The sequence below is a fragment of the Caballeronia sp. AZ1_KS37 genome (assembly GCF_023631165.1).
Taxonomy (GTDB): domain Bacteria; phylum Pseudomonadota; class Gammaproteobacteria; order Burkholderiales; family Burkholderiaceae; genus Caballeronia; species Caballeronia zhejiangensis.
This window is the reverse complement of record NZ_JALQDP010000040.1, coordinates 1-56,451: the sequence shown is the minus strand read 5'-3', so window position 1 is coordinate 56,451 and position 56,451 is coordinate 1. Positions and strand designations below refer to the sequence as shown.

Below are 56,451 nucleotides of genomic sequence, written 5' to 3'. Positions count from 1 at the left end.
CGCCCTTATCTCCGGAACTCGATGCGCAGTTGATGGTGAACCGCCGCAGCTACACCGAAACGCGCCGCATGATGAAGTGGTTCCGCAAGGTCGATGGCCGCATGTTGTTCGGCGGCCGCGACGCGTTCGGCAAGGAAGGCGAGCCGACCGGCTTCGATGCGCTGCAACGCGCGATGGTCGCGCTCTTTCCGCAATTGAAGGACGTGCCGGTGGAATTTCGCTGGTCGGGTTATGTCGGGATGACCTTCAACGCATTGCCGCACGTGGGCCGCAGCGACGATGCGACCACGTTCTGTCTCGGCTATAACGGCGCGGGTGTCGCGATGGCGAGCCTGATCGGTCAGCATGCCGCTGCGCTTGCGCTCGGTGAGAAGCCCGAACTCGCGCTGCTCGCGCAAGACGGCTTGCGGCCCGTACCGTTTCATGCGTTGCGCGCGCCGGGTGTGCGGCTCGTCGCTGCGTGGTATCAGTTCCTCGATGCAGTAGGTGCATGATGACGACAGCCAAACGGATTCTCCAGGACCCCGCCGTGATGCAACCCGCGACGATCGATCCATCGGTGCGGCATCAGCGACGCGAAGACCGCGCGATGCTGCTGTTGATGGCGCCCGCGCTGTTCGTGGTCGTCGTATTGCTCGTCGTGCCGCTCGCGTGGCTGTCGTGGCAATCGTTCTATCACGACGGCGTGTTCTCGCTCGTCAATTACAAGCGTGTCTTTACCGGTGCCTATCTCGACACCTTTCTGCTGACGTTCAAGCTCAGTTTCATCGTGACGGCGATTACGCTGCTGCTCGGCTATCCTGTCGCGTATTTCGCGGCATCGATATCGCCGCGATGGAGCGCGCTCGTGCTCGGCATGGTGATTCTTCCGTTCTGGACGAGCGTGCTCGTGCGAACGTATGCGTGGCTCGTGCTCTTGCAACGCACCGGTCTCATCAACAAGGCGCTGCTCGGCATGGGTCTGATCGAGCGCCCGTTACAGCTTTCGTATAACCAGTTCGGCACGATCATCGCGATGGTGCATATCCTGTTGCCGTTCATGGTGCTGCCGCTCTACTCCGCGATGCAGAAGATTCCGCCAAATCTCTCGCAAGCAGGTGCGAGTCTCGGCGGTTCGCCGCTGCATGTGTTCTTGCGCGTGTTTCTGCCGCTGTCCATGAGCGGCGTGCTCGCGGGCGTCACGCTCGTCTTCGTGCTGTGCCTCGGCTTCTATATCACGCCCGAGCTGATGGGCGGCGGCAAGTCGATGATGGTGTCGATGATCGTGAGCCGCAACGTCGAGATCTACAACAGTTGGGGCGCGGCAAGCTCGGTGAGCGTGGTGCTGCTTATTTGCGTGTGCGCGATCTTCTATTGCGTGAGCCGCGTGATTCCGCTCGAAAAGACACTGGGGGCGAAATGAATACCTTATCGTTCGGCCGCGTGACGCTCGGTGCATCGGTGATGCTGATTCTCGCGTTTCTGATGATTCCCGTGGTTATCGTCGTGCCGCTGTCTTTCTCGGATGCGCGTTTCCTCACGTTTCCGCCGCCTGCGTATTCGTTGCGCTGGTATCACGCGTTCTTCGATAATCCCGCGTGGATCGATGCGGCGAAGACCACCTTTGCGGCCTCGACGTGCGCGGCCTTGATCGCGACGCCGGTCGGCATCGCGGCGGCATACGGCATCCAGTACGGATCGCACTGGTCGTTGCGCTATCTGCGCACATTGCTGATGCTGCCGCTGATGGTGCCGATCATCATCGTTGCAGTGGGCGTGTTCTTCGTCTTCACGCAGATGGGTTATGTGAACACGCTTGGCGGTCTCATCATCGCGGATACGATGCTCGGCCTGCCGTATGTGCTCATCTCCGTCGGCGCGGACTTGCGCACGTTCGATCGCACGCAGGAGATGGTCGCGCGCAGTCTCGGCATGAATCGCTTTCGCGCGTTCATGGCGGTGACGTTGCCGCAGATCAAGGCGAGCGTGATCTCGGGTGCCGTGTTCGTGTTCATTCAGGCGCTCGATGAAACCGTCGTTGCGCTCTTCATTTCGGGCGGCAACAATCAGACGCTCACGCGCCGCATGTTCGTCACGCTGCGCGATGAAATCGATCCGACCATCGCCGCCATCAGCACGATGCTGACGGCGTTGACCTTGTGTCTCGTGATGATCGTCGTCGTGAGCCGGCGATCTTCGGCTGCGGCGCGAGCCTGAATCTTTCACAACGAAAAACCATGCGACATCTACAGCAGTTCTATATCGACGGCGAATGGGTCGAACCGTACGGCGATACACGTTTGCCGGTCATCGATCCATCGACTGAAGAAGCGATCGGCGAGGTCGCGCTCGGCGATGCGCGCGATGTCGATCGCGCGGTCGCGGCGGCGCGGCGTGCGTTCTCATCGTTTTCACGGGCGAGCGTCGCAGAGCGCGTTGCGTTGCTCGAGCGTTTGCTCGAAGCGTATGTCGCGCGTTACGACGAGATGGCCGATGTCATCTCGCGCGAGATCGGCGCACCGGCGAAGCTCGCTCATGCGTGGCAGGCGGCGCTCGGCAAGCGTCATATCGAAGAGACGCTGCGCACGGTCGAACGCTTTCAATGGCAACGCAAGAAGGGCACGACGCTCGTCAATCACGAGCCCGTGGGCGTGGCCGCGCTCATCACGCCGTGGAACTGGCCGATCAATCAGATCGTCTGCAAGGTCGCGCCTGCGCTCGCGGCGGGATGCACGGTGGTGTTGAAGCCGAGCGAAGTGTCGCCGATGAACGCCGTGCTTTTCGCCGAAATCATCGATGCGGCCGGCGTGCCCAAAGGCGTCTTCAATCTCGTCAATGGCGATGGTCCGACCGTCGGCGCGGCATTGAGCGCGCATCCGGATGTGGATATGGTGTCGTTCACCGGATCGACGCGCGCGGGCATCGAGATCGCGAAGCTGGCCGCGCCGACAGTGAAGCGCGTGCATCAGGAACTCGGCGGCAAGTCGGCGAACATCCTGCTGGACGATGCCGATTTCGAAGTAGCCGTCACGGCCGGCGTGAATTCGTGCTTCAGCAACAGCGGTCAATCCTGCAATGCGCCGACGCGAATGCTCGTGCCCGCATCGCGGCACGACGAAGTGGTGCAGATCGCGTTGCGCGCGGCGCAGAAGCAGCGCGTCGGCTCACCGAGCGATCCGGCGACGACGATGGGCCCCGTCGTCAGCGACGTGCAGTTCGAACGCGTGCAGCGGCTGATCGATGTCGGCATAGAAGAGGGCGCTGCACTGGTGACGGGCGGCGCGGGGCGTCCCGCTGGACTCGAACGCGGTTATTACGTGAAGCCGACCGTGTTCGCTAACGTGAATCCTTCGATGACCATCGCGCGCGAGGAAATCTTCGGCCCGGTGCTCGCGATCATGCCGTATCGCGATGAAGAAGAAGCGATCGCCATCGCGAACGACACGCCTTATGGCCTGGCGGCTTACGTGCAATCGCAGGATCAGGAGCGCGCGCGCCGCGTGGCGATGAGAATGCGCGCGGGCAGTGTCTACGTGAACTATCCGGCGTGGGATCCGGGCTCGCCGTTCGGCGGCTACAAGCAGTCGGGCAATGGGCGCGAATATGGCGAGTGGGGACTGGAAGCGTTTCTCGAAGTGAAGGGCATCGTGGGTTACGGCGCCTGAGTCACGGCGTGCGCGGCCGGTTCATGCTTGTCGAGGACCGTGCCGCGCAATGCATCCGCCACGCGCTCGGCGATCATGATCGTCGGCACGTTCGTATTCGCGCATGGAATCGACGGCATCAACGACGCGTCGCATACATGCAGACCTTCGATGCCATGCACCGCGCCGCGCGCATCGGTCACGGCCAGCGGATCGCTCGATGAACCCATGCGGCACGTTCCCGACGGATGCCATGTCCCGCCGACATGGCGCATGACGAACTCGATCATCTTTCGATCATCGGCGAGCAGTTCGTCGATCGTGATGCCTTGCGTCACGACGCCTTTGATCAACGCACCACGCAACGGCCCGGCGATATCGAGCAGCGCGCTCAACGCGCCGCGCTGGAGCGCATTCCATGTTCCCGGCACCGCCACCGCTGCAACGCGCGGTGAATAGCTCGATGGAAAGATCGCATCCATCGAAGCCGATGCAAGCGTTGCAGCGCCGAAACGCAGCGCGAGCTTGAGCCGTTCGAGATCGCGGGAATCGGAGAGCATCGCGAAGTCGACGTTGGGTTCATCGAATGCATTCGCCGATGCCAGCGTGACGCGTCCGCGCGAATAGGACTTGTTGACCCAGAAGAAGATCGTGCCCAGCCGATAACCCACCGAATGCCAGCCCGAACGCGACAGGATCGCGCCGTGCATGTCGCCTTGAACGGTGTCGGCCAGGCCGGATGAAAAGCGCACGATCGCCTGCTCGTGATGTTCATCCGGAAACGGCGTGCGTGCGGCGCGCGGCAAAAACGCGGAGACCGCTATCGAAGGATGTTCCATCAGATTGCGCCCGACGCCGGGACGATCGGCCACTACGTCGATGCCGAGCGCGGCGAGTTCATCGCCGGGGCCGATGCCGCTTCGCATCAGCAATGCGGGACTGTGAATCGCACCCGCCGATACGATCACGCGATGCGCGCGCAAGTCTTCACGCGTGCCGTCGGCGCGAACGATGCGCGCACCGATCGCGCGCTTGCCATCGAACAGAATGCATTCGACGACATCGCCGGTGCGTATCGTCAGATTGCTGCGAGCGCGCGCGGCATCGTCGAGATAGCAAACCGAGGTCGGTATGCGTTCTCCGTTCGCGCTGACCGCGATCGCACCGATGAACGTGCCGTCTTCCCAAGGTCCGTTCTGATCGTCGCGCAAGGCGTGGCCGCTGCCGGCAAGCGAGGCGAGCACCGTGCGCACGAACGGCGAAATGCGCGGCCATGCCGTGCGTTGAATGCGTAACGGGCCATCGCTGCCGTGCAGCGGGCCGGTGACATCGCAATCGGTTTCCAGCTTGCGAAAGTAGGGCAGACACGCTTGCCAGTTCCAGCCATCGGCGCCAAGCGCTTCCCATTCATCGTAATCGGATGGAGAGCCGCGATTGGCCATTAACGCATTGATCGCCGAGCCGCCGCCGAGAAGCCGCGCCTGTTCATAGCGTCGCAGCGCGGCGCGTTCGCTCATGCGCGCTTTCAATGCCTGCCAGATGTTGCGCGTGTCGAGATATGCGCGGCCCGGATAGCGGCTGCGGATGGCATCGGGCATCGTGCGCGCGGAGATGTCGCGGCCCGCTTCGACGAGACACACGGTCGCGCGCGCATCTTCGGAAAGGCGCGCGGCCAGCACGCAGCCGGCCGAGCCGCCGCCCAGAATCAGAAAGTCGAACACGTCGGCGTTATTGCATGAACTTGAGCCAGCGCGCCTTCGCCTGAATGCCGGACTCTGAAGCCCACCATTCTTCGGAAAGCAACGCCTGCTTCGCCGCATTCGCGGGCGCGCTCGGCAATTCGGATGCGCGCTTGTCGGTGATCTTGCCGGTCTTGAATGCAGCCGGATTGCCCGGACCGTAATCGATATAAAGCGGCAGATTCGCCTGCAATTCCGGCGATACGGCCGCGTTAAGGAAGCGCACGGCTTCGTTCATGTTCGGCGCGTTTTTGAGGATGCAAAGCTGCGTGTTCTGCAGAATGCCGTCGTTGAACGTGAAGGCGACATCCGGATTGTCCTTCATTACGGCGCTCGCGCGGCCGTTCCAGATCATCGTCATGTCGACTTCGCCGTCGTGCAGCAATTGCGCCGACTGTCCGCCCGAAGTCCACCACACCGTGACGTTCGGCTTGATCTCTTCGAGCTTCTTGAACGCGCGATCCACGTCGAGCGGATAGAGCTTGTCGCGCTGCACGCCATCCGCGAGCAGTGCGGCTTCGAGCACCGTCATCGGATCGTTGCGCAGTGCGCGCGTGCCGGGGAAGTTCTTGACGTCCCAGAAGTCCTTCCAGCTTTGCGGCACTTTCTTCAGCGACTTCTTGTTATAGCCGATGACCGTCGAATAGAACTCGTACGCCACCGAATAGGGCGTGCGGTATTTTTCGGGAATGGCTGCGGCGTTGGGTAACTTCGAGAAGTCGAGCTTTTCGAGCAGCCCTTCGCGCCCGCCGCGCAAGCAGTTCGACGTGGGCGTATCGACGACGTCCCAGATCGGCTTGCCGGTTGAGCCTTGCGCCTTGATCTGCGGCCACGCATCCGGAATGCTGTCCTGGTTGATCGTGATGCCGAGCTCTTTCGCGGCGGGATCGAGAATCGCCTTGGTTTGCGCTTCCTGATACGCGCCGCCTTGCGATACGAACGTGATCTTGCCCGCTGCGAACGACGGCGCCGCGCTCGCGATGGAGAGCAGCAATGTCATGGCCAGCGGACGAACGGGAAAGTGCGGACAGCGGAATCTTGCAATCTTCATCACGGCGTTTTCCTCGACAAGATTGAAGCAGTGGACGTCCTGCAGATCGCGGTCCCGTCCGGCTTCGAGCGAAGACGAGGACGGCGCGCGGATGACTAAAAATATATTGAGTCAAATACGCGGGGGCAACGCCGGAATTGTTGGAGTGACCATGACCTGATGTTATGTCAGCGCAATGGCCACGTCCGATGCACGTTCAGAAGATCACGTAGACCTTGCGCATGGTTTCATCGACTTCCCATGTGCCTTCGGTGTTCGCCGCGAAGAAGAGCGTATCACCGCCGGTGAAGTGGATCGTGTCCTCGCCATCGGGCGTGAAGCGGCCACGGCCGGCCAGAAAATGCATGACCTCCGCTTCCTTCACCGAACGCCGGTACGTGCCCGGCGTGCATTCGAATACGCCCGTATCGATTGCTTCGCTGCCGGGAATCACTTTTTGCACGCCGGATATCTTTATTTCGTGCGTGCCGGGAAGTCCCGCCGTGCCCCAGTCTTCCAGTCCTTCGATTGCTATGCTCTGTTTGAGTTGCTGTACTTTCATTTGCTTTCTTGCCTCTTGATGGTTTTGGGTGATGTCGGTCTATTAGCACTGCCCCTGTGCGGGGCGGCAGTCACTTTCTTTGCCGTCGACCAGAGTTAGCGCTTTAGCGCTTACTCTGGCCCTTTCAAAGAAAGTAACCAAAGAAAGCAGCTCCCGATACGCCCGCGGTCACACGCAGTTTGGGTAGTCCTCTCGTCGTTCGTGGGCTGCCTAAAGAGTGCCCTCATAGGCCCCATCGGGCTTGGCTCGCGCACGGTCTGCCACATCGCACCACCCAACAAACTGGTTCAGCACCAAATAGCTCCAGCCCGCTTCGCGGCCGATGGGTCCATCGGGAATGCGCGTGCTTCTCTAAGAACGTCTCCATCTCGCCGCCTTCGCCGGACGTTGGTTTCCCTTGCATACCCGGCGGCAGCGCGTAGCGCTGTGCCGAAGCTGTTTCGTGCTGAACCAGCGCGCTCAACGTATTCGGGCGGCAGACCGTGCGCGAGCCACGCCCGATTAGGTGTTTGAGGGCACTCTTTAGGCGAGTGCCATCGAGGACGAGAGAACTACCCAAATTGCGTGTGACCGCGGGCCTGAAAAGCTGCTTTCTTTGCTTACTTTCTTTGCAGCAGCAAAGAAAGTGAGTGCCGCCCCGCACAGGGGCAACGCTAATAGACCGACGCGAAAGCGGGATCCGGCGACTACTGGAAGGAAAGTGAGTGCCGCCCCGCACAGGGGCAGCGCTGATAGACCGACAAGTACACGGGATCCGGCGACCTCACATCACAACCGTAGAACAGTGCTTCAACGAGCCAAACCACCTGCAACTCGAATGCGCCGTTCGATCTTGCCGAGCCGCACGACCGTCACGCCCGGACGCAACTGCCGCAGCGACGGCATCACGAGCATGCAATCGTCATAGGGCGTTTCGACCGCAACGCCCTCCGCCCAGCCGATCACGCTGCCCGCTTTCGGAAACACTTCGAGCCCCGTGTAGGCATCGGCGAAACGGAAGTCCATGCTCCTGGCTACGACCGGTTCCGTCACACGGACAACGAGCATTTCCTGCGGCGATGGCTGAACCCATCCGGCGGGCAAGTCTTCTTCGTCGATCACGCCGGATAGCAAAAGAAAGCGCGCGGTCACGTCGCGCGCGACGGTCACGGCATTCGCTTCCCAGTGCTGTCCGCATTCGATGAGCAACGCGTTCTTGTCGCTCGACGGATCGCCGAAGCCTTCGTAATCGCGCATGCGCCGTCCTTCCGGATGACCTTCGTCGCAGATCACGGTCGCAGGCGTGCCGAGCCTCGCCGACAAGTCGATGCCTTTATCGAGCGGTCCCGCGACGATCAACGGCTTGCTCTTCTCGTGCATCGAATGAAGATCGAGCAGGAGGTCCACCGTATCGATGACGGGCCGCATCGCGCGGGCGCGGCGCAGCTCGCTCGAATCGCGCGACATGTCATCGAGCGCTTGCGCGGTCCATACGCGATTGAAGTCCTGATCGACGAAGCGCGATGCATCGGGCTTGCTCGCATCGAAACGCGCGTAAGCATCGACGTTCGCGAACGCGAGCGTGAGCTTGCCGCGCCGCGGGCGCAGTCCGGCACGCAGCAAGGCATCGACGACGATCGCGCCGCACACTTCGTTGCCGTGCGTGAGCGCGTTGATCATCACATGCGGACCGTCGATGCCCGAATCGAACGTATGCACATACGGCACGCCCGCGTTGCCCGAGGCATGCGCGCCGATATCGGGGAACGCGATCTCGATCGGGTATGCGTTTGAATGCGCATTCATTCGAGCCCGCCCTGGCAGAGATATTTGATCGAGAGGTAATCGTCGAGGCCGTACTTCGAGCCTTCGCGACCATAGCCCGATTCCTTGACGCCGCCGAACGGCGCGGCCTCGCTCGCAATCGCGCCTTCGTTGATGCCGACGAGTCCCGATTCGAGCAGACGCGATACGCGATCGATGCGCTTCAGGTTCTGGCTATAGAAGTACGCTGCGAGGCCGAAAGGCGTGTCATTGGCGGCGCGGATCGCCTCGGCTTCGTCGTCGAAGCGAAACAGCGGCACGACCGGGCCGAAGGTTTCTTCGCAGCTCAACTGCATGTCGGACGTTGCATCGGCGAGCACGGTCGGCGCGTAATAGTTGGGGCCGAGTTCCGCGAGACGCTTGGCGCCCGTCAGCGCGCGTGCGCCGCGCTTCAACGCGTCGTTTACATGACGCTCGATCTTTTCGACCGCGCGCGCGTTGATCATCGGGCCGATCTGCGCATCGGAATCAGTTGCAGGCGCAACTTTCAATGCGGCGACGCGCTTCGCGAGCAGGTCAGCGAACTTGTCATACACGGACGACTGCACATAGACGCGATTCGGGCACACGCAAGTCTGTCCGCCATTGCGGAATTTCGATGCCATCAATCCGGTGACGGCGGCATCGAGATCGGCATCGTCGAATACGATGAAAGGCGCATTGCCGCCGAGTTCCAGCGACAGCTTCTTCAACGTGCCCGCCGATTCCCGCGCGAGATACTTGCCCACCGGCGTCGAGCCGGTGAAGGTGATCTTGCGCACGCGGCCATCTTCGAGCCAGTCGGCGACCGCGTCCTGCGCGTTTTCGCGCGATGCGCTGATGAGATTCAACGCGCCCGCCGGCACGCCCGCTTCATGGGCGAGCATCACGAGCGCGAGCGCCGTGAGCGGCGTATCTTCGGCCGGCTTGCCGACGACCGTGCAACCCGCCGCGAGCGCGGGCGCGATCTTGCGCGCAATCATCGCGAGCGGGAAATTCCACGGCGTGATCGCAGCGACGACGCCGACCGGTTCCTTCACCGCGCTCATGCGCTTGCCGCGTTGCTGCTGCGGAATGATGTCGCCGTAGATGCGCGTGGCTTCGTCCGCGAACCACGCGACGTAAGACGCGCCGTACATCACCTCGCCGCGGCCTTCCGCGAAGGGCTTGCCCTGTTCGAGCGAGATGAGACGTCCGAGCGCATCGGCATGCTCGACGATCAGCGCGTGCCAGCGATGCAGGACCGCGGCGCGATCTTTCGGCAGCGTATCGCGCCACGCGGGGAAGGCGCGCGCGGCGGCATCGGTGGCGGCGCGGGCATCGGCGGGGCCGCTGTCGGCCACTTGCGCGATGACGTCGCCCGTCGCGGGATCGGTGACGGCGAAGCGTCGGCCGCTTGCAGCGGCAACCCATTTGCCGTCGATGAAGTTATCGGCGCGAATCAGATCGCTCAGTTCATATCGTTGCGTCATGATGGTCTCCAGAAAAGTCAGGCGAGCATTTGCGCAATGGCCGCGCCGACTTCCGTCGTCTTCGCCTTGCCGCCGAGATCGCCCGTATGCGGACCTTCCTTCAATACCGCCGTGATCGCGGCAAGCATCGCATCGTGTGCTTCGCGTTCGCCGAGGAAGTCGAGCATCATCGCCGCCGACCAGATCATCGCGACGGGATTCGCGATGCCCTTGCCCGCGATATCCGGCGCGGAGCCATGCACCGGCTCGAACAACGACGGGAAGTTGCGCTCCGGATTCATGTTGGCCGAAGGCGCGATGCCGATCGTGCCCGTGCAGGCCGGACCGAGATCGGAAAGAATGTCGCCGAAGAGATTGGTGGCGACGACCACATCGAAGCGATCCGGGCTCAGTACGAAGCGCGCGCACAGAATGTCGATGTGCTGCTTGTCCCACTTGATCTCGGGATACTGCGCGGCGATTTCGGCGGCGCGCGTATCCCACCACGGCATGCTGATCGAAATGCCGTTGCTTTTAGTTGCGACGGTAACTTTCTTCTCGCGCTTTTGCGCAAGATCGAATGCGAACTTCAACACGCGCTCCGCGCCCTTGCGCGTGAAGATCGACGTCTGCGATACGAACTCGCGTTCGGTGCCTTCGAACATCGTGCCGCCGACCGATGAATACTCGCCTTCGGTGTTCTCGCGCACGATCATGAAGTCGATATCGCCCGCCTTGCGATTCGCGAGCGGCGAGGGCACGCCATCGAAAAGACGAGCGGGGCGCAGATTGATGTATTGATCGAACTCGCGCCGGAATTTGAGCAGCGAGCCCCACAGCGAGATATGGTCGGGAACGGTATCGGGCCAGCCGACCGCGCCGAACAGGATCGCATCGGCATCTTGCAACTGCGCCTTCCAGTCGTCCGGCATCATCTGGCCGTGCTGCGCGTAGTAATCGCAACTTGCCCATTCGATATGCCGGTACTCCAGTTCGATACCGAAGCGCTTGCTCACCGCGTCGAGCGCGCGCACTGCTTCGGGCATCACTTCCTTGCCGATGCCGTCGCCCGGAATCACGGCAATACGATATTTGCTGGACATGTGCTACTCCGCGTGAAAATGATCGACGATAAAAAGCACGCACGTGCATAAAGCGCGTGCGTCCGTTGAATGCATGAGAATGAGAGGCGCGCGCCTCAGTGATGGTTCTGCGAGAAGAGCGTTTCGAGCGGGTAATGCGTCTTCACGAACGACGTCTTGATGATGACGTAACTGAAGTACTTCTCGATGCCGATGCCGCGCTCCAGCAGCCCTTCGATAATACTTTGATAGTGACTCACGCTGCGCGTGACGAACTTGAGCAGATAGTCGTAACCGCCGCTCGCGAGATGACATTCGACGATCTCGTCGACATCCTTCACGGCATTCACGAAGTTGATGAAGTCTTCGCGGCGATGATCGGCGAGCGTGACTTCGGTGAAGACCACCTGCACGTCGCCGAGCTTTTCGAGCTGAATCTGCGCGCCATAACCGACGATATAACCCGCCTTTTCCAGCCGTTTCACGCGAATCAGGCAAGGGCTGGGCGAGAGGCCGACCGCATCGGCGAGTTCCACGTTCGTGATGCGCCCGCGCTTCTGCAATTGCGAGAGGATACGCAGATCGATTCGGTCCAGCTTGCTGTCGGTGCTCATCGCGGCGGGTTCGGTCTCGCATGTCGGCGGTCGGTCGATGTTATCACGCAGCCGCGCGCGAACTAAAGCCCGATGCGCCTTTCAATGCATCGCGCACGTCGCTTTGCGCGAGTACATCGTCGAGTGTCTTCGTGAGGCGCTCGAACAGCATGTCGAAGTTCGCTTCGGTATAACAAAGCGCGGGCGCGAAGCCGAGAATGTTATCGCCGAATGCGCGGAACACGAGGCCGTTTGCATAAGCTGCGGCGGCAATGCGGTCGGGCAGCTTGAGCGATGCATCGAAGCCGCGCTTGCTGTTTTTATCGGCGACGAGTTCGAGCGCGCCGAGCAAGCCGCGATGCCGCGAATCGCCGACGAGCGGATGACCGAGCAACGCGTCGAGCCCTTGCGCGAAACGCGGCGCCAGCGATTGCGCATTCGCGAGCAGGCCGCCTTCGTGATACAGCCGCATCACTTCGAGGCCGATCGCTGCGCTCACCGGATGCGCCGAATACGTATGTCCATGACCGATGACCGCCGACACATCTCCGCCATCCGCGATGCCCTGGTAGACCGCATCGGACATGAGGACCGCGCCCATCGGCGCATAACCCGCGGTGAGTCCCTTCGCGACCGTCATCAGATCGGGCTCGACGCCTTCGCCTTCGCACGCGAAGAGCGGGCCAGTGCGGCCGAAGCCCGTGATGACTTCATCCGCGACGAAGAGGATATCGAGCTTGCGGCACGCTTCGCGCATCGCCTTCAGCCAGCCTTTGGGCGGCACGATTACGCCGCCCGAGCCTTGAATCGGCTCGCAGAAGAATGCGGCGACGTTGTCCGCGCCGAGTTCCGCGACCTTGGCTTCGAGCGCTTGCACCGAAGCGGCGATGAGCGCGGCGTCATCGGCGTAATCGTTGCGGTACGCGTACGGCGAAGGAATGTGATGCTGCGTCGGCAGCGGCAAATCGAAGTTGCGATGGAACGCAGGCAACGCGGTCATGCCCGCGCCGATCGACGACGATCCGTGATAGCCGCGTTGCAGCGCGATGAAATGCTTCTTCGACGGACGGCCCGTCGCGTTGTAGTAGTGCGTGATGAAGCGCAGCGCGGAATCGACGGCATCGGAGCCGCCGAGCGTGAAGTACACATGTTGCAGCGAAGCAGGCGCGAGCTCGACGAGCTTCGCGGCGAGTTCGATGGCAGGCTCCGAGCCGAAATGAAAATAGCCCGTGGCGTAGGGCAGTTTCGCCATCTGCTTCGCGGCGGCCTCGACGATGCTCGCGTGTCCATAACCCGTGTTCACGCACCACAGGCCGGAGAACGCATCGAGCAGTTCGCGGCCTTCGATGTCGCGCAGGAACACGCCATCGGCGGAATCGAGCACGGTGACGCCGCGCGCTTCATGCGCGCGATAACTGACGACTGGATGAATCAGATGCTTACGGTCGGACTCGACAAGCGACTTGATCGACATGATGCGGCTCTCTCTTCGCGAAGGGGGCGGAATGGCTCTTGACCGTTTCATACTATCGGCAGAGCCGCATCGCGTGCATCGCCAAAAAAATCGCCAAAAAGCGAATCCGCAGCGTTTTGCGGGGGGCGCGCAGCATTTTCTGCTGCGGCCTTCGCGGTCTTTGCCCGACGATTCAATAGCCGCGCGTGCGGTCGATTTCGCCGATCATGCGCTCGCCCGCGCGATGACGGCGCAAGTTCTCCAACACCATTTCGACGGCGGTTTCGGGCCGCGTGGCGCTCGCGATATGCGGCGTGAGACGCACACGCGGGTGCGTCCAGAAAGGATGCTCGCGCGGCAAGGGCTCGGGATCGGTGACGTCGAGAATCGCGGCGTTCAGATGCCCGCTATCGAGCGCATCGAGCAGATCCTGCTGGATCACATGCGGACCGCGCCCGACATTGATGAACGATGCGCCCTTCGGCAAGGTCTCGAACACGCGTTTGCCGATAAGCCCGCGCGTCGCATCCGTGAGCGGCAGCAGGCACACGAGGATATCGGTGCGCGCGAGAAACGCATCGAGCGATGCCGCGCCCGCATGACATTCGACGCCTTCGATCTCATGCGGCGAACGGCTCCAGCCCGCGCAATCGAAGCCGAACGCACGCAGCGTGTTCAGCACGGCGGTGCCGAGCATGCCGAGACCGAGCACGCCGACGCGCCGCGTCGAAGCCGCGCGCACCGGCATCTCGCGCCACACGCGCTCGCGTTGCTGCGCGGCGTAATCGAAAAGATCGCGATGAATCGTGAGCACGGCTTGCGTCACATACTCGACCATGCCTTCGACGATGCCCGGCTCCGTCATCCGCACGACCGCGACATGCGGCGGCACGCCGGACAGATCGAACTGATCGATGCCCGCGCCGACCGAGAAGATCACGTCGAGATTGGGGAATGTCTGCATGACATCCGCGGGCGGCTGCCACGCGGCGAGATAGCGCACGGCATTGGCATCGCCGATATCGGGCCATACGCGAAACGGCACGTCGGGCGCTTTCAGCGCGAAGTGCGTGGCCCATTGCTTGCCGCGTTCGGGATCGGCTTTATAGAGGATCGTCATCGTGTTCAACCCAGCGCCTGGTTGATGATCGCAAACTGCGCTACCGATGCGTCATGCGGCGGCGTGCCATTGCGCGCCATCTTGATGACGGTATCGACGCGTTTCATGCCGATGCTTTCGAGCCACGCCGACAAGCCGCTTTCATCGGGCGTGTCGATGCGCGTGAACTTGCCTTCGTCACGCGCGAGCCAATGGGCGATGAGCGCTTGCGCGCGGCGCGCGTGCTGCGCGTCGGCGGTGACGGAAACCACCGGACCGATTGCATGGCCGCGCCCGAATTCGCGGATCAGCGCGAAGCCCAGCACTTCGCCGTCGCGTTCGAGCACGATGCCGTCGGCAACTTTCAGCAACGCAGGCAGGAGCGTGCTTCGATCGAGTCCGCTTGCGCGCGATGCAAGCGCGACGAGTGCATTCGTATCGCGCGGATCGATCGCACGCAGGCGCTCGCCTTGCGCGAGATCGATGCGCGGCACGGCGAAATCGGCGGATTGATGCTGATGAATCGCACCGATGCGCGCGAACCCGAGCTTCGCGTAAAGCGGCTCGCCTGCGGGCGTCGCGTGCAGCACGGTGATGCGCTTGCCGAGCGCTTCGAGCAGCAGTTCCATCAGCTTGCGGCCGATGCCTTTGCCCTGGCAGTCCGGCGCGACGATCACCATGCCGAGCGATCCGCCATCGTCGCCGTACTTCCAGCACAGCGCGGTGCCGACGACACGCTCGCCTTCCTGCGCGATGAAGCCCGCGCCGGCGTCGAGCACGAAGCGCCAGTCGTCGGCGCGATGCGGCCATTTGACTTCGACCGAAAGCGCGTGAGCGGCGGCGATGTCATCGGCGGTGAAAGGGCGATACAGCAGAGTGGATGTTTCGGCAGCGGACACGGCATGCTCCACGTCAGAGGATGCCCGCCACTGTGACACGCGGCCCTCGCGCGCGGATAGGACGATCCTGTTGCTTACGCGGCGCTTGCCTTGTTGCGCATTCCGAGCCACGTCAATCCGGCCGCGCCGAATCCAAGCGCCGCGACCGCGATCCACAACGCGATGGAAAACGATCCGGTGTGCGCGGCGATCGGTGCGGCGACGAGCGGTCCCGCGATCTGACCGAGCCCGTATGAGGCGGTCGCGTATCCCATCAATCCGGCTGCGGCTTCGCCGCGCAGACGGCGCGCTTCGCGCATCGCGAACAGGGTGATGGCCGTGAACGGCAAGCCCAGCAGCAGACTGCCGATGCCGAAGCCGAGCGCGCTCGGAAACACGATGCCGAGCAAGATGCCGAGCGCCTGAATCAGATAGCACGCAGCGCAAAGCAGCCGGTTGTCCCACGACAGCGGCAGCCGCGCGGCGACCAGCGCGCCGGCGATCAGCGCCAGTCCGAAGGCAGGCCAGAACAGATCGGGCCACGGCGAGCCCGGCAAGGCCTGTCGCGCGATGACGGGCAGAAACGTCGCGGTGATGATGTAGCCGAATCCCGCGAGACCGTAAAGGCCGACGAGCCCGATCGAATCGACGCGCGCCGATGCGTTCGCCACGCTTTTGGCGGCATGCGCCGGGCTGCGCGCGACCGGCGCCCGATGCGCGAACGCCTGCCACACGAACACGCCCGCCACCGCCGAGCAGAGCGCGAATCCGATCCATACCGATGGCGCGGGCACGCCGAGCGCCGCGGCGGCCGCGCCGAGCAAACCGGTCGCGACGATGCCCACGCCCGGCCCCGCGTAGATGACGCCGGCGAGACCGTGCGCATCGAGTTCCGCGAGCCGGCGCAATCCCCATTGCGACGCGAACACGAAGGCCCACGCGCTGACGACGCCCGCCGCGAAACGTATCGCGGCCCACATCCAGAAGAGATGGATGATGCCCATCGCGAGCGTCAGCGCGATGGTCCCCGCGAGCGCGAGACGCACCATGCGCGCGTGATCGATGCGGATCGCCGCGCACGACAACGCGCCGATCAGATAGCCGGCGTAATTGGCCGATGCGAGCCAGCCGCCGTGCCGGATATCGAGCGCGCCGCTGTTGAGCATCAGCGGGAGGAGCGGCGTGAAGGCGAACCGGCCGACGCCGAGCGCCACCGCCAGCACGACGGCGCACGCGAGCGCGGCGTTTCGGGCGTGATGCGCGGGCAGCGGCGAAGCGTGAGCGTGCGAGGCCATGAGTCGGTCGGCGAAGAAGGGATAAACCCCATCGTAGCTTGACCGATCCATCTTGAAAAATGAATAATCGAGATGCGATCAATCTTCGGAAAAGATCATGGATTTGTCTGCATTGAACATTTTCAGGGCCGTCGTGCGCGAAAACGGCGTGACGCGCGCGGCCGCGAAGCTCAATCGCGTGCAGTCGAACGTGACGACGCGCATCCGTCAACTGGAGGAGACGCTCGGCACCGATCTCTTCATCCGCGATGGCCGCCGTCTCGTGCTGACGCCCGCCGGCGAAACCCTGCTGCCGTATGCCGAACGTCTGCTCGCGCTCGCGGAGGAGGCGCGTCATGCGGTCAGCGAGAATCGTCCGCAGGGGCGGCTGCGGCTCGGGACGATGGAGAGCACCGCCGCGAGCCGTCTGCCGCGCGTGCTGGCCGCGTATCACCAGCGCTGGCCGCAGGTCACGCTCGAACTGACGACGGGCGTGACGCGCGCGCTCATCGACAGCGTGCGTGCGTTCGAAGTCGACGCGGCGGTGATGGCGCGGCCGATCGAGCCCGACACGCTGCCCGCCGAGCAATTCGAGTCCGTGCCAGTGTTCGAGGAGGAACTGACGCTCGTCACGCCGCGCGGGCAGCATCCGTCGACGATGGCGCAGGCGAGCGCCGGCCTCACGCTCATCGCGTTCGAGCGTGGCTGCGCGTATCGCTCATACGCGACGCGCTGGTACGAGCAGCAGGGCATCCGTCCCGCGCGGGTGCTGGAACTGGGTTCGTATCACGCGATCGTCGCGTGCGTGGCGGCCGGTGCGGGCGTCGCGGTGGCGCCGCGCTCGGTGCTCGAACTCGCGCGTCTGGATGACGAAGTGGATCTGCATCCGATGGGCGAATTCGGTCGCATCGACACCTTGCTCGTCTGGCGCAAGGGGCATTTTTCGGCCGCGCTCAACGCGATGCGCGAGCTTCTGGCGGAACGTCCCGATGACGCAAAGGCGGCGTGACGATGTCGTCTGGCATCAGTTAGCTATCGAATGACGCGGGCGAATCTCATTTCACGAGCGCCTTGATGGCCAGTTTCTTTGCCATCTGGAATGTCTTGGGAAAGGTCGTTTCGATGCCCAGCACGACGCGGCTCGATAACCGCTCCATGTCCTTCGGGCAATTGAACGCCATGCCGTTGAACTCGCGCAGATTCAGCGGCTTGATCTTCGACTGGAACTGCAGGAAGCGGTGAGAAACCGGAATGAAATGCGACGTCAGAGAGCTGCGCGAAAATTGCGGACGCGTCGTGCGCAGACTGCCGTGAATCGTTTTCGAATTCCATAGAAGCACGTCGCCCTTCTGCAGGAATGGCGCGCGAAATTCGAGCCGTTGTTCGGAGAGGATCTTCTTGACCAGCTCCTTGTACTGGCCGTGATTGAACGCGACGTCGAAGTTTTTTCCGTTCTTCACCATGTCGATGCGATGACTTTGCGGCACGACGAAGAAACGCCCGGCTCCCGCGTCGATATCTTCGAGCGCGTACCAGCATCCGACCATCGTGCCGATCAGTTCGCTATCGAGGTAATACGTGTCCTGATGCGGCCACGTCTCCGCGTTGCCTTCGAAATACATGCTCTGCACGAGCTTGCCTTCTTCCGAAAAAATCTCGCGTGTAATGGCTTTGACAGGCGTGCTCGCGAACGCCTTCACCGCGAGATTCTTGAGCGGCGCGAACGCTACGTCGCCGAGCGACTGAAGGTTGAGCAGCGGATTCATCACGAAGCCGTATTCGTTGATCCGGTTTTTTTCCGGATTCGCAGTGGCCTGCCGGTAGATGTATCCGGGGTATGGCTTGACCGTTTTATCGAATGCATTGCGGATCGAATCGCACGCGGCCCCGTCCACGACGCGGCGCACGACCACATAGCCGTTTTCCTCGTAGTATTGCTTTGCGCCAGCGAGGTCGGTCAGGTCGAACGTGGCCGAATTTTCTTCGACCGTTTCCGGAATTTCTATCTCGGTTCCAATCGGACTGAGGATTTTGTACATGATGGCCCCAAAGGCGGAATAGACCGGCTGCACGCGGACTGAATGTTCCGCACAAGCCTATGCCGGGCGATCGGACTCACGTCGCACCTGACCGATTCCGCCAAGGGATTGGCCTCAAGCGGCAATAAGCTGCAATAAGCGGCAATAAGCGGCCGCTCACTCGAACTCGAAGTTGCGCCGCGAGTAGAAGCGCTGAAGCTCGTGTTGCTGCGGCCGCACGCCGGTGAAAACTTCGACGTATTCCGGAATGCGCGACATGCGCACCGCCATGTCTTCGTGGAGCTTCATCGACACATAGCCGGCCTGCGTGTAATACGCGACGCGCGCGCGGACGTCGGCGGCGCGCGGTTCATAGTCGAAGCGCACGAACAGCGCCGTCAATGCCGCGATGCGTTGCGCATCGTCCTGCGCCATCTGCTCCGCGATCTCCTGCGATTGCTGCGACCAACTGCGCATCGCGGCTTCGAAGCGCGAGTCGAAGAGCGAATCGTCGAACCAGCAGTCGAAGACGTTGAGCATCGCTTCGCACACGCTGTCCGCGTATGCCTCGGTTCGTTCGATCCAGTGGCCGGTGTTCTTCTGCTTCCATCGGCCGAGCAACGCGGCAAGCAGTTCCTCGCGGTCCTTGAAGAACCAGTAAAAACTCGTGCGCGAAAGATTCAGCTTTTTTGCGAGCGGAAGTATGCGGACCGCATCCACGCCTCCTTCGAGAAGCCCTTCGTACGCCGCGTCCAGCCACATGTCGGCGGAGCCGCGCACCGCGTCGAGGGTCTGATCCATTTCGTTTTTTTCCTGTATGCGTTCCGCTGTACACCATTGTCTCTCTACTTGACACATGTGTACAGAGCTTCTACGCTTGATTCACAACCGGCGTTCGTTCCCACTTGCTTCGAAGAGGCGCTCATGTCCACGGATCCGCTGCTGCAGCCCTATACGCTGAAACATCTCACGTTTCGAAACCGGATCATGACGACCTCGCATGAACCGGCTTACGCCGACGACGGGATGCCGAAGGAGCGTTATCGGGCGTATCACGTCGAAAGGGCGAAAGCGGGAATCGCGTTGACGATGACAGCCGGCTCCGCAGCGGTTTCGAAGGACAGTCCGCCGGTCTTCAACAACATCCTCGCGTACAAGGACGAAGTGGTGCCGTGGATGAAGGATCTCGTCGACGAATGTCACGAGCACGGCGCGAAGGTGATGATCCAGCTGACGCATCTGGGCCGGCGCACGCGCTGGGACACGGGCGACTGGCTGCCCGCGGTGTCGCCTTCGCATTGCCGCGAGCCTGCGCACAGGACCTTCCCGAAGAAGCTGGAAGACTGGGACATCGAACGCATCGTGCGCGATTTCGCGGATGCGGCCGAGCGCATGAAAGCAGCCGGGCTCGACGGGATGGAGATCGAATCGTATGGTCATTTGATGGACCAGTTCTGGTCGCCTCTGACGAATACGCTCGAAGGTCCATATGGCGGTTCGCTCGATAACCGCATGCGCTTCACGTTCGATGTGTTGCGCGCGATTCGCGAGCGCGTCGGGGAGCGCTTTCTCGTCGGCCTTCGCTATACGGCCGATGAAATGCTCGCGGGCGGCATCACGAAGGAAGAGGGCATCGAGATTTCGATGCGCCTCAAGAACAGCGGTCTCGTCGATTTTCTCAACGTCATTCGCGGGCATCTGGAAACGGATGCCGCCCTGACCGACGTAATCCCGATCATGGGCATGAAGAGCGCGCCGCATCTGGAGTTCGCGGGCGAGATCAGGCGGGCGACGGACTTTCCGACGTTTCATGCCGGGCGCATTCAGGACGTCGCCACGGCGCGCTATGCGATCGAAGCCGGCAAGCTCGACATGGTCGGCATGACGCGCGCGCACATGACCGATCCGCATATCGTGCGCAAGATCATCGAGCGCAGGGAGGACGACATCCGTCCGTGCGTGGGCGCGAACTATTGTCTCGATCGCATCTATCAGGGCGGCATGGCGCTGTGCATCCACAATGCCGCGACGGGCCGCGAACTCGAGATGCCGCACACCATCGCGCCGGCCGCGACGAAGCGCAGGATCGTCATCGTCGGCGCGGGGCCGGCGGGACTCGAAGCGGCGCGCGTCGCGGGCGAGCGCGGGCATGACGTCGTCGTGCTCGAAGCGATGAACGATCCCGGCGGCCAGATTCGTCTCACCGCGCAGAACGTCCGCCGCAAGGAGATGATGGGCATCATCGACTGGCGCATGGCGCAGTGCGAAAAGCTCGGCGTGCGGTTCAAGTTCAATACGTGGGCGGATACGGAAACGGTGCTCGCGGCGCAACCCGATGTAGTGATCGTCGCGACCGGCGGCATGCCGCACACGGAGGTTTGCAGCGAAGGCAACGAGCATGTGGTCTCGTCGTGGGACATCATTTCCGGCGACGTGAAGCCCGGCGCGAACGTGCTCATCTTCGACGATGCCGGCGATCACGCCGCGCTTCAGGCTGCCGAAACGATCGCGCAGGCGGGCGGCAAGGTGGAAGTGATGACGCCCGACCGCTCGTTCTCGCCCGAAGTCATGAGCATGAATCTCGTGCCCTACATGCGCTCGCTGCAAAAGCTCGCGACCACCTTCACGGTGACGTTCCGGCTGGAATCGGTGCGTCGCGAGGGCGGTGAACTGGTGGCGACCATCGGCAGCGATTACGGCGGCGTGACGAAGGAGCAGCGTCACGATCAGATCGTCGTCAATCACGGCACGATTCCGATGGACGAGCTTTACTTCGAGCTCAAGCCGCTATCGAAAAACCGCGGCGCGGTGAATTACGACGAACTCATCGACGGCAGGCCGCAGAGCGGAGAGACGAATCCCGAAGGACAGTTCCAGCTTTTCAGAATCGGCGATGCGGTATCGGCGCGCAACACGCACGCCGCGATCTATGACGCACTTCGTCTGGTGAAGGATCTGTGAGCGCGGTTACGGACTCAGCCGGCTGACCTTCGTGCCTTCGAGCGACACGCCGGCCATGAGACCGGCATTCGTCAGCACGAAGACCTCGACGGGATTGGTGGCCGTGGTCGTATCGAGCTGGCCGTTCGCGCCGAGCCTGGCGACCGCGACGGTCGCATCGGTGCCGGCCGCCCAGCCGTCGCGCCGACGGAATTGCGCGAGCGCATCGTCGGTCAGGAACACATAGATGATCGCTTTCGATTGCGCGCCAATCTGCAAGCCGAACGAGCCGCCCGCCGTGCTGTAGTAGCCGTCGGTGCGGCCATCGATACGCAATGCGCCTTCGCCATATTGCGCGCCGAACCAGAAGCCCGCCGCGATCACGCGAGGAAAAACGAGCACGCCGCGCGCCTTGCTCACGAGCTCGCGCGAGCCGTTCACGGAAACATATAACCGTTGCAGCGTCGCATCGACGGCGGCGTCGATGGCGCGATCGCGATCGGCCGTGCCGGCTGCGGTTTCGCCGGACGACGGACCCGTGGTCGTGCATCCGGCAATGCACAGCGCCGCCGCCGCCATGCCGCCGGTGAGCAAAAGACGCCTCTTGTTCTTCTGATTCATACGGTTCCTCTCATCGACAGTATCGTGGGCTCTCGCACTATACAAGCGTATTGCGCAGAGGGAAACGGTCCGAAGTCTGCTACGCCGATGCAAAGTCGGGACATCGGATTCGAGAGGATAAGAACATGAAGCGGCTTCGGGCATTCGTATGCGTGTTGATGTCGACGTGTTTGAGCAGCGCTTATGCGGCGCACGAGACGGCATCGCCGAATCATCATCGTCATCACGCCAAGGCGAAGTCCGCGCATGCAAGCGGGATCGATCGCTCAGGCAAGCCGCGCAAGGGCGAGGCTTCGTACTACGGCCGCAAGTTCTACAAGAAAAAAATGGCCGATGGCACACACATGGATCCGCAGTCCAACGCGGCCGCGAGCAAGACCCTTCCGCTCGGCACCAAGGCGCGCGTCACGAATCTCGAGAACGGCAACAGCGATGTCGTCGAGATCAAGGACCGCGGTCCTTATGCGAAGAACCGGATCGTGGATGTATCGCCGAAGACGGCGGACAAGCTCGGGATCAAAAAGGATGGCACCGCACCCGTCGAAGTAAAGCCGATCGAAGTTCCGCAGGCGGAAGAAAAGTAGGATGGCGAAATAAATCACGTCGCGCTTCGCGCGGGTCCGCTGACGGGGAAATCCGCGAAAAGCCTGCATACCGCAGTCGCATTGCGGCAGAGATGAAGTTGCTCGCGGAACCGATGATCGCAAAAGTGCTCCGCGACTTCACCGAGCAAATGCAGATGCGTCATGCTCACGCGCTCGGGAACGAAGAGGGCGATCACATCCGTTACGGGCTTTCCATCGGGCGCGGCGTAGGGAATCGGCGCTGCGGGGCGGATATACAGCGCCATCGCCTGATTCACTTCTTCGAGTTGTCCGTGCGGGACGGCAACGCCTTCGCCAAGCGCGGTCGAACCGAGCGCCTCGCGGGCCGCGAGGCATGACGTGACTTGATCCGCCGCGAATCCATATCGATCGTCGACGAAGCGCCCGATCGTGCTGAAAAGCGCGTCCCGATTCGCGATATCCGCGCCGAGCAATATGTGCTCCGGCGTCAGCAGGCCGGATAGCGAAGTCGGTTCGTCGCGCGGCTTGACGATATGCGCCGCCGAATCACCGCCGATCGAAACGCTGCGTTCCATGAGGTTGCGCCAGGCATCGGAAGGCGTGTCCGGAACTTCGAGCAAGCCGCTTACTTTTGCCGATGGCGCGACGTCGGACAGACGATCGATCGCGCCGTGAAGGGCCGTTCGCGGCAGGATCAGCGTGAGCCGGACGCGATCGCGTTCGTGCAGTGGCGTGACGCGTATCGTCCACGGTTCGCCCACGCAGTCGCGCACGAGCGAGCGGCGCAGCGGCGTGGCATGTTTTGCGTCGATGGTCACGTGAACCATCACATGACGGCTCTCGCCGAATGGCGCGACGCGGCCCGGCGCGGTTCTCGCGAAGCCCAATCGCGCGATGAAGGCTGACAGCGCGCTGACCATGTCGACTCCTTTACGGACGCGTGGCGAAGCAAGCACTTCAGCATAAACCCGCGCACATGAAGACGACGTAAAAATGCTCAGGCGTGTGGAGAGCGAGACTCGTATGAAGCGCTCACGGCGCTTTGCATCGTGATCAGAGGGACGGAAGGGACAAATCGCGCACGTCGGAAGAGCAAAACGCGACGCGCGCGCCGATCAGTGCATGCAGGTTATGTTGCAGGCAGCGTAGAAGATACGCGGAAGACTGATCTTCGCGTCCGAGTTGCCTTTGCTTTGCGAGGCGCGTCTGCTGCCGGGCGATCATCCCCTTGCAGTCTTGAATATGGCGGTCGATTACCGTCAATTCTTTGCTCAATCTGTCACCGATACGAGAAAAAGCCCGCCGTGAGAGAGGGCGGGCCATGCGTTGCGAGCGCGCCGAGGCGGGGGCCAAAGCGCCATTTCAGAATAGCCCGGTTCGTCGATGGAATGGCCGTCCGTAACTGATCCCAAACGGGCGGCTCATGGCGTTTTTCGGGCTCGCCGCCCTCCAGTTCCGGCCGGGGTTGCCGATAAACCAGCGATCCGCGTCCCAAAGCGCTCGCAGCGTCTATCCACACTTTCCCGATGAAACTCAGTCTCAAGATTCCCCTCGTATTCGCCGCCGCGCTCGTTTTGATGTTCGCCGGCGCCCTCTATGGCATTTTCGCGCTCAACGGCTCCATCGACGCGTACCGCACCGAAGTCGCGGCCAACGTCGCCAGCGAGCGCATGGTTTCGGAGATGCTCGTCACGTTCAAGCTGCAGGTGCAGGAGTGGAAGGACACGCTCCTGCGCGGCAAGGATCCGCAGAAGCTGCAGAAGTACTGGAGCGCTTTCGAAACCCGCGAGCGCACCGTCAACAAGCTCGCGGACGAACTCAAGCGCACGCTGCCCGCAGGAGAAAGCCGCGATCTGATCGAGCGATTCGCGTCCGCGCACCTCGCGATGGGCACGGGATACCGGCGCGGCTTCGAAGCGTTCAAGTCGGCGGGATTCGAGGCATCTGCCGGGGATAGCGCAGTTGCAGGCGTCGACCGTGAACCGGCCGAGCTGCTCGAACAGGCCGCGAGGAAAATCGCCGCCGACAGCGCCCGCGTCTCCGCGCAAGCCGACGCCGATGCGCGGCAGGCATCGTTCGCGAGCATCGCGTTGATGCTCGTCGTGCTGGCGCTCGCGCTCATCGGCGGATATGTGTTCAGCCGCAGCGTGTCGCGTCCGCTCAATCGTGCGCTGGGCTGCGCGCAGGCTGTTGCAACGGGCGATCTGTCGCTCGAGTTCGATGCGCGCGGCAAGGACGAAATCGCGGAACTGCTCGTCGCGCTCAAGCACATGCAGACGAGTCTCGCGAAGGTGGTCGGGCAGGTGCGTCATAACGCGGAAGGCGTCGCGACCGCGAGCGCGCAGATCGCATCGGGCAATCTCGATCTGTCCTCGCGTACCGAGGAACAGGCCGCATCGCTGCAGGAAACCGCGGCCAGCATGGAAGAAATCACGGCGACCGTGCGGCAGAACGCGGAGCACGCGGCCGCTGCGTCGTCGCTCGCGCAAACCGCATGGCAAACCGCTGCGTCCGGTGGCGACACGATGGAGCAGGTCATCGAGACCATGCAAGGCATCTCCGAAAGCTCGGGCAAGGTGAGCGAGATCATCGCCGTCATCGATGCCATCGCGTTCCAGACCAACATCCTCGCGTTGAACGCGGCCGTGGAAGCAGCGCGCGCCGGCGAGGAAGGGCGCGGCTTTGCGGTCGTCGCGGCCGAAGTTCGCTCGCTCGCGCAACGCAGCGCGTCGGCGGCGAAGGAGATCAAGGTGCTGATCGAACAGTCGACGGGCCGCGTCGAAACCGGCGCGGCGCTGGTGCGCGATGCGGGCGCGATCATCGCCGATATCGTCGGTTCGGTGCAACGCGTGACGGGCGTCGTCGGCGAGATTTCGGCGGCGTCGGAAGAGCAGCGCAGCGGCATCGAGCAAGTCAATCTGGCCGTGACGCAAATGGACGAAGTCACGCAGCAGAATGCCGCGCTGGTCGAGCAGGCGTCCGCGGCCGCGCACGCGCTGGCGGAACAGTCCGCGTCGCTGCGTGACGCGGTGGCGGTGTTCAGATTGCGCGGTGACGCGGTTCAGGCTGCATGAGCACGCGCGATAAACTGTGCCGCATGAACGCAACGAAACGGAAAGACTCTCTGACGATGCAACGAAAGGAGCGAGCCCCCACGCGCAATCACGACCAGGCGCGGCCGGCCACGCTGATCGACTCTGTCTGGCGCGTGATGCTTCGCGTCGCGTTCCGGCTCGCGCGCGCGTGGTGGAGCCTTCGACAGCCTGAGCACGAAGGCGCGCTCGTGGCGATCTACGTCGGATCGATGCTCCTCCTGGTGAAGCCGTCGTATCGGCTCGAATGGAACTTGCCCGGCGGAAGTATCGACCCGGGCGAGACGCCTCATGCCGCGGCGCTGCGCGAACTCGAAGAAGAGATCGGCCTCACGTCGCATCCGCTACGCCCTGCGGGCAGCGCGTGCGGCATATGGGACGGGCGGCGCGACACCGTGCATTTCTTCGAGCTGCATCTCGATGCGATGCCCGAATTGCGGCTCGATAATCGCGAGATCATCGCCGTGCATTGGGCGTCGCCGGAAGAATTGCGCGGCCTTGCGTTGACGGACGCAGCGGCCGCGTATTGCGAGACTCAGCTTTGATCGCCCCAGAGGTCGTCGACCGCGCGGATCGCGAGCAAGTAGCCGTTCGCGCCGGCTCCGCAGATGACCGCGGTGGCGGCCACCGAGATCGTCGAATGGCGATACTCCTCTGAGCGCCGATGAATGTTCGTGATGTGCACTTCCACCACCGGCCGGCGAATCAGCTTGACCGCGTCGAGCACCGGAATCCGCCCGAACGAAAAACCTGCCGGGTTGATGATCAGCGCGGCGTCCTGCAAGAACGCCTCCTGAATCCAGTCGATCAGTTGACTTTCGCTGTTGGTCTGACGGAATACGCAGTCGAACTTGAGCGTCTCGCCGAGCGCGAGACAGTTCTGTTCGATGTCCTTTAGCGTCGTATGCCCGTAGATGTGCGGCTCCCGTGCGCCGAGCATGTTCAGATTGGAGCCGTTGAGAATGTAGAGTTTGCGAGCCATGGTGTCAGTGGGTAGCGCTGCATTCGAGGGACGTGTCTTTGGTTTCCCGCGACGTCGCGATCATGAGGAAGGAAAGCAGGTTCAGCGAGCCGCAGACAGCGACGATGGCCCACGGTGAACCGTGAAAGGCATTGAGCAGCGCGACCGCGACGATCGGCATCGGTCCGCCGGTGAGCAGATTGGCGCCGGAGTAGGACAGCGCGGAGCCCGTGTAGCGCGCTTCGGTCGGAAACGATTCTGCGAACCACACCGGCTGAATGCCGCTCTGGAACTGTGTGAAGCCGAGGAAGGCGCCCATCACGGCCATCGTCATGGCGATGGAGTGCTGATTGAGGATCGGAAAGTAGATCAGGCAGCAGATCAGCGTGCAGAAGGAGCCGATCATCAGCGCGCGCTTGCGCCCGATCCGGTCGCTCAGATAGCCGCCCGCCAGAGCGCCCACGATGGCGCAGACATTGGCGACCATCAGCAGCATGAAGCCGGTCTGTTTGGGCACGCCGAGGTTCTTCGTCAGATAGCTGAGCGAGAACACCACGATCAGATAGAACAGCGCAGCCGGGCCGCAGAAGAACAGCGTGAGGCGCAGCGCGGTGCGCCAGTGGAACTTGAATACGACGCCGAGCGGATTCGCGGCGCGCGCGCCTTCGCCTTTCTTCCTGAGCGCCTCGAATGCCGGCGTCTCGCTGACCTTCATGCGGATATAGATGCCGAGCAGCACGAGCACGAAACTCGCGAGGAACGGGATTCTCCATCCGAACGATTCGAAGTCATCGGCCGAAAGCAAGGCGGACAACGTGAAGAGCGCGAGATTGGCGAGTATCTGGCTGAGCGGCGAGCAAATGCCGAGCAGGCCCGAATACAGCCCGCGCTTCGAAGCGGATGCGTGTTCGACGGCCATCAACTGCGCGCCCGTCGATTCCCCGCCGAGCGCGAAACCCTGAACGATGCGCAACGAGACCAGCAACGTGGGCGCGAGGATGCCGACTTGCTGATAAGTGGGCAGCAGTCCCATCAGGAACGACGACGCGCCCATCACCGAGACCGTTATCAGCATGAGGTTGCGGCGTCCCCAGCGATCGCCGAGCATGCCGCAGATCACCGCGCCGAGGGGCCGCGCGGCAAGCCCGGCCCAGAAGCTCGCGAGCGATGCGAGCAGTGAGGCGGTCGGGTCGAGGGACGGGAAGAACAGCTTGGGAAAGATCGTGGCCGCGACCACGCCGTACAACGCGAAGTCGAACCATTCCAGCGCCGTACCGACGGTGGCGCCCGCCACGGCGCGACGCGCCATCAAGTGAGCCTGTGCGGATCGTTCGCTCGCGGCAATGTTTGGGTCAGCGATGACTGACATGACGTCTCCTGAGTTTTCGGTATCTTCAAACGTTCGTTTCTGGTGACGAACAGATGCTATTGTTTGCGCTGCCAAAGCGAGGCGTTCCGCACCGGAACTGCGTTTCATATCACGAAAGTAGCCAAACGATGTCGCTGAAAAACGGTCTGCGTGTCCTCGACTTTCTCGCGTCGCAAGGCGAAGGCGCAGGCCTTTTGGCCATCGCCGATGCGCTCGGCTTGCCGCGCAGCACATGCCACCGCGTGCTCGTCGAGCTCGTCGAAGGCGGCTATGTCAGGCAGATGGCCGATCAGGGCCGCTACATCCTGACCATGCGGATGACATCGAACGGGCTGGAATTCCTGAGTCTCACGGGCATCGCGGATATCGCCCAGCCGATCATCGAACGCGTCGCCGCGCGGACCGGCGAACTGGCGCGTCTGTCGCTGGTGGACGGTGAAGCGATCATCTGGGTAGGGAAGGCGGACGGGCAACGCACCGGCTTTCGCTACGATCCCGACATGGGCCAGGCAGCGCAGCTTTCGTGCACATCGACCGGACACGCATGGCTCATGACGATGTCCGACGAACGCGCGGCCGCGCTCGTGCTGAAGCAGGGCTTCGGGCAGCCGAACGAGTTCGGACCCAATGCGCCGACGACGCTCAAGGCGCTACTCGGTTTCCTGCACGCGGCGCGCGTGCGTGGCTACGCGATGATCGACGAGGTGTTTGCGCCGCGCATGTCGGCGGTGGCCGTGCCTGTGGTCAGCGGCTCGCGCTGCGTCGGCGTGATCAGCCTCGCCGGTCCGCGCGTGCGGCTGACCGCCGAGAAGATTCACGAGTATTCGGTCCTGCTGCTCGAAGCTTCCAATGAGCTGGCCCAGTTGAGCAATCTCGCGGGATTTCCGAGCCGGCCGCCGCTCGGCAAGGGATGAGCGTTCGGCCCTTTCCGTCGCGCCCGGCAGCGACTCGCGCGGCATCGGGATCGGCCTGGTGCACAAGTTCTGATCGCGACGGCGTTCTGTCGACGATCGAACGCACATCTCACCGATTCGCTTGCTGCGCCGCTACCAGCGCACGCCAAAAGCCGCGCACAAGTCAGCGATGGCGGACTGATCCAGCGGAGCGGGACGCGGCGTCGTCATGAGCCACAGACGCGCGGTTTCTTCGAGTTCCTCGAGCGCATACGAAGCGTGCGAGACGCTGCGTTCCCACACTACCGGCCCGAGCCGTTCGAGCAATACGGCCCGCACGGACGACGCACGCCGCGCGATTTCCGCGGCCACCTGCGGGTCGCCCGGACGCCGGTATCGCACGAGCGGCACATGCCCGACCTTCATCACGTAGTACGGCGTGATGGGCGGCAGCACGTCTTCATCGCTCCATACGCCCGCGAGCGTCAGCGCGACGAGCGAAGTGGAATGCGTATGCACGATGCCGCGCGTGTCGGCGTTGTTTTCGTAGATTCGGCGATGCAGTTCCAGCGTCTTCGATGGCCGCGCGCCCGACACATGCCGGCCTTGCGCATCGACCTTCGCGATGTCCGCCGGATCGAGCCGCCCGAGACAGGCGTCGGTCGGCGTGATGAGCCAGCCATCGTCGCAGCGCGCGCTGATATTGCCCGCGCTGCCCACGGTATAGCCGCGCGCATAGAGGCTCGCGCCGACCGCGCAGATTTCCTCGCGCAATTTCGCGTCGGTCATCACGAACGTTCTCCTTCGGCATAGCGCAGGGCCTTCGCGAAGAAATCGCGTGCGCCGAAGTTGCCCGACTTGAGCGCGAGCACGAGCGGCGTCTCGCCGAGCGCGACCGTGACGGGCACGCCCGGATCGATCGGCGGTCCGATCTGCAGCATGTCGACGCCGAGCGCCTGCACCACCGCGCCCGAGGTCTCGCCGCCCGCCACCACGAACTTGCGCACGCCGCGCGCCTTCGCCTCGCGGGCGATGGCGGCGAGCGCATCCTCGACGAGCTTGCCCGCCGCCGCGACGCCCAGCTCGCGTTGCACTTCGCTCACTTCGTCGGGCGCGGCGGTCGCATAGACCAGCACCGGCTGCGTCGCGTGAGTATCGATGAAAGCGAGCGCTGCCTCGACGACGGCTTCGCCACGCGCGAGCGCACGCGGATCGATGCGGTACGCGGGGCGCGTCTCGAGCCATTCCGCGACCTGCGCGTTGGTTGCCTTCGACGCGCTGCCTGCCAGAACGAGCGCCGGGCCGCTGACGGCCGGAAGATCGGCGGCCTTGTCGTTCGGCTCGATCAGTCCCGCGCGGCGGAAATTTTCCGGCAATCCGATGGCGACGCCCGAGCCGCCCGTGACGAGCGGCAACTCAGCGCACGCTTCGCCGAGCGTGCGCAGGTCGGCATCGGTGAGCGCATCGGCGATGGCGAGGCGCACGCCGTCGGCGCGCAGCTTCGCGATCGCGTCGCGCACGGCATCGGCGCCCGCCGCGACCGTCGCGCTCGCGATCAGGCCGACTGTCGACTTCGACTGACGCTGCAGCACGCGCACGAGGTTGGGATCGCGCATCGGCGTGAGCGGATGGTTCTCCATGCCGGATTCGTTGAGCAGCGCATCGCCGACGAACAGATGTCCGCGATACACGGTGCGCCCGTTCTCCGGAAACGCCGGGCAGGCGATCGCGAAGTCGCCTTCGCCGCCGTCGGCGAGCGCATCGAGCAGCGCCTCGGCAACCGGTCCGATGTTGCCCGCATCGGTCGAATCGAAGGTCGAGCAGTACTTGAAGAAAAACCGACGGCAGCCCTGGCCGCGCAGCCAGTCGAGCGCGGCGAGCGACTGCGCGATGGCGTCGTCCGCAGCGATGGTGCGCGATTTGAGCGCGACGACGAGCGCGTCGACATCGTCGAGCACGGCGGATGCTGGCACGCCGATGGTCTGGATCGTACGCATGCCGCCGCGCACCAGCGTGCTGGCGAGGTCGGTGGCGCCGGTGAAATCGTCGGCGATGCATCCCAGAACGGGACGGCGATGGCTTGTTTGCATGGTGTTCCCTCCGGCGGCCGATTGTACGGCGCAGTGAACATTCCGTGTTAATCGATGTTAAAAAAATTGACTGTAATGATAAAGAGCGTTAACGTCTGCTCCATTGGGCGCGGGCTGTGTCCGCGACCTGTCACCCCGTTCGCCGGCTAACGTGCGTCGGCAACGCTTTTTTGCGCGGATCCCAAGATGAACTTCGAACTTCTGTTTTCCCCGGCTTCGTCGGCGCACGCGGGCCAGCCGGTGCGTTACGCGCTGACCGGCGCGAAGGGCGGTTTCGCCCGCACGCTGCTCGCGCAGACGCGGCTGATGGCGCGCCTCTTTCCGGCGGTCCTGTGCGATCTCGACGTCGCCGGGTTGCGCGCGATGTGCATCGAGCTGGGTTTCGATGAAGCCGCGCTCGTCGAATGCGCCGATGCCGCGAGCGTCGCCGCGCTCGACGCCGGCAAGATCGCGCTCGTCGCCGACGTCGCGCTGGTCGCCTCGGCGCAGTACGACATCCTCGTCGAAGCGACCGGCAATCCGTCGGTGGGCTATCGCGTGGCGGTCGCGGCGCTCATCGCGAAGCGCCACGTCGCGATGGTCAGCAAGGAAGTCGATTCGGTCGCGGGCGTGTCGCTCGCGCGGCTCGCCCAGCGCCAGGGCGTCGTCTACACGACGGCGGACGGCGATCAGCCGTCGAACCTGATCGGCTGGGTGACGTGGGCGCGCGTGCTGGGGCTCGATGTCATCGCGGCGGGCAAGTCGAGCGAATACGACCTCGTGTTCGACGATGCGACCGGCAAGGTCACACAGCTCGATCAGACGTTCGAAGCGCCGGAACTCGCCGGCCTCATGTCGCTCGGCGACGACATTCCCGCGACGCTCGCCGCGCGCCGCGAAGCGCTGCGCGGCCGCAAGACATCGGCGACGGCGGATTACTGCGAGATGAGCGTCGTCGCGACGAACACGAACCTCGTATCCGACGTCGAACTGCTGCATTACCCGGTCGCGCGCACGACCGAACTTGCCGACATCTACGCGCTGCGCGAAGACGGCGGCGTGCTGTCGCGCTCGGGCGTCATCGACGTGTTCAACATGCTGCGCCGTCCCGACGAGGCGAGCTTCGCGGGCGGCGTGTTCGTCGTCGTGCGTACCTTCGATGCGCCGACGTGGGAACTGCTCGCGCAAAAGGGCCACGTCGTGAGCCGCAACGGCCGCTACGCGTGCCTGTATCTGCCGTATCACTTCATGGGCGTCGAGACGCCGATCACGCTGCTCGACGCGGTGCTGCACGGGCGTCCGTCGGGCGCGGCGAAGCCGGCGCAATGCGTCGTGCTGGCGGGCCGCGCGAACGTGGATATCGCCGCGGGCACGGTGCTCCACATGGGCGGCCATCATCACGACGTGACCGGCGTGCAGGCCGTGCTGCTCGATCGCAGGAACGCCCCCGCCGATGTCGCGCCGCTGTATCTCGCGGCTCACACGACGCTCGCACGCGATGTGAAGGCGGGCGAACTCATCACGATCGCCGATCTGTACAACCCCGACGAAGCGCTGTTGAGCGCATGGACGACGGGCTGCGCCTGAGCGCCGCACGTTCCGATAACGACGAAATCATTCGAACACTGAATCAGGAAGGGGACACCATGCGGGGAGAATTCGGGACGATCACGATGGCTGTGATCGCGATTGTCGTGCTGATCGTTTTGATCGCGCGATACAGGCTGAGTCCGTTCATCGCGCTGACGCTGGTCGCGCTCGGACTCGGGCTCGCGGCGGGCGTGACGCCGGAGCACGCGATCGACAGCTTCACGAAGGGCTTCGGCGGCGCGCTGGCGCGCACCGGGCCGGTCGTGGGTCTGGGCGCGGTGCTGGGCGGCATCATGATCGGCACGGGCGGCGCGGACCGCATCGCGAATGCGTTCGTCGGCAAGCGGCCGTTGTGGCTCGCGCCGTGGACGGTCTGCGCGGCGGCGCTCTTGATCGGCATGCCGCATCTGTTCGACGTGAGCTTCATCATGCTCGCGCCGCTCGTCTATACGATCGCGCGGCGCACCGGCAGCCATCTGCTGTATATCGGCTTGCCGCTCGCCGCCGGCCTTTACGTGTCGCACGGTCTGCTGCCGCCGCATCCGGCGCCGACGCTCGCCGTGACCGCGTATCACGCCAACACCGGCCTCACGCTGCTTTACGGTCTCATCATCGCGATTCCGGCGGCGGTGATTACCGGTCCGCTCTTCACCGCGTTCGCGCGACGCAGCTTCGGCCCGGCGCCCGATCTTTCGAAGGGCCCCGGCGGCACGCGCACCGATGCGGAGAACGCCACCGACGTGTCGCTCGCGCTGTCCGTGCTGTGCCTGCTGATTCCGCCCGGACTGATGCTCGCGGGCACCGTCGGGATGGACTACAGCACGAAGGGCACCGGGCAATACGTGTTCTTCCAGTCGCTCAACGATCCGATCCTGTCGCTGCTTGCCGCGGTGATCTTCGCGTTCTTCGCGCTCGGCATCAAGGCGCGATTCCCGCTCGCGGACATGCAGAAGATGATCGGCAAGGGCATCGCGCCGCTCTCGGCGATCCTGCTGATTCTCGGCGCGGGCGGCGGCTTCAAGCAGATGCTGACATCGATCCATCTGGACACCATCATCGTCACGCACACGGCGAGCTGGGCCGTGAGCCCGCTCGTGCTGGCATGGGTGATCGCCGCGCTGCTGCGCGTGTGCGTCGGCTCGGCGACGGTCGCGACGGTGGCGGCTTCGGGCATCGTCGCGCCGCTGCTGGTGTCGCATCCGGGCGTCTCGCCGGAACTGATGGTGCTCGCGACCGCATCCGGCGCGGTGATGCTGTCGCATGTGAACGACTCCGGCTTCTGGCTTTTCAAGGAGTATTTCCAGCTGACGGTCTCGCAGACCCTGCGGACGTGGACGCTGATGCTGTGCGTGCAGTCGCTGGTCGGGCTCGCGGGGGTGCTGCTCATCAACATGTTCATCGGCTAAGATAAGCGACCCCCGGCGAGCCCGCGCGCCGGGGCGCTTAATGAAGGTTTTCTCATGTCGAGCCAGGCCAAACCCGATGCATCCGATGTCCCGCTGATTCCCGATCAGCGGCGCGAGGCCATGCTGCGCCAGTTGCGCCGGGACAAGGTGCTGTCGGTGCATCAGCTGATGGAATCGTTCAACTGTTCGCACATGACGGTGCGGCGCGATATCGCCGCACTCGAGGAAGCCGGATTCGTCTATACGGTGCCGGGCGGCGTGCGGATCGCGAGTCATCTGAACAGCGAGCCGAGCCATCAGTCGAAGGCGGTCGTCGAACAGCCGCAGAAGCAGGCCATCGCGCGCCGCGCCGCAGAAGGTCTGCGCTCCGGCATGTCGATCTATCTCGATGCCGGCACGACCATGCTGTCGTTCGTGCCGCATATCGTCGAGCTGTCGGACATGACGGTCGTGACCAACGACTTCCAGATCGTGCGCGAACTCGCCAGCGCGACGCATGTGAACGTCATACACATCGGCGGACAGCTCGATCACCGGAACCTTTCGAGCGTCGGCACGCTCGCGGCGGCGACGCTGCGCCAGGTCGTGCTCGACGTCGCGTTCATCTCGGCGAGTTCGTGGGACTTGCGCCGTGGCGTGACCACGCCTTCCGCGCCGAAAGTCGAAGTCAAGCTCGCTGCGATGGAAGCCGCCTCGCGCAACGTGCTCACGGTCGCGAGTTCGAAATACGGCACGGTCGGGCTATACAAGGTAGCGAGTCTCGAAAGCTTCGATCAGGTCATCACCGACGATGGCCTCGCCCCGGCTGCCGCAACGGGCATCCGTCAATCGGGAATCGATCTGGCGCTGGCCGCGGTCGAGTGATCCCGGCGGCTCGCCGCACGCATCCATTTTTCGAAAGCGCGTTTCACATCGCGGGACACGCGTCGCGCGTGCGGCGCTTGGACTTTTCGCGGCTTGAAAGCGTGTTTTGCATCGCAAAAACGGTCGGCTATCTCGTTGATATGAAAGGATAAATGCTGTCTTGTGTCTTATATAAGACTTGGCTTGCCAGCGAAGAAACGGCGTTACCATGTAGTCATGCGGTTTCGCTTCGACTATTCATCTAACGCGCTTTGTTCTTAGGAGAGTCACATGGCCCAGTATCAAGACGACATCAAGGCAGTTGCCGGTTTGAAGGAGAATCACGGCAGCGCGTGGAGTGCCATCAATCCCGAATATGCCGCGCGCATGCGTGCGCAGAACAAGTTCAAGACGGGCCTCGACATCGCGAAGTACACGGCGAAAATCATGCGTGCCGACATGGCCGCCTACGACGCCGACCCGTCGAAGTACACGCAGTCGCTCGGTTGCTGGCACGGATTCATCGGCCAGCAGAAGATGATCTCCATCAAGAAGCACTTCAACAGCACCGAGCGCCGTTACCTTTATCTGTCCGGCTGGATGGTCGCCGCGCTGCGCTCCGAGTTCGGTCCGCTGCCGGATCAGTCGATGCACGAAAAAACCTCGGTCAGCGCGCTGATCCGCGAGTTGTACACGTTCCTGCGCCAGGCCGACGCGCGTGAGCTCGGCGGCCTGTTCCGTCAGCTCGATGCGGCTGAAGGCGCTGCCAAGGCCGCCATTCAGGAAAAGATCGACAACCACGTGACGCACGTCGTGCCGATCATCGCCGACATCGACGCGGGTTTCGGCAACGCGGAAGCGACGTACCTGCTTGCCAAGCAGTTCATCGAAGCGGGCGCGTGCTGCATCCAGATCGAAAATCAGGTGTCCGACGAGAAGCAGTGCGGTCACCAGGACGGGAAAGTCACCGTGCCGCACGAGGATTTCCTCGCCAAGATTCGCGCGATCCGTTACGCGTTCCTGGAACTCGGTGTCGACGACGGCATCATCGTGGCGCGTACCGATTCGCTCGGCGCGGGCCTCACCAAGCAGATTGCCGTGACGCGCACACCGGGCGACCTGGGCGATCAATACAATTCGTTCCTCGATTGCGAAGAACTGACGGCGGACGAACTGGGCAATGGCGACGTCATCATCAAGCGTGACGGCAAGCTGCTGCGTCCCAAGCGCCTGCCGAGCAACCTGTTCCAGTTCCGTGCCGGCTCGGGCGAGGCGCGCTGCGTGCTGGATTGCGTCACCGCGCTGCAGAACGGCGCCGACCTGCTGTGGATCGAAACCGAGAAACCGCATATCGCGCAGATCGGCGGCATGGTCAGCGAGATCCGCAAGGTCATTCCGAACGCCAAGCTGGTGTACAACAACAGCCCGTCGTTCAACTGGACGCTGAACTTCCGCCAGCAGGCGTACGACGCGATGAAGGCCGCGGGCAAGGATGTTTCGGCCTACGACCGCGCCCAGTTGATGAGCGTGGAATACGATCAGACCGAACTCGCGCAGCTCGCCGATGAAAAGATCCGCACCTTCCAGGCCGACGCGTCGCGCGAAGCGGGCATCTTCCATCATCTGATCACGCTGCCGACGTATCACACGGCCGCGCTGTCGACCGACAATCTCGCCAAGGAATACTTCGGCGACCAGGGCATGCTGGGTTATGTGGCGGGCGTGCAGCGCAAGGAAATCCGTCAGGGCATCGCGTGCGTGAAGCACCAGAACATGTCCGGCTCGGACATCGGCGACGATCACAAGGAGTATTTCAGCGGCGAAGCGGCTTTGAAGGCGGCGGGGAAAGACAACACGATGAACCAGTTCTGATCGCGCTCGTACTTCACGCGAAATGACAAATGGCCCGATCGGCTTGCGCTGATCGGGCCATATTTGCGTTCATCAAGACCTACCGGGGAACGCGCCGCGCTGAATCAGGAATTCGTCCAGTTGCTCGAACGTTTCGGGCATTGCTTCGTCCATTCCCTCGATGGCGACGTCGAGCGCTTCCTTCGACGGATACAGCTCGTGCAACACAAGCAGCGTCTTGCCATCCTTCTCTTCGAGGGTCACGGTCGTGACGGCGCCATCGTCGCTTTCCTCGTTGGTCCAGACGAGGCGCGCATCCGGAACCACGTCGAGGTATCTGCCGAAGAACGCCATGGGCGCCGATGCCTCGGGATGAGCGAACGCCAGCCGATAGCGCCCGCCGACACGCACGTCCTGTTCGCACGAGAGCAGGGTCGCACCGCTCGACTTCGGCACCCACCATTGCCGGAAAAGCTCGGGCGTGGTCCACGCTTCGAACACGAGCCGCGGCGGCGCGTCGAAGATTCGCGTGATGACCATCTCGCGCTCGGACTTGCGCTCCGATGCGGTGCGGTTGCTCGTGCGGGCGGGCTCATTTTCTCTGCTTGCGACCATCACGTTTCTCCTTGCGTTTGAGTTCCTCGATGACCGTGTCCAGCGCGTCGAAACGTTCATGCTTTCATGCACTGTCGATGCTCCGGCCGTTCGCCGCCACGAATGCGATGGTGAATTGTGCGCCACCTTCTTCACGATTGACAGCCGCGATCCGCGCGCCGAATCCGTCGACGATGGGCGACGTGATCGCGAGCCCGAGGCCGGTCCGTGTCCGCGCGGCTTGGTCGTGACGAGCGGATCGAACAGATGCGCGAAGTTTTCCGAAGGCGAGGTTCGCGGCACGCGCCGCATTCCGAAATTTCAGAATCGCTCGATTTTCGATGGGCGAGCTTTTAGACTGCGAGTTGCCCTTTCACGCAACGGAGCGCTTCACGCATGACGAGAACCAACGAATATCAGCAGCCGATCGGCGAAGCGGTAACGGACTGGAAAACGCGTGAGCGCCCGGCGCGCATCGGCATCGACGGCAGGCATTGCCGCATCGAGCCGCTCGACTTGGATCGCCACGCGGCCGATCTCTTCGATGCCTACGGCCGCGCGCCGGACGGCAGCGACTGGACTTATCTTTTCGTCGGGCCGTTCGCGGATTTCGAAACCTTTCGCGACTATCTGGCGAAAGCCGCCGCGTCCGCCGATCCGCTGCATTACACGGTCATCGATTCGGCGAGCGGCAAGGCGGTCGGCACGCTCGCGCTGATGCGGATCGAGCCTGTGCATGGCGTCATCGAAATGGGCAGCGTCACGTTCTCGCCCCTGCTCAAGCAGACGCGCATATCGACGGAAGCGCAATATCTGCTGATGCGCCATGTTTTCGACGATTTGGGCTACAGGCGCTACGAATGGAAGTGCGACAGCCTGAACGCGCCTTCGCGCAAGACGGCGCTTCGGCTCGGCTTCGAGTTCGAAGGCATCTTCAGGCAGGCGATCGTCTACAAGGGACGCAATCGCGATACGGCGTGGTACGCGATCATCGATAAGGATTGGCCGCGCATCCGGCGCGGCTTCGAACGCTGGCTCGCCGACGATAACTTCGACGCGAACGGCAGGCAGCGTGCATCGCTCGCGCAATTGCGGGACGAGGCCGCTTAGAAAGCGCATCGTCCGCGATTGCGCGTGCTTCGATTACTTCTTGATCTCGAGCAGTTCGACTTCGAACGTCAGGTCGCTGTTCGGCGGAATCGTGCCGACGCCGCGGCTGCCGTAGGCGGTTGCGGCCGGGCAGGTCAGCTTCGCCTTGCCGCCGACCTTGATCTTCTGCACGCCTTGCGTCCAGCACGGAATCACGCGGTTGAGCGGGAAGGTCGCGGGGCCGCCGTGCTTGCTCGAGCTGTCGAATTCGGTGCCGTCGGCGAGCGTGCCGCGATAGTTGACGCTCACGGTGTCGTCGGCGGTGGGTTGCGCGCCGGTGCCTTGCTTGAGGTGCTCGACGACGACACCCGACGGCAGCTTCTCGGTGGTGTTGGCGGCGAACGCGGTGGTTGCGATGGCGGATGCGGCGAGCAGAGCGATGACTGATTTCATGCGATAACCTCGTTGAACGGAAGGGCCATTATATCGACAGCCCTTTGGCCTCAATTCGTCCGCGCCTCCGGGCATTCCGTCCGGTACCAGATATCGACCTGACGTTGCGCCGCATGCAGATCGTCGGGATAGTACGGGTCGAAAAATTTCGACGGATCGTAGCCCGCTCGTTCGAGCGCGGCCAGTTCGCTCAGATTGCGCTCGCGCGTCAGCGGCGCGTGGTTTCTGAGCGCGGTGAGATCGCGGCATTGCGCAGCGCTCAGATTCGGCGCGCCTGGCTGCGAGCCGCCTGCGGCACAACCGGCGAGCGCAATGGCGAGCGCCGGGATCATCGATAGTGTTTTCATGTTGCGTTTTCCTCCGGTTCGGGGCGTCTATCGGAAGTATCCCTAGTTGAGCGGAAATCCGCTCGAACTGCTTCGCGCAGCCCGGCGAGCGCTGCAGCCGCGCCATTGTTTGCGAATCGCGAATGACGCATTCGGCGGTTCGCCCGTTCTTTTCGAAGCGCGTCTGAGTCACCCTCTGTTGCGTCGACGATGCCGCATTTCAACCACGCGGCGCGCGATTCTGACTCAGGAGACAAAGATGACCTCGAACCGGTGGGATACGTCCTACGAATGGAAAGCCGTGACGCTGCTTGCGCTCGGATTCGGCCTTGTCGGCCTCGATCGATGGCTGATCGCGCCGCTCTTTCCGGCAATGATGAAGGACCTGCATCTCACCGCGCAGGATGTCGGCAACTGCATCGGCATACTGGGGCTGTCGTGGGGCGTGTTCGCCGCGCTGATGGGCGGCATCTCCGACAAGATCGGACGTCGCAAAGTGCTGATTCCCGCGATCATCGCGTTTTCGCTGCTATCCGGATTTTCGGGCGTCGCGGGCGGCCTCGCCAGCCTGCTCGCCGTGCGCTCGCTGATGGGCGTCGCCGAAGGCTCGTTCTGTCCGACGAGTTTCGCCGCGACCGCCGACGCCTCGCATCCGAAGCGGCGCGGCTTCAATCTCGGGCTGCAGCAAAGCGGATTCGCGCTCTTCGGGCTTGCGCTTTCGCCGATCATCGCGACGCAACTGCTCAACGTCGTGTCGTGGCGCTGGGTGTTCGCGCTCGTGTCCATTCCCGGCTTGATACTCGGCGTGCTGATGTTCTTCGTGATTCGCGAACCGGCGTCGGCGCCTGCGCAACAGCAGGCCGCGAAGGGCAACTGGCGCGACGTGCTGAAGAGCCGCAACATTCCCGTCGCGATGGTCGCGCTCTTCTGCGCGATGACGGGCGTCTTCGTGCTCGGCGCGATGCTGCCGCTTTACCTCACCGACTATCTCGCGCTCGACACGCAGCGCATGGGCATCGTCGTATCGGCGATTGGCTTTGGCGGATTCGTCGGCCAGTTCGCGTTGCCGGGACTCTCCGATCTCGTCGGACGGCGGCTTGCGAGCATCGCCGGTTTCGCGGGCACGGCCGTCATGCTGTACGTGTTTCGCGGCGTCGGGGCGCAGCCGCTCGTTCTGTTCATCGTGCTGTTCGTGGCGTCGTTCTTCACGCTCGGCCTCGTTTCGCTGCTGTCCGGGCCGGTCGCGACGGAAGCGGCGCCGATCGGCATGGTGTCGACGGCGATCGGCATCGTCGTCGGCGCGGGCGAGATCTTCGGCGGCGGCGTGGCGCCCGCGATCGCGGGTTTCGTCGCTACACGATTCGGAATCCAGAATATTCTGTGGCTCCCGATTTGCGCGGTGATTCTGGGCATCGGCGTGAGCCTGCTGCTCGAAGAGACAGCGCCCGCCCGCGTGCGCGGAAAAGCGCGCGGCGTGGGGCTCGTCGGAGGCGAGCAGCCCGAGTAAGCGCATACGCGCGCTGCGGATACACTGACATGCTGGACACGCTCGAAAGGGACCAGCATGGATCGTTTTCTCAGCATAGAGGCCTTCGTGCGCGTGGCGGAGACCAGCAGCTTCGCGGAAGCGGCGCGGCAGCTCGGCGTCGCCAGTTCGGTCGTCACCACGCGCATTCAGCAGTTGGAGAAATTCCTCAATGTGCCGCTGTTTCATCGCAGCACGCGGCACGTCAGGCTATCCGATGTCGGCGAGGCGTTCTATCGAGACTGCGCGGAAGTGGTGGGGCGCGTCAACGAATTGACCGACCAGATGCGCGAGTTGCGCGCGACACCGACCGGGCGGCTGCGCATTCAGATGTTGCCGGGCTTCGCGCTGGGTCACTTCGGCGCATCGCTGGCCGAATTCAATCGACGGTATCCCGGCATCCAGCTCGACGTGATCGTCAACGACCGTGTCGTCGATCCGATCGAAGAGGGCTTCGACGTCGCGTTCCAGATCTTTCCGGCGATCTCCGAATCGCTGATCGAGCGGCGTCTCTTCACCGTCCGGCGGCTCTTTTGCGCCGCGCCTTCCTACGTGAACGAACATGGCGCGCCCCGGCATCCGCGCGAACTGCTCGATCACAGGACGGCGCTTTACTCGGGCTATCCGTCGCGCAATCGCTGGACGATGACGCGCGGCAGCGAGGTCGTCGAACTAGAACTGCCGGGCATCGTGCGTTCGAATTCGGTGCACTTGCTGCACGACTACGCGCTGACGGGCGGCGGCGTGGTGTGCCTGCCGACGCTCGTCGCGAGCGCGTCGCTGCTCAATGGCTCGCTCGTGCCGATTCTGCCGGACTACGCGCTCTCTCCGATGAACTTCGCAGCCGTCTATCCCGCGACGCAGCGGCAAGGGCTCAAGGTGAAAGCGCTGGTCGAATTTCTCGCCGAGCGGCTGGGTCCGGAGCCGGCGTGGGACGTGCCGCTCATCGAACGAGGATGGGTTAGTTAGCCATGCAACTAACTGTCCTTTCGCGCCCGCCCCTTGAACAACGCGCTCAACGACGCTGCGGCCCGAACATGCGCGACAAGGCCCGCGCGAGTTCCTTCACAACGGCATCGGCAGTCGGGCGATGCAGCAGCGCGATATCCATTGTCTCGATGGCGGGCAAGCCGCTCTTCGCTGTCAGCACGACGTGACCCGGCGATACGGCGCGCGCCGGAAGCAGGCTGATGCCCAGACCATCGGCGACGGCCGCCTGGATGCCGCTCAGACTCGAACAGATGAACGCGAGCCGCCAGCGTCGGCCGATGCTTTCGATCGCATGGGTCATGTCGTCGCGATACAGCCCGCGCGGCGGAAACGCGACGAGCGGAATCGGATCGAGTTGAATCGACGGATTCGTCGCGCTGTCGATCCATCGCAATTGCTCGGGCCATGTAGCGACGGCTTCGCGGCTATTGCGCCGCTGCTTCACGAGGACGAGATCGAGATCGCCGCGATCGTAGCTGTTGCTCAGATCGCGGACCAGTCCGCTCGTCACTTCGAGCTTCACTTGCGGATGCTTGCGATTGAAGGCCGCGAGCATGTGCGTCGTCGGTCCGCCGACGAAGTCTTCCGGCACGCCGAGCCGGACCGTCACGCCGACGTTCGCGCCCGATAGCGCCTCGATCATTTCGTCGTTGAGCGCGAGCATGCGGCGCGCGTAGGCGAGCAGGGTTTCACCGGCGTCGGTCGGGCGAACATCGCCGCTGCCGCGTTCCAGCAGCTTGTGCCCCGCCATGTCCTCGAGGCGGCGCACCTTCTGGCTGATCGTCGATTGCGTCGAATGAAGCCGCGCGGATGCGGCGGTGAAGGTGCCGCAATCGGCCACCATGACGATGGCCTTCAGCAAGTCGAGGTCGAACAGCGGCGTGCGTGCGTTGGGAAGGTGTTTCATCGACCCGATGGATCTTCGAATGGGACATCGACTTCTATCACGCGCGAAGGGCGCTGGCAATCGCGTGATAGTGTTCCGGTAGGGCAGTGCGTCCGCTTACCGATATCGCCGACATGACTCGTTCTCTCTATCTCTGCAATGTCCGCCTGGCCGATGGCCAACGGGTTTCCGTATCCATCGTCGATGGCCGTATCGACGCGCTCGGCGCAGATGCCGCCGCCCCATGCGATGCGCAGATCGAAGACGGCGGCGGCGCGTTGCTGCTGCCGGGCTTCGTCGAAGGTCATACGCATGTCGATAAGAGCAACTGGGGGCGTCCGTGGTATCGCAACGAAGTCGGCCCGCTGCTCACCGATCGCATCGGCAACGAACGCGAATGGCGCAGGACATCGGGACACGATGCGGCCGCGCAATCGCTCGCGCTGTCGCGTGCATTCGTGGCTGCGGGCACGACGCGTCTGCGCACGCACGTCGATATCGACACCGACGCACGCCTGCGCCATCTCGAAGGCGTACTCGCAACACGGCAGACGATGCGCGATACGCTCGACATGCAGATCGTCGCGTTTCCGCAGTCGGGCATGCTGATTCGTCCGGGCACCGTCGAGCTGCTCGGCGAAGCGCTCGCAGAAGGCGCCGATGTGCTCGGCGCGCTCGATCCCGCGTTGATCGACGGCGATCCGGTCGCATCGTTGAACGCGACCTTGGCGCTCGCGCAACGCTATCGCAAGCCGATCGACATCCATCTGCACGAACCGGGCGAGATCGGCGCGTTCACGCTGAAACTGCTGCTGGATCGCGTGCAAGCGTCGGGCATGCAGGGACAGGTCGTCGTCAGTCACGGCTTTTGTCTTGGCGCGCTGCCGGAGCGCGAGCGCGATGTGCTGCTCGATCGCATCGCTGATTTGCGCGTGGCGCTGCTGACGAGCGCGCCGCCTTCGTGCACGGTGCCGCCGCTCAAGCTATGCCACGAGAAGGGCATCACGATGTTCGGCGGCAACGACGGCATCCGCGATACATGGACGCCGTACGGCGTGCCCGACATGCTCGAACGCGCGATGCTGATCGGCATGCGCTACGACTTGCGGCGCGACGACGATCTCACGATCGCGTTCGATTGCGTGAGCGATGCGGCAGCGCGCGGCTGCGGTTTCGCGGACTACGGCCTGCGCGTGGGCGCGCGCGCGGATCTCGTGCTCGTCGATGCCGAGACCGTCGCCCATGCGGTCGTGACGCGGCCCGTGCGCAAGCTCGTCGTTGCGAACGGACGTATCGTCGCGCGCGACGGCGTGCTAACGCCGCCTCGCGCATGACGCTCAACGCGGTGCGTTGAGCGTCAGCTTCATATGGCGGTTCACGTCCTTGTACAGCAGATAGCGGAAGCGGCTCGGTCCGCCCGCATAACAGGCTTGCGGACAGAATGCGCGCAGCCACATGAAGTCGCCGGCTTCGACTTCGACCCAGTCCTGATTCAGCCGATACACCGCCTTGCCTTCGAGCACATACAGGCCGTGCTCCATCACGTGCGTTTCTGCGAACGGAATCACGCCGCCCGGCTGGAACGTAACGATGTTGACGTGCATGTCGTGACGCATGTCGCTGGTATCGACGAAACGCGTCGTCACCCAGCGGCCTTCGGTGCCCGGCATCGGAATCGGCTCGATGTCCTGCTCGTTCGTGACGAACGCTTCGGGAAGCGGCACGCCATCGACGGCTTCATAGTGCTTGCGAACCCAGTGAAAACGCGCCGCATCCTTATGACGATTGCGCAACTGCCAGTTCGTGCCGGGCGGAATGAACGCATACCCGCCTGTCTTCAGAACATGCAAGGTGCCTTGCAAAGTCAGTTCGATCTCGCCTTCGACGACGAACAGCACGCCTTCGGCATTCGGGTCCTGTTCGGGTTTTTCGCTGCCGCCGCCCGGCGCCACTTCCATGATGTATTGCGAGAACGTCTCGGCGAATCCGGTAAGCGGACGCGCGAGCACCCAGAGACGCGTCTTGTCCCAGAACGGCAGATGACTCGTGACGATATCGCGCATCACGCCTTTGGGAATGACGGCATACGCTTCAGTGAACATCGCGCGATCGGTGAGCAGCTCGGTCTGCGATGGATGACCGCCGTGCGGCGCGTAGTACGTGTTGCTTGACATACGAAAGTCTCCGTTAGGTTCACGCCGTCGTCGTGATTTCGACGCCTTGGTCGTCCGGCTTTCCCGGACGCTAATGACAGGCGCGACGAATTTACCCGGCAGAACACATACAAAATATCGGAGATGCGCGCTATCGACAAATTAAATGTTCGAATGTAGGGTATCCATTTCCTGAATGGGGCAGCGAACGATTCTTTATGCAGACGCTTACGAAGATCAGCGAAGAACATGCCCGAGCACGATCACATACACCGCCGTGATCGCAAGCTGACATAAGGTGAACGGCAATCCATAGCGCAGAAAGCGCCCGAAGCTGACCGGCGCGCCTTCCTGCGCGCAGATTCCCGCTGCCACGATGTTCGCCGCCGAGCCGACGAGCGTCGCGTTGCCGCCGAGCGTCGCGCCGTACATCATGCCGATGAAGACCGGAATCACCGCGTCGGGCCACTGCGTGAACTGGTCGGAGAGCGCGGCCTCCGGCACGAATTCCGCCGTGACGAGATAGCCCTTGACCATCACGATCGACGCAGCCGCGACCGGCACGTTCGCGAGCACGGAAGAGAGCAGGCCGATGCCGCCGATCATCGCGAGCGCGACGAGCGCGAGTCGCGTACCGAACACTTCATACAGCTTGAGCGACATGACTTGCAGCAGTCCCGTCTTGGCCATGCCCTGCACGAGACAGAAAATGCAGGTGAGGAACAGCAGCGTCTTCCAGTCGACGTCGCGCAGCACGCGATCGGTCGGCTCGACCCTGAACGCATACGCGACGAGCAGCGCGAGCGCACTCGCGATCACGGCGACGACGGGTGGCACGATGCGCGTCGGCAACTCTTCGCCGAGCACGAAGAGGACCATCATCAGCGCGAGCACGACGACGGCGAGCGCCGCGTACACGGGCCGCTTGAGCTTCGTTCCCGGGCTGCGCGGCGGTAGCGGCGTGACGCTGCGCCAGATGCCGCGCATGAGGATCGGCAAGAGCGGAATCACGACGATGATCGCGAGCAGACCACCGAGGCTCGCGCGCCGCAGATACTCGCCGAAGCTCATGCCGATCGAACTGCCGACGAGAAACGTCGCCGGATCGCCGACGAGCGTCAGCAGGCCGGCGGCGTTGCTGAGCAGGGCGGTGAGGATCAGCGGCGGCACGATATCGAGTTCGAGCGCGCGCGCGACGCGAACGATGATCGGCGCGAGCAGGATCACCGTCGTCGCGTTGGGAAGCAAGGCGCATAGCGGCGCGACGATCACGATCAAGAGAAGCAGGAAGCGTTTGCCGCTGCCCGCCGTCGCGCGCAGATAGTATTCGCCGACGAGATCGAAGAGACCCGTCGTCGAAAGAATCCGCGCGACGATCATGCCGCCGAACAGCAGGCTGATCGGTCCTGCCGCGGTGCGCGCGGTCGCGATCAGATCCTGCTCGTCGATGATGCCGAGCGCGATCAGCACGCTTGCACCGACGAGCGCGGCGACGGCCATGTCGATCAGATCGAAGGCGATCACGAGGATCACCGCCGAGAACACGCCGACTACGAGATAGATTTGCCAATCGCTCATGATGGGCTCGCGCGGGCGCTATTGCATCGGCGGCGCGTACATCAGGCCGCCGCGTCGGTAGAGTTCGTTCAGTCCGCGTTCGAGTTTGAGCGGACTTCCGGTGCCGAGATTGCGGTCGAACATTTCTCCGTAATTGCCGGCGCTTTTCAGCGCACGAATCGTCCAGCCGGGGTCGATGCCGAGCGTCGCGGTGACGCTCGCATCCGGCACGAGCGCGCGGGCCACGATCGGATCGCGGACGCGCTCCGCTTCGTTGCTCCGCGTCACGCCGACTTCTTCGGCGGTGATGAGCGTGAAGAGCACCCAGCGGACGATGACGAGCCAGCGGTCATCGTCGCCGCGCACGGCGGGCGCGTGCGGCTGCTTCGAGATTCGCTCGGTCAGGATCGTCATGGACGACGGGCCGCCCGGCGCGCGGCTGCGCAGCGTGGCGAGCAGGGAGGTATCGGCGGTCACGGCGCCGCATCGGCCGGAGACGAACGCGTGCTCCAGTTCCGTCACCGAGCCGAGCACGAGCGGCTTCAGGTCGAGCGCGTTCGCATTCGAATAGCCGGCGAGATTGCTTTCGCTCGTGGTCTCGCGTTGCACGCAGACCGTGGCGCCCCTGAGCGACGCGAGCGTGCGAATGCCGCTCTTCGCCGGCACCATGAACGCCTGAGCGTCATAGAACAGCACGCCCGCGAACTGCACGGCGAGCGTGCCTTCGCGCAGCAGCGTCCAGGTCGTGTTGCGCGCGAGCAGATCGACGCGGCCCGTCCTGAGCGCCGGAAAACGCGCGGACGTCCTGAGTGGAACGAAGGCGACCTTGTTCGCGTCGCCGAGCGTCGCGGCGGCCACCGCGCGGCAGAAGTCCGCGTCGATACCCGACCAGTGTCCGGACGCATCCTGCTGTGAAAAGCCCGCGATGCCGTCGCTGACGCCGCATCGCAGAACGCCGCGCGCCTTGACTTGCGCGAGCGTGTCCGATCCCGCCGCGAGGACGGGCGCGCCCGATGTCAGCAGCGCGAGCAGCACGGCGCCGACGATCGCGATGAATCTCCCCGATGCGTTTGCCATCGTCTTCTCTTGTTGAAGACTTCCGTTCACGGCGTATTGCCACGCAGTTCATGCTCGAAAGGCGAGCGTGTGATATTGCTTGTTTCTACCCGTTCGAAGAGACACGTGACAATAAGGTTGTAGACGAAAACGGATTCAGTTCAAGCGGTCATTTACCGGATACTGTTGCCCCGCCAGGGGCTGGGAGAATTCGATGCGCGCCTTCGTCTCGCTGCCGGTTCTTGCGTTGCCGATCCTTCTCGCCGCGTGCAACACGCCGCCGATTCCGCCGGGCAAATCGGTGGACATACCCACGGCGCTCCAGAACGTCCTCGATGGCGTGTGCAACTTCCGGAAGACGCAGGCCGAGCGCAAGCAGAACTACGGCGTGGCGATCGATTCGATCACCGTCGAACTCGATCTGACCGTCGATGGTGCGCAGACTCCGCCCGTCGCCGTCGCGCCCGATATCAAGTTCATCCCGACCGTCAGTTACGGGCACATCATCACGGCGAACACGGGAAGCAGGCTGCTCGTGTCGCTGAAGAATCTCGATGGCGCGAAAGGCGCGGACATGCAGTGCCCGCCGCCGCCGCCGCCCGCCAGCCCCGCTAAGTAAGCGAGGGTTTACCGCAATCCATTCCTGCTTGACGTCGGCTGCGCTGCGCCTGATACTTTGTCCGTACAAAGTGATGTTTAAGACAGGAGGCATGACGCAATGCATTCGGACAGAGTAGGCAAGCAGCGATATCGGGCGAGTTACGGCCGTTATCTGGAGGATTTCACAGTCGGCGATATATACGAGCATCGCCCGGGCCGCACGATCACAGACGCGGACAACATTCAGTTCTCGCTGCTGACGATGAACTTTCATCCGATGCACTGCGACGCGCATCACGCCTCGAAGAGCGAGTTCGGCAAGCTTCTCGTGAGCAGCGGCCTCACGGTCGCGATCGTGCTCGGCATGTCGGTGAACGACGTGAGCGGCAAGGCCATCGCCAATCTCGGCTGGAAGGAAATTCGCCTGACGGGCCCTGTTTTTGCGGGCGATACGCTCTATGCGGAGTCGGAAGTGCTCGAAGTGCGCGAATCGAAATCGCGCCCGACGCAGGGCATCGTCACGGTGCACACGCGCGCGTTCAATCAGGACGGCAAGCCCGTCATGGATTTCATCCGTACCGCGCTGATTGCCAAGCGCGGCCACGGCACCGCCGAAGACTGACCGCACATATCGCCGGCGTTGTCGCGCGCCGGCGTCCCGTTTCCGTTTCGCATACAAGACCGTTCGATTGCATCGATGCATCGGCGCACGGCGGCGAGACGGTTCATCGTCACAGTACTGGAGACAACTGTGAGTCATTACGTTAGCTCGGGCGCCCGGCTGGACCGGCTGCCGATGTCGCGTTTTCACTGGAAGATTCTGGGCCTCATCAGCGCGGGCGCGTGCCTCGACGCGTTCGACGTCTATCTCGCGGGCGGCGTATCCGCCGCGATGCTCAAGGCGGGTTTCTCGACGATGCAGCTCAACGCATTGTTCGTGTCGTCGGGCTTTTTCGGCATGGTGATCGGCGCGGGCTTGTCCGGCTATCTCGGCGATCGCTTCGGACGCCGCTCGTCGTATCAGTTCAATCTCGCGCTCTTCGGTTTGATGTCCTTCGTCGCCGCGTTCGCACCGAATATCCAGTGGCTGATCGGCGCGCGCTTCGTCATGGGCATCGGGCTGGGCGCGGAGCTGGTCGTCGCGGCGGGCACGTTGTGCGAGTTCATTCCGCCCGCGTATCGCGGACGCTGGATTTCGCTGCTCGGTCTCATCGTCAATTCGGGTCTCGTGCTCGCGACGAGTGTCGGTTACGTGGTGATTCCGCATCTCGGCTGGCGCTGGATGTTCGGCATCGCGGGCATCGGCGCGGTGATCGTATGGGCGCTGCGTCATCGCATGCCGGAATCGCCGCGCTGGCTCGAATCGGTCGGACGCACGCAGGAAGCCGAGGACACCGTGAGCGCGATCGAAGCCGAAGTCGCGCATCAGAAGGGACCGCTGCCCGACTGTGCGCGCACGCAGAATCTCGAAGTGCCGCGCGCGCCGCTGTCGGCGCTGTTTCGCCGCGGCATGATCGGACGCACGCTGACGGCCGCATTGACGGCGATCGCGGTGAACGTCGCGGTGTACGGCTTCGTCGCGTGGCTGCCGACGTTCTTCGTCCACGAAGGGCGCGATATTGTCACGTCGCTCGGCTTCACGACGCTGATGTCGTTCGGCGCACCGTTCGGCGCAGTGCTCGGCTACCTCACCGCCGACCGCCTCGGACGCGCGAAAGGTCTCGTGTTCTATAGCGTCATCGCGATCGTGCTGGGCTTCGTCTATCCGCAGATGACGGCCAACGCGGCGATCGCCATCGTCGGCTTCACGCTCGTCAGTTGCATCTTCGGCATCGTCACGCTGGGTCTCTTCGGCTACGTGCCCGAGCTCTTCCCGACCGCGCTGCGCCTGCGCGGCACCGGCGTGGCGGGCGTGTGCGGACGTATCGCGTCGATGCTCACGTCGTATGCCGCCGTGATCCTGTATGCGCAACTCGGGCTGTTCGGCGTGCTCGGCATGGTCGCGGGCGTTCTGATCCTGCTCGTGATCGCCGTGCTGAGCCTCGGCGTGGACGCGAACCAGTTCTCGCTGGAAGAAGTCTCGCCCGATGAAGAAGCCAACGCAGACGATCTGCCGCTCAACCATCAGGGAGCCACGCGATGAACGCACGCAACGACATGCAGCAGGCGCAAACCGTATCGCAACGCCTTGCATCGTTTTCGACGCATCTGCAATTGAGCGACGTGCCGCAAAGCGTGCGCGAGCGCGCGAAGCATCTGATTCTCGACAGCATCGGCCTGGCTTATGCGACCTTGAAACTGCCGTACGCGACCTCGACGCTCGCCGCGATGCAGGAGCTCGGCAGCGGCGAAGCGACGGTGTTCGGCCACACGCAGAAGCTCGCATTGCGCGATGCGATGCTGCTCAACGGCCTTCTGATTCACAGCCTCGACTTCGACGACACGCATGCACGCGGCGTGATCCACTCGACGGCGAGCGCGTTTCCGGTCGCGTTCAATCTCGCTGAGCGCGAGAACGCGAGCGGCGCGGATCTGCTCACCGCGTATCTCTGCGCGATGGAAGTATCGACGCGTGTCGGCTCGGCGGCGAAGAGCGGCTTTCACAACGCGGGCTTTCATCCGACGGGACTCGTCGGCGCATTCGGATGCGCGCTCGGCGCGGCGCGTCTTCTGGGTCTGCCGGTCGAAGCGGCGCAGCATGCGCAAGGCATCGTGCTGTCGATGGCATCGGGCAATCTCGAGTTCCTGCAGGACGGCGCGTGGACCAAGCGTCTGCATCCGGGATGGGCGGCGGTAGCGGGCGCGACTTCGGCGACGCTCGCGAAGCATGGTTATATCGGTCCGGGCGCGGCCTATGAAGGACGCTTCGGTCTCTATGCGCTTTACATGAAGACGCCGCTCGAAGCGGGCGATATCGATATCGCAACGGCGGGCCTCGGCGAGACATGGGAGATCGACGGCGTTGCGTTGAAGCCGATTCCCGCGTGTCACTTCACGCATGCTTCGTCGGATGCGGCCATCGCGCTTCATCGCGCACATGGTTTGCAAGCCGACGACATCGAGCGTGTGATCGTGCGCGTGCCCGGCCCGACGATTCCCATCGTGTGCGAGCCGGTCGCGCCGAAGCAAAAGCCGTCGAACAGCTATGACGCGCAGTTCAGCATTCCGTACATCGTCGCGACGGGGTTGTTGCGCGGCCGCTTCACGCTCGACGATCTCGAAGCCGAAGCGCTCGCCGATGAAACTGTGCGCGCCGTCGCGGCCCGCGTCACGCACGAAGCGGATCAGGACTCGACGTTTCCGCGTCACTACACCGGCGAAGTGATCGTCCATACGCGGGACGGCCGCATGCTGACGCATCGCGAGTCGATCAATCGCGGCTCGTCCGACAGGCCGCTCACGAATGAGGACATCGTCGCGAAGTTCTTCGACAACGCGCAGCGCAACGTATCGCGCGATGCCGCCGAGCGCATCTGCGAAGCGGTGCTCTCGCTCGACACGCGACCGGCGCGCACGCTTGCGCAAGCGCTCGCATAAGACGTACACACGAATACAGGAGAAGCAATGGCCACCATCGACGCCGATCAACAGCAGGACATGAGCAATTACGAAGAGAACGAGACGCTCATTCTCGACATGCTCGACCGCTTCCTCAAGACGGAAGTGAAACCCTACGTGCACGAACTCGATGCGAAGGACGAGTATCCGCGCGAGATCGTCGAGAAGATGAAGGACATGGGACTCTTCGGCTGCCTGATCTCGCCCGAGTACGGCGGCCTCGGTCTCACGACTTCGACGTACGCGAAGATCGTCGATCGCATTTCCGCGGTATGGATGTCGGTGAGCGGCATCATCAATTCGCATCTCATCATGGCGATGACGATCCAGCGCAACGGCACCGAAGCGCAGAAGCGCGAGTTCCTGCCGCGCATGGCGACGGGCGAGCTGCGCGGCGGTATCGGCCTGACCGAACCGGATTGCGGCACGGACCTTCAGGCGATCCGCACGGTCGCGAGGCGCGACGGCGATCACTATGTCGTCAACGGCAGCAAGACGTGGATCACGAACAGCAAGTACGGCAACATCCTCGCGCTGCTCGTGAAGACCGATCCGGAAGCGCAGCCGCGTCACAAGGGCATGAGCCTTCTGATCGTCGAGAAGGGACCGGGCTTCGAAGTGAGCCGTCAGTTGCAAAAGCTCGGCTATAAGGGCATCGATACGTGCGAGCTTACGTTCACCGATTTTCGCGTGCCGGTGTCGAGCGTGATCGGCGGGCAGGAAGGGCTCGGCCTCAAGCAGATTCTGAGCGGGCTGGAGCTGGGCCGCATCAATGTCGCCGCGCGCGGGGTCGGTGTTGCGCAAGCCGCGCTCGATGAAGCGGTCGCGTATTCGCAGCAGCGCAAGACCTTCGGCAAGCCGATCTGCGAGCATCAGGCGATTGCGCTCAAGCTCGGCGAAATGGCGACGCGCGTGGAAGCCGCGCGCCTTCTGACGGACTCGGCCGCGCGCGCATACGACAAAGGTCTGCGCTGCGACATGGAAGCGGGCATGGCGAAGTACTTCGCAACCGAAGCGGCTGTCGAGAACAGCATGGAAGCAATGCGCATTCATGGCGCGTATGGCTATTCGAAGGAATACAACGTCGAGCGGCTGTATCGCGATGCGCCGCTTCTGACCATCGGCGAAGGCACCAACGAGATGCAACGCCTGATCATCGCCAAGATGCTGATTGCGAGGAACCCTGCATGAGCCTGCCTCTTTCCGGCGTACGCATCGTCGCCATAGAACAATACGGCGCGGGTCCGTTCGCGACGCAACATCTCGCCGATCTCGGCGCGGAAGTCATCAAGATCGAAAACTTCCGAGAAGGCGGCGATGTGGGCCGCAACGTGGGACCGCATTTTTTCGGCGAAGGCGATAGCCACTTCTTCGAAGCGTTCAATCGCAACAAGTGCAGTCTGACGCTCGATCTGAAGAAGCCCGAAGGGCGCGACGTGCTGCTCGATCTCGTCAAGTCGAGCGATGCCGTCTTCAACAATCTGCGCGGCGATCTGCCCGTGAAGCTGGGTCTCACTTACGATCAGTTGAAGGACGCGAATCCGGCTATCGTATGCGCGCATTTGTCGGCATATGGACGCACCGGCAGCCGCGCATCGTGGCCCGGCTACGACTATCTGATGCAGGCGGAAGCGGGTTATCTCTCGGTCACTGGCGAGCCGGACAGTCCGCCGGCGCGCTTCGGTCTGTCGATCATCGATCTGATGACGGGCACCACCGCCGCGATGGCGCTGCTCGCGGGTCTCGTGCAGGCGCGCACGACGGGCATCGGCCGCGACATGGACACGAGTCTCTTCGATGTCGCGCTGCATAACCTCGCGTATGTCGGCACTTGGTATCTGAACGGCGGCACGGTGACAGGACGGGACCGGCGCTCCGCCCATCCGTCGCTGACGCCGAGCCAGCTGTACAAGACGAAGGACGGCTGGATCTTCCTGATGTGCAACAAGGAAAAGTTCTGGGGCGTGCTGGCGGAGATACTCGACAAGCCTTCGTGGATCACCGATGAACGCTTCTGCAATTTCAAGGCGCGGCTCGCGAATCGCGATCTCGTCGAACAGGAACTCGATGCGGCGCTTTCGCGCGCGACGACCGCCGAATGGCTCGCACGTCTGGGCGGACGCGTGCCCGCCGCGCCGGTGTACGACATCAAGCAGGCGCTCGACAATCCGTTCGTCGCGGAGCGGCAAGGCGTGACCGAAGCGGAGCATCCGCGCTTCGGCAAGGTGCGCAACGTGGCGGCGCCGGTTCGCGTGAACGAGACCTTGCCCGCGCGTTCGGCGCCCGAACTGGGACAGGACAACGCGAGGCTTTTCGCCGAACTCGGTTACGATGCTGGTCGGATCGCCCGGTTGCGCGAGAGCGGTGCGGTGCAATGACGATGCTCGCACCGGATGATGTCGCGCGACAGGCGGATCCCTCCGTCAATCCTTCATCGTGCGTGCAAAAGATGGTCAACGTGCTCGGTCAGCAGCCGCGCTATCTGCAATTGGCGCAGACGCTCATCAACGAAATACAGAGCGGGCGCTTTCCGGTGGGCTCCACCATTCCCACCGAATTCGAACTCTGCGAGCAGTTCGGCGCGAGCCGCTCGACCGTGCGCGAGGCAGTCAAGCAGCTCGTGCAGCTCGGCATGGTCGTGCGGCAGGCGGGCATCGGCACGACCGTCAAGGCCGTGAATTCGGAAGGCAGCTATCGGCAGGTCATGCAGCAGTTGAGCGACCTGCATCGCTATTCCGCCGATACCGCGCTCGAGGTCCTGAAGAAAGAGACCGTCGAAGTGAGCGATGCGTCGCTCTGCAAGATGTTGCAGGCGAAGCCCGGCGAAACGTGGTTGCGTCTCGAAGGCATTCGTCGTTCGCCGGAGAGCGTCGATCCGATCTGTCATACCGAGGTCTATATCCAGCCGGCGTTTCGTTCGCTGACAGGCATCGAGGATGATCCACACACGCCGATCTTCACGATGATCGAGCGTCAGTTCGGCGAGCAGATCGCGCGCGTGGAGCAGGAGATTCGCGCGGTGGCGCTGCCCGCGAACATCGCGCGTCTCGTCAACGCGAAGGCGCGTTCGCCCGCGCTATGGCTGTCGCGCCGCTACTTCAACAAGCGCGGCGAGATCGTCGAAGCGGCGGTCAGCATTCATCCCGCCGACCGCTTCAGTTATTCGGAGACGTTCCAGCGCGGCTGGAGCGGCACCTGACGCATTCGAGGAAATCCGCATGATTGCACGCAGTTTTTTGTTCGTTCCGGGCGATCGTCCGGAACGGTTCGACAAGGCATTGGCGACGCACGCGCATCGCGTGGTCATCGATCTGGAAGATGCCGTGGCCATCGATGCCAAGGCGCAAGCTCGCGCGCAGATCGCGCATTGGTTACGTGAGACGCATGAGCGCGTCGTGATTCGCGTCAACGCTTTCGGTACGCCATGGCACGAGGAAGACGTCGCGATGATTCGCGCGGCGAACGTGCGCGCCGTGATGGTGCCGAAGGCCGAAGATGCGGCGCAACTCGCGGATATCGCGGCACGTTGCGCCGATGAGATCGAGTTGATCGCGCTGGTTGAGAGCGTTGCGGGCGTGGTGCGTATGCGCGAGATCGCGCAATGCGGGCGCGTTGCGCGGCTCGCGTTCGGCTCGTTCGATTTCGGCGTGGACGCGGGCATCGACGGCACCGGGCGCGAACTGGACTACGTGCGTTCGCAGTTCGTGATCGAGTCGCGGTTTGCGGGCCTGCCGCCGCCGATCGATGGCGTAACGCTCGCGACGGGCGACCTCGACGCGATCAACGCCGACGTGCTCGATGCGCGCCGCTTCGGTTTCGGCGGCAAGCTATGCATTCATCCGAAGCAGGTGGACGCCGTGAATGACGGCTTCGCACCGAGCGCCGCCGAACGCGAATGGGCGGCACGCGTGCTCGCTGCGCTGGAAGCGAATCCGCGCGGCGCGATCTCGGTGGACGGGAAACTGGTCGACAAGCCGATCGTCGATCGCGCGCGAAGAATTCAAGCCGCGTGAACGCGGTTCAACGGAGAGCAAGCGAATGAAGGTATTGGTTCCAGTGAAGCGCGTCGTCGATTACAACGTGAAGGTCCGCGTGAAATCGGATAACACGGGTGTCGATATCGCCAACGTGAAGATGTCGATGAACCCGTTCGATGAAATCGCTGTTGAGGAAGCGGTGCGGTTGAAGGAAGCGGGCGTCGCTACGGAAGTGATCGCTGTGTCGTGTGGTGTTACGCAATCTCAGGAGACGTTGCGGACGGCGTTGGCTATCGGTGCGGATCGCGCTGTGCTGATCGAAAGCGCAGAGGAATTGCAGCCGTTGGCGGTGGCGAAGCTGTTGAAGGCATTGGTCGATCAGGAGAAGCCTGAACTCGTGATCCTCGGCAAGCAGGCTATCGATGACGATTCGAATCAGACCGGTCAGATGCTTGCTGCATTGACGGGTTTGCCGCAAGCGACGTTCGCATCGAAGGTCGTTATCGCCGATGGTAAAGCGACTGTATCGCGTGAGGTCGATGGCGGCGCCGAGACGCTTTTGTTGAAGCTGCCCGCAGTAATCACGACAGACCTGCGCCTGAACGAGCCGCGCTATGTGACGCTGCCCAACATCATGAAGGCGAAGAAGAAGCCTTTAAGCACGATGACGCCTGCCGATCTTGACGTCGATGTTACGCCGCGTCTGAAGACGCTGAAAGTCGTCGAGCCACCGAAGCGCAGCGCGGGCATCACCGTGCCCGACGTGAAGACGCTGGTCGAAAAACTGAAGAACGAAGCGAAGGTGATCTGATGACGACTCTTGTTATTGCAGAACACGACAATGCGTCGATCAAGGCAGCGACGCTGAACACGGTTGCAGCGGCATCGAAGATTGGTGGCGA

Annotated in this window: 54 protein-coding genes and 1 pseudogene (1 of these 55 only partly in view); 28 read left to right on the top strand and 27 right to left on the bottom strand. The window is 63.2% G+C overall.

What is annotated here, in order from left to right; genetic code table 11:
• The 4 genes in view from NCS00_RS27795 to NCS00_RS27780 are tightly spaced (at most 20 nt apart) and all read left to right on the top strand, a layout consistent with a single transcriptional unit that may run on beyond the window.
• A protein-coding gene (locus tag NCS00_RS27795) for an NAD(P)/FAD-dependent oxidoreductase (protein WP_250441535.1) crosses the window boundary here: on the top strand, positions 1-494 show its final stretch. 820 nt of this gene lie to the left of the window's left edge; 494 of the gene's 1,314 nt are visible here — the last part of the coding sequence; its start codon lies off the left edge, out of view; the stop codon is at positions 492-494.
• Positions 491-1,402: an ABC transporter permease gene (locus tag NCS00_RS27790; protein WP_008346976.1), complete on the top strand. Its 912-nt coding sequence runs from the start codon at positions 491-493 to the stop codon at positions 1,400-1,402. Before NCS00_RS27795 ends, NCS00_RS27790 begins: the two co-directional genes overlap by 4 nt.
• Positions 1,399-2,196, top strand: coding sequence for an ABC transporter permease (locus tag NCS00_RS27785; RefSeq protein WP_008346975.1), 798 nt, complete (start codon positions 1,399-1,401; stop codon positions 2,194-2,196). The genes NCS00_RS27790 and NCS00_RS27785 overlap by 4 nt, the downstream gene beginning before the upstream one ends.
• A gap of 20 nt (positions 2,197-2,216) precedes the next feature.
• Positions 2,217-3,644: an aldehyde dehydrogenase family protein gene (locus NCS00_RS27780; RefSeq protein ID WP_250441534.1), complete on the top strand. Its 1,428-nt coding sequence runs from the start codon at positions 2,217-2,219 to the stop codon at positions 3,642-3,644.
• Here the strand turns inward: NCS00_RS27780 and NCS00_RS27775 are convergent.
• The 11 genes from NCS00_RS27775 to NCS00_RS27725 all read right to left on the bottom strand — a co-directional run bounded on the left by NCS00_RS27775 (position 3,632) and on the right by NCS00_RS27725 (position 16,587).
• Positions 3,632-5,344, bottom strand: a complete 1,713-nt coding sequence (locus NCS00_RS27775; RefSeq protein WP_250441533.1) for a GMC family oxidoreductase — start codon at positions 5,342-5,344, stop codon at positions 3,632-3,634. The two genes, NCS00_RS27780 and NCS00_RS27775, sit on opposite strands and share 13 nt — an antisense overlap.
• Positions 5,345-5,351: 7 nt before the next feature.
• The gene (locus NCS00_RS27770) at positions 5,352-6,413 is read right to left on the bottom strand and encodes an ABC transporter substrate-binding protein (RefSeq protein ID WP_008346971.1); all 1,062 of its coding nucleotides are present in this window, start codon (positions 6,411-6,413) and stop codon (positions 5,352-5,354) included.
• A 196-nt stretch (positions 6,414-6,609) separates the two neighbouring features.
• Positions 6,610-6,954, bottom strand: coding sequence for a cupin domain-containing protein (locus NCS00_RS27765; RefSeq protein WP_175981460.1), 345 nt, complete (start codon positions 6,952-6,954; stop codon positions 6,610-6,612).
• Positions 6,955-7,743: 789 nt separating this feature from the next.
• On the bottom strand, positions 7,744-8,739 hold the full coding sequence (locus NCS00_RS27760) for a M14 family metallopeptidase (RefSeq protein WP_250441532.1): 996 nt from the start codon (positions 8,737-8,739) through the stop codon (positions 7,744-7,746).
• Positions 8,736-10,208 (bottom strand): NAD-dependent succinate-semialdehyde dehydrogenase, encoded by a 1,473-nt coding sequence (locus tag NCS00_RS27755; RefSeq protein ID WP_008346965.1) that lies wholly within the window; start codon positions 10,206-10,208, stop codon positions 8,736-8,738. The genes NCS00_RS27760 and NCS00_RS27755 overlap by 4 nt, the downstream gene beginning before the upstream one ends.
• Before the next feature lie 17 nt (positions 10,209-10,225).
• The gene (locus NCS00_RS27750) at positions 10,226-11,290 is read right to left on the bottom strand and encodes a tartrate dehydrogenase (protein WP_008346962.1); all 1,065 of its coding nucleotides are present in this window, start codon (positions 11,288-11,290) and stop codon (positions 10,226-10,228) included.
• A gap of 95 nt (positions 11,291-11,385) precedes the next feature.
• Positions 11,386-11,883 carry an Lrp/AsnC family transcriptional regulator gene (locus NCS00_RS27745; RefSeq protein ID WP_008346961.1) on the bottom strand — a complete coding sequence of 166 codons (498 nt, stop codon included), beginning with the start codon at positions 11,881-11,883 and terminating at the stop codon, positions 11,386-11,388.
• 43 nt (positions 11,884-11,926) lie between these two features.
• Complete coding sequence (locus NCS00_RS27740) at positions 11,927-13,336, bottom strand: aspartate aminotransferase family protein (protein ID WP_250441531.1); 1,410 nt, start codon at positions 13,334-13,336, stop codon at positions 11,927-11,929.
• A gap of 172 nt (positions 13,337-13,508) precedes the next feature.
• Positions 13,509-14,435 carry a 2-hydroxyacid dehydrogenase gene (locus NCS00_RS27735; protein WP_250437461.1) on the bottom strand — a complete coding sequence of 309 codons (927 nt, stop codon included), beginning with the start codon at positions 14,433-14,435 and terminating at the stop codon, positions 13,509-13,511.
• 5 nt (positions 14,436-14,440) lie between these two features.
• The gene (locus NCS00_RS27730; protein WP_250441530.1) at positions 14,441-15,313 is read right to left on the bottom strand and encodes a GNAT family N-acetyltransferase; all 873 of its coding nucleotides are present in this window, start codon (positions 15,311-15,313) and stop codon (positions 14,441-14,443) included.
• A gap of 74 nt (positions 15,314-15,387) precedes the next feature.
• Entirely contained in the window at positions 15,388-16,587 is a 1,200-nt protein-coding gene (locus NCS00_RS27725; RefSeq protein WP_250441529.1) for a YbfB/YjiJ family MFS transporter, read from the bottom strand.
• Between the two features lie 97 nt (positions 16,588-16,684).
• Here NCS00_RS27725 and NCS00_RS27720 point away from each other — a divergent pair, with 97 nt between their 5' ends.
• Complete coding sequence (locus NCS00_RS27720; RefSeq protein ID WP_008346954.1) at positions 16,685-17,575, top strand: LysR family transcriptional regulator; 891 nt, start codon at positions 16,685-16,687, stop codon at positions 17,573-17,575.
• Between the two features lie 46 nt (positions 17,576-17,621).
• On the opposite strand, the gene NCS00_RS27715 is transcribed toward NCS00_RS27720, so the two are convergent.
• Both NCS00_RS27715 and NCS00_RS27710 read right to left on the bottom strand, forming a co-directional pair.
• Positions 17,622-18,605: a phytanoyl-CoA dioxygenase family protein gene (locus tag NCS00_RS27715; RefSeq protein WP_250441528.1), complete on the bottom strand. Its 984-nt coding sequence runs from the start codon at positions 18,603-18,605 to the stop codon at positions 17,622-17,624.
• Between the two features lie 156 nt (positions 18,606-18,761).
• Entirely contained in the window at positions 18,762-19,385 is a 624-nt protein-coding gene (locus tag NCS00_RS27710; protein ID WP_175981473.1) for a TetR/AcrR family transcriptional regulator, read from the bottom strand.
• Positions 19,386-19,508: 123 nt separating this feature from the next.
• Between NCS00_RS27710 and NCS00_RS27705 the strand changes: the two genes are divergently transcribed.
• Positions 19,509-21,545 (top strand): NADH:flavin oxidoreductase, encoded by a 2,037-nt coding sequence (locus NCS00_RS27705; RefSeq protein WP_008346949.1) that lies wholly within the window; start codon positions 19,509-19,511, stop codon positions 21,543-21,545.
• Between the two features lie 6 nt (positions 21,546-21,551).
• Here NCS00_RS27705 and NCS00_RS27700 read toward each other — a convergent pair whose 3' ends face one another.
• Positions 21,552-22,145 (bottom strand): BPSL1445 family SYLF domain-containing lipoprotein, encoded by a 594-nt coding sequence (locus NCS00_RS27700; RefSeq protein WP_008346946.1) that lies wholly within the window; start codon positions 22,143-22,145, stop codon positions 21,552-21,554.
• Positions 22,146-22,270: 125 nt separating this feature from the next.
• Between NCS00_RS27700 and NCS00_RS27695 the strand changes: the two genes are divergently transcribed.
• A complete protein-coding gene (locus tag NCS00_RS27695) occupies positions 22,271-22,729 on the top strand; it encodes a septal ring lytic transglycosylase RlpA family protein (RefSeq protein WP_250441527.1) in 459 nt (152 codons plus the stop codon).
• A gap of 14 nt (positions 22,730-22,743) precedes the next feature.
• On the opposite strand, the gene NCS00_RS27690 is transcribed toward NCS00_RS27695, so the two are convergent.
• Positions 22,744-23,631, bottom strand: coding sequence for a PTS sugar transporter subunit IIA (locus NCS00_RS27690; protein ID WP_250441526.1), 888 nt, complete (start codon positions 23,629-23,631; stop codon positions 22,744-22,746).
• Between the two features lie 133 nt (positions 23,632-23,764).
• Positions 23,765-24,034 (bottom strand): hypothetical protein, encoded by a 270-nt coding sequence (locus NCS00_RS27685; protein WP_152563169.1) that lies wholly within the window; start codon positions 24,032-24,034, stop codon positions 23,765-23,767.
• A gap of 203 nt (positions 24,035-24,237) precedes the next feature.
• On the opposite strand from NCS00_RS27685, the gene NCS00_RS27680 reads away from it, so the two are divergent.
• Together NCS00_RS27680 and NCS00_RS27675 are read left to right on the top strand one after the other, a co-directional pair.
• Positions 24,238-25,785, top strand: coding sequence for a methyl-accepting chemotaxis protein (locus NCS00_RS27680; protein WP_250441525.1), 1,548 nt, complete (start codon positions 24,238-24,240; stop codon positions 25,783-25,785).
• A 56-nt stretch (positions 25,786-25,841) separates the two neighbouring features.
• Positions 25,842-26,348: an NUDIX domain-containing protein gene (locus NCS00_RS27675; RefSeq protein ID WP_175981487.1), complete on the top strand. Its 507-nt coding sequence runs from the start codon at positions 25,842-25,844 to the stop codon at positions 26,346-26,348.
• On the opposite strand, the gene NCS00_RS27670 is transcribed toward NCS00_RS27675, so the two are convergent.
• Positions 26,339-26,785: a type II 3-dehydroquinate dehydratase gene (locus NCS00_RS27670; protein ID WP_008346936.1), complete on the bottom strand. Its 447-nt coding sequence runs from the start codon at positions 26,783-26,785 to the stop codon at positions 26,339-26,341. The genes NCS00_RS27675 and NCS00_RS27670 overlap by 10 nt on opposite strands.
• A gap of 4 nt (positions 26,786-26,789) precedes the next feature.
• A complete protein-coding gene (locus NCS00_RS27665) occupies positions 26,790-28,073 on the bottom strand; it encodes an MFS transporter (RefSeq protein WP_250441559.1) in 1,284 nt (427 codons plus the stop codon).
• 188 nt (positions 28,074-28,261) lie between these two features.
• Between NCS00_RS27665 and NCS00_RS27660 the strand changes: the two genes are divergently transcribed.
• Entirely contained in the window at positions 28,262-29,047 is a 786-nt protein-coding gene (locus NCS00_RS27660) for an IclR family transcriptional regulator (protein WP_250437389.1), read from the top strand.
• Positions 29,048-29,179: 132 nt separating this feature from the next.
• On the opposite strand, the gene otnC is transcribed toward NCS00_RS27660, so the two are convergent.
• Both otnC and otnK read right to left on the bottom strand, forming a co-directional pair.
• Entirely contained in the window at positions 29,180-29,815 is a 636-nt protein-coding gene (gene otnC, locus NCS00_RS27655) for a 3-oxo-tetronate 4-phosphate decarboxylase (protein ID WP_008346930.1), read from the bottom strand.
• A complete protein-coding gene (otnK, locus tag NCS00_RS27650; protein WP_034470207.1) occupies positions 29,815-31,116 on the bottom strand; it encodes a 3-oxo-tetronate kinase in 1,302 nt (433 codons plus the stop codon). Before otnK ends, otnC begins: the two co-directional genes overlap by 1 nt.
• Positions 31,117-31,302: 186 nt before the next feature.
• Here otnK and NCS00_RS27645 point away from each other — a divergent pair, with 186 nt between their 5' ends.
• The 4 genes from NCS00_RS27645 (at position 31,303) to NCS00_RS27630 (ending at position 36,806) form a co-directional block, all read left to right on the top strand.
• Positions 31,303-32,682, top strand: coding sequence for a homoserine dehydrogenase (locus NCS00_RS27645; protein WP_250441524.1), 1,380 nt, complete (start codon positions 31,303-31,305; stop codon positions 32,680-32,682).
• 59 nt (positions 32,683-32,741) lie between these two features.
• Positions 32,742-34,091 carry a GntT/GntP/DsdX family permease gene (locus tag NCS00_RS27640; RefSeq protein ID WP_175981496.1) on the top strand — a complete coding sequence of 450 codons (1,350 nt, stop codon included), beginning with the start codon at positions 32,742-32,744 and terminating at the stop codon, positions 34,089-34,091.
• Between the two features lie 54 nt (positions 34,092-34,145).
• Positions 34,146-34,955, top strand: a complete 810-nt coding sequence (locus NCS00_RS27635; protein WP_008346923.1) for a DeoR/GlpR family DNA-binding transcription regulator — start codon at positions 34,146-34,148, stop codon at positions 34,953-34,955.
• A 270-nt stretch (positions 34,956-35,225) separates the two neighbouring features.
• Positions 35,226-36,806: an isocitrate lyase gene (locus NCS00_RS27630; RefSeq protein WP_008346921.1), complete on the top strand. Its 1,581-nt coding sequence runs from the start codon at positions 35,226-35,228 to the stop codon at positions 36,804-36,806.
• A gap of 72 nt (positions 36,807-36,878) precedes the next feature.
• On the opposite strand, the gene NCS00_RS27625 is transcribed toward NCS00_RS27630, so the two are convergent.
• Positions 36,879-37,325 (bottom strand): SRPBCC family protein, encoded by a 447-nt coding sequence (locus NCS00_RS27625; RefSeq protein WP_250441558.1) that lies wholly within the window; start codon positions 37,323-37,325, stop codon positions 36,879-36,881.
• Between NCS00_RS27625 and NCS00_RS33725 the strand changes: the two genes are divergently transcribed.
• Positions 37,315-37,779 (top strand): hypothetical protein, encoded by a 465-nt coding sequence (locus NCS00_RS33725; protein WP_502801604.1) that lies wholly within the window; start codon positions 37,315-37,317, stop codon positions 37,777-37,779. The genes NCS00_RS27625 and NCS00_RS33725 overlap by 11 nt on opposite strands.
• Positions 37,776-38,486, top strand: a pseudogene (locus NCS00_RS27615) (GNAT family N-acetyltransferase); the annotation flags it as partial. The gene NCS00_RS33725 and the pseudogene NCS00_RS27615, both read left to right, overlap by 4 nt.
• Positions 38,487-38,522: 36 nt before the next feature.
• Here the strand turns inward: NCS00_RS27615 and NCS00_RS27610 are convergent.
• Both NCS00_RS27610 and NCS00_RS27605 read right to left on the bottom strand, forming a co-directional pair.
• Positions 38,523-38,921: an FKBP-type peptidyl-prolyl cis-trans isomerase gene (locus NCS00_RS27610; RefSeq protein ID WP_008346914.1), complete on the bottom strand. Its 399-nt coding sequence runs from the start codon at positions 38,919-38,921 to the stop codon at positions 38,523-38,525.
• A 50-nt stretch (positions 38,922-38,971) separates the two neighbouring features.
• On the bottom strand, positions 38,972-39,268 hold the full coding sequence (locus NCS00_RS27605) for a DUF4148 domain-containing protein (RefSeq protein WP_175981500.1): 297 nt from the start codon (positions 39,266-39,268) through the stop codon (positions 38,972-38,974).
• Positions 39,269-39,506: 238 nt separating this feature from the next.
• On the opposite strand from NCS00_RS27605, the gene NCS00_RS27600 reads away from it, so the two are divergent.
• Positions 39,507-40,754: an MFS transporter gene (locus tag NCS00_RS27600; RefSeq protein ID WP_008346909.1), complete on the top strand. Its 1,248-nt coding sequence runs from the start codon at positions 39,507-39,509 to the stop codon at positions 40,752-40,754.
• 57 nt (positions 40,755-40,811) lie between these two features.
• Positions 40,812-41,741 carry a LysR family transcriptional regulator gene (locus tag NCS00_RS27595; RefSeq protein WP_250441523.1) on the top strand — a complete coding sequence of 310 codons (930 nt, stop codon included), beginning with the start codon at positions 40,812-40,814 and terminating at the stop codon, positions 41,739-41,741.
• A gap of 46 nt (positions 41,742-41,787) precedes the next feature.
• On the opposite strand, the gene NCS00_RS27590 is transcribed toward NCS00_RS27595, so the two are convergent.
• Entirely contained in the window at positions 41,788-42,669 is an 882-nt protein-coding gene (locus tag NCS00_RS27590) for a LysR family transcriptional regulator (protein WP_250441522.1), read from the bottom strand.
• Between the two features lie 113 nt (positions 42,670-42,782).
• Between NCS00_RS27590 and NCS00_RS27585 the strand changes: the two genes are divergently transcribed.
• Complete coding sequence (locus NCS00_RS27585) at positions 42,783-43,982, top strand: amidohydrolase family protein (RefSeq protein ID WP_250441521.1); 1,200 nt, start codon at positions 42,783-42,785, stop codon at positions 43,980-43,982.
• A 3-nt stretch (positions 43,983-43,985) separates the two neighbouring features.
• On the opposite strand, the gene NCS00_RS27580 is transcribed toward NCS00_RS27585, so the two are convergent.
• The 3 genes from NCS00_RS27580 to NCS00_RS27570 all read right to left on the bottom strand — a co-directional run bounded on the left by NCS00_RS27580 (position 43,986) and on the right by NCS00_RS27570 (position 47,435).
• Complete coding sequence (locus NCS00_RS27580; RefSeq protein WP_008346903.1) at positions 43,986-44,822, bottom strand: bifunctional allantoicase/(S)-ureidoglycine aminohydrolase; 837 nt, start codon at positions 44,820-44,822, stop codon at positions 43,986-43,988.
• A 216-nt stretch (positions 44,823-45,038) separates the two neighbouring features.
• Positions 45,039-46,379, bottom strand: a complete 1,341-nt coding sequence (locus tag NCS00_RS27575; protein ID WP_008346901.1) for an ArsB/NhaD family transporter — start codon at positions 46,377-46,379, stop codon at positions 45,039-45,041.
• 18 nt (positions 46,380-46,397) lie between these two features.
• Positions 46,398-47,435 carry an amino acid ABC transporter substrate-binding protein gene (locus NCS00_RS27570; protein WP_175981507.1) on the bottom strand — a complete coding sequence of 346 codons (1,038 nt, stop codon included), beginning with the start codon at positions 47,433-47,435 and terminating at the stop codon, positions 46,398-46,400.
• A 193-nt stretch (positions 47,436-47,628) separates the two neighbouring features.
• Here NCS00_RS27570 and NCS00_RS27565 point away from each other — a divergent pair, with 193 nt between their 5' ends.
• From NCS00_RS27565 to NCS00_RS27525, 9 genes are all read left to right on the top strand, one after another.
• Positions 47,629-48,033 (top strand): hypothetical protein, encoded by a 405-nt coding sequence (locus NCS00_RS27565; protein ID WP_250441520.1) that lies wholly within the window; start codon positions 47,629-47,631, stop codon positions 48,031-48,033.
• 99 nt (positions 48,034-48,132) lie between these two features.
• The gene (locus NCS00_RS27560) at positions 48,133-48,636 is read left to right on the top strand and encodes a MaoC family dehydratase (RefSeq protein WP_008346896.1); all 504 of its coding nucleotides are present in this window, start codon (positions 48,133-48,135) and stop codon (positions 48,634-48,636) included.
• Positions 48,637-48,810: 174 nt separating this feature from the next.
• The gene (locus NCS00_RS27555) at positions 48,811-50,157 is read left to right on the top strand and encodes an MFS transporter (protein WP_008346894.1); all 1,347 of its coding nucleotides are present in this window, start codon (positions 48,811-48,813) and stop codon (positions 50,155-50,157) included.
• Entirely contained in the window at positions 50,154-51,551 is a 1,398-nt protein-coding gene (locus NCS00_RS27550) for an MmgE/PrpD family protein (protein ID WP_250441519.1), read from the top strand. The genes NCS00_RS27555 and NCS00_RS27550 overlap by 4 nt, the downstream gene beginning before the upstream one ends.
• Before the next feature lie 27 nt (positions 51,552-51,578).
• Complete coding sequence (locus tag NCS00_RS27545; protein WP_250441518.1) at positions 51,579-52,763, top strand: acyl-CoA dehydrogenase family protein; 1,185 nt, start codon at positions 51,579-51,581, stop codon at positions 52,761-52,763.
• Positions 52,760-53,950, top strand: coding sequence for a CaiB/BaiF CoA transferase family protein (locus NCS00_RS27540; RefSeq protein WP_008346888.1), 1,191 nt, complete (start codon positions 52,760-52,762; stop codon positions 53,948-53,950). The genes NCS00_RS27545 and NCS00_RS27540 overlap by 4 nt, the downstream gene beginning before the upstream one ends.
• A gap of 71 nt (positions 53,951-54,021) precedes the next feature.
• Positions 54,022-54,771 (top strand): GntR family transcriptional regulator, encoded by a 750-nt coding sequence (locus tag NCS00_RS27535; RefSeq protein WP_051078976.1) that lies wholly within the window; start codon positions 54,022-54,024, stop codon positions 54,769-54,771.
• 19 nt (positions 54,772-54,790) lie between these two features.
• Entirely contained in the window at positions 54,791-55,585 is a 795-nt protein-coding gene (locus NCS00_RS27530) for an HpcH/HpaI aldolase/citrate lyase family protein (RefSeq protein ID WP_250441517.1), read from the top strand.
• 25 nt (positions 55,586-55,610) lie between these two features.
• On the top strand, positions 55,611-56,360 hold the full coding sequence (locus NCS00_RS27525; RefSeq protein WP_250441516.1) for an electron transfer flavoprotein subunit beta/FixA family protein: 750 nt from the start codon (positions 55,611-55,613) through the stop codon (positions 56,358-56,360).
• Positions 56,361-56,451 lie beyond the last annotated feature (91 nt).

Coding starts and splice junctions, on each gene's coding strand:
- NCS00_RS27790 (WP_008346976.1), top strand. CDS start 491: ATGATGACGACAGCCAAACGGATTCTCCAGGACCCCGCCGTGATGCAA.
- NCS00_RS27785 (WP_008346975.1), top strand. CDS start 1,399: ATGAATACCTTATCGTTCGGCCGCGTGACGCTCGGTGCATCGGTGATG.
- NCS00_RS27780 (WP_250441534.1), top strand. CDS start 2,217: ATGCGACATCTACAGCAGTTCTATATCGACGGCGAATGGGTCGAACCG.
- NCS00_RS27770 (WP_008346971.1), bottom strand. CDS start 6,413: ATGAAGATTGCAAGATTCCGCTGTCCGCACTTTCCCGTTCGTCCGCTG.
- NCS00_RS27765 (WP_175981460.1), bottom strand. CDS start 6,954: ATGAAAGTACAGCAACTCAAACAGAGCATAGCAATCGAAGGACTGGAA.
- NCS00_RS27760 (WP_250441532.1), bottom strand. CDS start 8,739: ATGAATGCGCATTCAAACGCATACCCGATCGAGATCGCGTTCCCCGAT.
- NCS00_RS27755 (WP_008346965.1), bottom strand. CDS start 10,208: ATGACGCAACGATATGAACTGAGCGATCTGATTCGCGCCGATAACTTC.
- NCS00_RS27750 (WP_008346962.1), bottom strand. CDS start 11,290: ATGTCCAGCAAATATCGTATTGCCGTGATTCCGGGCGACGGCATCGGC.
- NCS00_RS27745 (WP_008346961.1), bottom strand. CDS start 11,883: ATGAGCACCGACAGCAAGCTGGACCGAATCGATCTGCGTATCCTCTCG.
- NCS00_RS27740 (WP_250441531.1), bottom strand. CDS start 13,336: ATGTCGATCAAGTCGCTTGTCGAGTCCGACCGTAAGCATCTGATTCAT.
- NCS00_RS27735 (WP_250437461.1), bottom strand. CDS start 14,435: ATGACGATCCTCTATAAAGCCGATCCCGAACGCGGCAAGCAATGGGCC.
- NCS00_RS27725 (WP_250441529.1), bottom strand. CDS start 16,587: ATGGCCTCGCACGCTCACGCTTCGCCGCTGCCCGCGCATCACGCCCGA.
- NCS00_RS27720 (WP_008346954.1), top strand. CDS start 16,685: ATGGATTTGTCTGCATTGAACATTTTCAGGGCCGTCGTGCGCGAAAAC.
- NCS00_RS27715 (WP_250441528.1), bottom strand. CDS start 18,605: ATGTACAAAATCCTCAGTCCGATTGGAACCGAGATAGAAATTCCGGAA.
- NCS00_RS27710 (WP_175981473.1), bottom strand. CDS start 19,385: ATGGATCAGACCCTCGACGCGGTGCGCGGCTCCGCCGACATGTGGCTG.
- NCS00_RS27705 (WP_008346949.1), top strand. CDS start 19,509: ATGTCCACGGATCCGCTGCTGCAGCCCTATACGCTGAAACATCTCACG.
- NCS00_RS27700 (WP_008346946.1), bottom strand. CDS start 22,145: ATGAATCAGAAGAACAAGAGGCGTCTTTTGCTCACCGGCGGCATGGCG.
- NCS00_RS27695 (WP_250441527.1), top strand. CDS start 22,271: ATGAAGCGGCTTCGGGCATTCGTATGCGTGTTGATGTCGACGTGTTTG.
- NCS00_RS27690 (WP_250441526.1), bottom strand. CDS start 23,631: ATGGTCAGCGCGCTGTCAGCCTTCATCGCGCGATTGGGCTTCGCGAGA.
- NCS00_RS27685 (WP_152563169.1), bottom strand. CDS start 24,034: ATGGCCCGCCCTCTCTCACGGCGGGCTTTTTCTCGTATCGGTGACAGA.
- NCS00_RS27680 (WP_250441525.1), top strand. CDS start 24,238: ATGAAACTCAGTCTCAAGATTCCCCTCGTATTCGCCGCCGCGCTCGTT.
- NCS00_RS27675 (WP_175981487.1), top strand. CDS start 25,842: ATGCAACGAAAGGAGCGAGCCCCCACGCGCAATCACGACCAGGCGCGG.
- NCS00_RS27670 (WP_008346936.1), bottom strand. CDS start 26,785: ATGGCTCGCAAACTCTACATTCTCAACGGCTCCAATCTGAACATGCTC.
- NCS00_RS27665 (WP_250441559.1), bottom strand. CDS start 28,073: ATGGCGCGTCGCGCCGTGGCGGGCGCCACCGTCGGTACGGCGCTGGAA.
- NCS00_RS27660 (WP_250437389.1), top strand. CDS start 28,262: ATGTCGCTGAAAAACGGTCTGCGTGTCCTCGACTTTCTCGCGTCGCAA.
- otnC (WP_008346930.1), bottom strand. CDS start 29,815: ATGACCGACGCGAAATTGCGCGAGGAAATCTGCGCGGTCGGCGCGAGC.
- otnK (WP_034470207.1), bottom strand. CDS start 31,116: ATGCAAACAAGCCATCGCCGTCCCGTTCTGGGATGCATCGCCGACGAT.
- NCS00_RS27645 (WP_250441524.1), top strand. CDS start 31,303: ATGAACTTCGAACTTCTGTTTTCCCCGGCTTCGTCGGCGCACGCGGGC.
- NCS00_RS27640 (WP_175981496.1), top strand. CDS start 32,742: ATGCGGGGAGAATTCGGGACGATCACGATGGCTGTGATCGCGATTGTC.
- NCS00_RS27635 (WP_008346923.1), top strand. CDS start 34,146: ATGTCGAGCCAGGCCAAACCCGATGCATCCGATGTCCCGCTGATTCCC.
- NCS00_RS27630 (WP_008346921.1), top strand. CDS start 35,226: ATGGCCCAGTATCAAGACGACATCAAGGCAGTTGCCGGTTTGAAGGAG.
- NCS00_RS27625 (WP_250441558.1), bottom strand. CDS start 37,325: ATGGTCATCACGCGAATCTTCGACGCGCCGCCGCGGCTCGTGTTCGAA.
- NCS00_RS27610 (WP_008346914.1), bottom strand. CDS start 38,921: ATGAAATCAGTCATCGCTCTGCTCGCCGCATCCGCCATCGCAACCACC.
- NCS00_RS27605 (WP_175981500.1), bottom strand. CDS start 39,268: ATGAAAACACTATCGATGATCCCGGCGCTCGCCATTGCGCTCGCCGGT.
- NCS00_RS27600 (WP_008346909.1), top strand. CDS start 39,507: ATGACCTCGAACCGGTGGGATACGTCCTACGAATGGAAAGCCGTGACG.
- NCS00_RS27595 (WP_250441523.1), top strand. CDS start 40,812: ATGGATCGTTTTCTCAGCATAGAGGCCTTCGTGCGCGTGGCGGAGACC.
- NCS00_RS27590 (WP_250441522.1), bottom strand. CDS start 42,669: ATGAAACACCTTCCCAACGCACGCACGCCGCTGTTCGACCTCGACTTG.
- NCS00_RS27585 (WP_250441521.1), top strand. CDS start 42,783: ATGACTCGTTCTCTCTATCTCTGCAATGTCCGCCTGGCCGATGGCCAA.
- NCS00_RS27580 (WP_008346903.1), bottom strand. CDS start 44,822: ATGTCAAGCAACACGTACTACGCGCCGCACGGCGGTCATCCATCGCAG.
- NCS00_RS27575 (WP_008346901.1), bottom strand. CDS start 46,379: ATGAGCGATTGGCAAATCTATCTCGTAGTCGGCGTGTTCTCGGCGGTG.
- NCS00_RS27570 (WP_175981507.1), bottom strand. CDS start 47,435: ATGGCAAACGCATCGGGGAGATTCATCGCGATCGTCGGCGCCGTGCTG.
- NCS00_RS27565 (WP_250441520.1), top strand. CDS start 47,629: ATGCGCGCCTTCGTCTCGCTGCCGGTTCTTGCGTTGCCGATCCTTCTC.
- NCS00_RS27560 (WP_008346896.1), top strand. CDS start 48,133: ATGCATTCGGACAGAGTAGGCAAGCAGCGATATCGGGCGAGTTACGGC.
- NCS00_RS27555 (WP_008346894.1), top strand. CDS start 48,811: ATGTCGCGTTTTCACTGGAAGATTCTGGGCCTCATCAGCGCGGGCGCG.
- NCS00_RS27550 (WP_250441519.1), top strand. CDS start 50,154: ATGAACGCACGCAACGACATGCAGCAGGCGCAAACCGTATCGCAACGC.
- NCS00_RS27545 (WP_250441518.1), top strand. CDS start 51,579: ATGGCCACCATCGACGCCGATCAACAGCAGGACATGAGCAATTACGAA.
- NCS00_RS27540 (WP_008346888.1), top strand. CDS start 52,760: ATGAGCCTGCCTCTTTCCGGCGTACGCATCGTCGCCATAGAACAATAC.
- NCS00_RS27535 (WP_051078976.1), top strand. CDS start 54,022: ATGGTCAACGTGCTCGGTCAGCAGCCGCGCTATCTGCAATTGGCGCAG.
- NCS00_RS27530 (WP_250441517.1), top strand. CDS start 54,791: ATGATTGCACGCAGTTTTTTGTTCGTTCCGGGCGATCGTCCGGAACGG.
- NCS00_RS27525 (WP_250441516.1), top strand. CDS start 55,611: ATGAAGGTATTGGTTCCAGTGAAGCGCGTCGTCGATTACAACGTGAAG.